Here is a 55,818-nt window from a genome sequence, read left to right as displayed (position 1 = left end):
ACATCTCGCTGGACGGTCTGGGTGTCACCGAGGCCAAGGCGCGGATCACGGAGTGGCTGGCCGCGCGCGGTATCGGTGAGGGGACGGTCAACTTCCGGCTGCGCGACTGGCTGTTCAGCCGTCAGCGGTACTGGGGCGAGCCCTTCCCGATCGTCTACGACGAGGACGGTACGGCGCACGCGCTGCCCGAGTCGATGCTGCCGCTGGAGCTGCCGGAGGTCGACGACTACTCGCCACGCACGTTTGACCCGGACGACGCGAACACGCAGCCGGAGACGCCCCTGTCACGGAACGCGGACTGGGTCGATGTCGAGCTGGACCTGGGCGAGGGCGAGGGCGTCAAGCGCTACCGCCGGGAGACCAACACCATGCCGAACTGGGCCGGTTCGTGCTGGTACGAGCTGCGCTACCTGGACCCGCACAACAGCGAGAAGCTGGTCGACCCGGCCATCGAGCAGTACTGGATGGGCCCCCGCGAGGGCCGGCCGCACGGCGGTGTGGACCTGTACGTGGGCGGCGCCGAGCACGCCGTACTGCACCTGCTGTACGCGCGCTTCTGGTCCAAGGTGCTGTTCGACCTGGGGCACATCTCCTCGGCCGAGCCGTTCCACAAGCTGTACAACCAGGGCATGATCCAGGCGTTCGTCTACCGGGACAGCCGCGGCATCGCCGTGCCGGCCGTCGAGGTCGAGGAGCGGGACGGCGCGTACTGGTACCAGGGCGCGAAGGTCAGCCGCGTGCTGGGCAAGATGGGCAAGTCCCTGAAGAACGCGGTCACTCCGGACGAGATCTGCGCCGAGTACGGCGCGGACACGCTGCGGCTGTACGAGATGGCCATGGGGCCGCTGGACGTCTCGCGGCCGTGGGACACCCGCGCCGTCGTCGGCCAGTACCGGCTGCTGCAGCGGCTGTGGCGCAACGTGGTGGACGAGGCGACCGGCGAGGTCACCGTCGTGGACACCGCGGACGCCGACATCGACGTGGACACGCTGCGCGCGCTGCACAAGGCGATCGACGGGGTCTCGCAGGACATGGCGGGGCTGCGGTTCAACACGGCCATCGCGAAGGTGACCGAGCTGAACAACCAGCTGACGAAGACGGGCGGCCCCGTCCCGCGGTCGGTCGCCGAGCGGCTGGTGCTGCTGATCGCGCCGCTGGCCCCGCATATCGCCGAGGAGCTGTGGCGCCGGCTGGGCCACTCCGGCTCGGTCGTGCACCAGGACTTCCCGGTCGCGGACCCGGCGTATCTGGTCGACGAGGCCGTGACCTGTGTGGTGCAGATCAAGGGCAAGGTCAGGGCGCGGCTGGAGGTCTCCCCGTCGATCTCGGACGAGGAGCTGGAGGCGCTGGCACTGGGTGACGCGGCGGTGGTCGCGGCGCTGGGCGGCGGGGGCATCCGGAAGGTGATCGTGCGGGCGCCGAAGCTGGTGAACATCGTTCCCGCGTAGTACCGCGCCGTGTGGTACCGCTGCGCGTAGTACTCGCGTGGTGGGGCACAGGGCTTTCCCCTACGGGCAGGTTGGGGGTTCCTGAGGAACCCTCGGCCTGCCTGTTCCGTTTACCGTGGAAGAAGCGGCGAGCGGGAAGCCGCCCCGAACACGGTCGAATGCGAAGGTGCGCCCATGGACATCGTGATCCTCATCGTGGCGCTGCTGTTCGTCGCGTTCGTCGCGCTGGGGGTGGTGGTGAGCGTGAAGGCGGTGCGCGCGGCCAAGCGGGGCGTGGACCGTACGATCTCGCAGGCCCGCCGGACCGTCGAGGACACCACGCTGCGTGCCAGGAGCATCGGGCAGACGGGCACGGCGGGCGAGCTGGCGCAGCTGCGGCTCAGGCTGCGGACCTCGATGCGGGCCACGCAGGACGCCCTCCAGGCCGGTGCGGTGGAGGACGCCTCGCTGGCGGAGTCGGTGGACCTCTTCCGGCGGCTGAGCGCCCACGGCCATGAGCTGGACGACGAGCTGCGGCAGCTGGAGCGGGACCCGGACCGGGCGAGGGTCGTGGAGCGGCTCCAGGATGTGCGTGAGCGTACGGAACGGATCACGCACGCGGCGGACTCGCTGCGCTGGGCGGCGCGGGACCGGGCACAGAAGTTCGCGGAGGACGATCTGTCGTCGCTGAGCGCGCAGATCGACATGGAGGCCGGGGCGCTGCGCCACTGGTCGTCGGCGGAGGGACAGCCGGAGCGGGAGCCGGCCGTGTGGCCTGAGCCTGAGGGTTCCGGGGCCGGGGCCGCCGGGGCGGAGCGCGCGGGGCCCGCGGGCGGCGACGAGGGCAGGCCCGAGGCGATCGAGCCGCCGGATCCGCGCCGGCGGCAGACGTACCCCTGGCAGAAGGCGCCGGGGAAGACCAGGCCCGAGACCACGACCTGATGGTTCGGGACGACGAGCTGATGGTTCGGGACGCCGACCTGATGGTTCGGGACGACGACCTGGCCGTTCGGGATGACGACCTGATGGTTCGGGACGACGACTTGACGGTTCGGGACGACGACTTGACGGTCCTTCGTGGGCCACGGTCTCGACGGTCCTTCCTGGGCCACGACGTGACGGTTCGGGACCGCGATCCGGCGAGGGATCGCGGCGGGTGCGAGGGCGGAAACGATCACTGACGCGGGGGCGGGCTGCCGACCGGGGGCCACGACGGGTAACCTCCCGCTCATGTCCCGCCATGTCGCGATCGTCACCGATTCCACGGCCTACCTGCCGCCGCAGACGATGGAGCGGCACGGCATCACCGCGGTGCCGCTGACCGTCGTGCTCGGTGACCGTGCGCTGGAGGAGGGCACGGAGATCTCGGCCCGTTCGCTCGCCCTTGCGCTGCAGAAGCGACGCTCCGTGACCACGTCACGGCCGAGTCCGGACGTCTTCGCCGCCGCGTACCGGAAGGCGGCCGAGGCCGGTGCGACCGGGATCGTCTCCCTGCATCTGTCGGCCGAGTTCTCGGGGACGTACGACGCCGCCGTGCTCGCGGCGAAGGACGCGGCCGTGCCGGTACGGGTGGTGGACACCGGGATGGTGGCGATGGCGCTCGGGTTCTGCGCCCTGGCGGCGGCCGAGACGGCGGAGGGGGGCGGCACGCTCGACGAGGCGGTGGCCGCCGCCGAGAAGCGGGCCGCCGGCACCTCCGCCTACTTCTATGTCGACACGCTGGACTATCTGCGCCGGGGCGGCCGTATCGGCGCCGCACAGGCGCTGCTGGGCTCCGCGCTCGCGGTGAAGCCCCTGCTCCAGCTGGACGGCGGGCGTATCGAGATGCTGGAGAAGGTGCGTACGGCGTCGAAGGCGATCGCGCGGCTGGAGGAGATCGTCACCGAACGGGCGGGTACGAGCGAGGTGGACATCGCCGTGCACCATCTGGCCGCGCCCGAACGGGCCGTGACGCTGGCCGAGCGTCTGCGTGAGCGGGTGCCGGGGCTGGTGGATCTGCATGTCAGCGAGGTGGGCGCGGTGATCGGGGCGCATACGGGGCCGGGGCTGCTGGGGGCCGTGATCTCACCGCGCTGACCGCGCTGACCGCGCTGACCCGCTGGGGCTGGCCCGTGGCGGGGCGGGGCGGCGATGGTCGGAGCGGGGGCGGACCACTCGTAAGAGTGACCGAGTTATCCACAACTCGCTTGTTGTCCACGGGAATTCGGCCTGCTCAGCGAGGTCGGGCGGATGTGCCTACCGTCTTGTGGCATGGCTCTCCGAACACGCTCCGTAATCTCTGTCACCAGTGGTCCTGGCCGTGCCCCGGGCTCCGACGGCCGGGCCCGGCATGGGCGTCATGGCCGTCCGGGCCGCCCGCCAACCCGCCCGCGCACAGGCCCGCGCCCCCGCCCGCGTACGGCGCTGTCGCGCGTTGGCGACGCGGACGGTACGACTCTGCCTCGGCTCACCGATCCGCCTCCGATCACCGACCAGCCGCCGATCAGCGCACCGCTTGTCACCGACCCGCCGTCGATCGGTGCCCGGCCTCCGGTCGACGCGCCGCCTTCGGTCACCGGCCCGCCCACCGTCCGGACGGATGTGCGCCGTCGTGCCGAAGCGCTTTTTGGCGATGTGGCGTCGGGGACGGATGGGAGCGGCGCCGCGCCGCGCGTGGCGGACGCGGCCGTGGCCGTGCCGCCGGACACGGCTCGGGCGGGGCGCCTGCGCGCGTGGGCGGGGGCGGGGTCCGCTCTCCGTGAGCGGCTGCCCCTGTGGGTGCAGCTCAGATGCGGGCTGGAGCCCCGGACGCTCGCGGCGCTCGCGGTGGTCCTGGTGGTGGGCGTGATCCTGGCGGGACACCACTTCTGGAGCGGTCGGCCGGGGACCGTCCGGGCTCCGGAGAACGCCGGCGTGGCGGCCGTCATCCCCGAGGTGCCGCCGGAGACCTTGCCCGCGCCCGCGCCCGTGTCCTCGCCGTCGCCCTCCGCCCGTGTCGTCGTCGATGTGAGCGGGAAGGTGCGGCGGCCCGGAGTCCTGCGGCTGGCGGCCGGGTCACGGGTCGCCGACGCGCTGCGCGCCGCCGGGGGAGCGAAGCCCGGTGCGGACCTGACCGGGCTCAACCGGGCGCGGGTGCTGATGGACGGCGAACAGGTCCTGGTGGGCGGCCCCGCTCCACCGGCGTCGGGCGTCGGCGCGGGCGCGGCCGCCGGCGGTGGGGCCGGCGCCGTCGCGGGGCCGGTGAGTCTCAACGCCGCCACGCCGGAACAGCTCGACACGCTCCCCGGGGTGGGTCCTGCGCTCGCCCAGCACATCATCGACTACCGCGGCAAGCACGGTGGTTTCCGGTCCGTCGATGAACTGCGCGAGGTCAACGGCATCGGGGAGCGCAGGTTCGCGGACCTCCAGTCCCTTGTACGGCCATGACGCGCGCGGTGGTGCACGCGACGGCCGGGCACCGCCTGGGGTCGGCCAACCCCCGTCAGGAGGTGCCGGCCGATCTCCGGCTGGTTCCGCTCGCTCTCGCGACGTGGGGTGCGGCGGCCCTGGCGCTGGGAATGCCGGGGCGGTGGACGGCTGTTGGTGTGCTCGTCTGTCTGGCGGGCGCCGCTCTGCTGCTGGTGTGGTCCGGTGGCGCGCCGGAGCGGCAGCCCGGACGACGGCCCGGACGACGGTTGGGGCGACGGTTGGGGCCGCGGCGCGGACGATGGCGGGGGTCGCGGCGCGGGCGGCGGCTCAATGGGGTGGCCGTCGCGGGGCTGCTGCTGTGCGCCGCCGCCGGGGCGGCGTCCGCCGGGCTGCACGGCGCCGATGTGCGGCGGGGGCCCGTACCGGGGCTGGCGGAGCGATACGCCCGTGTCACCGCGGAGTTGACGGCCACCTCCGACCCTCGGCCCACGCGTCCCAGGGTCCGCGGCGATCACATCGCGCGCGGTGGGTTCGTCCTGGACGCCGACCTCGTCCGGGTGACGACGCCCAGGGGCGGGACCACCACCGGCCGGACGCCCGTGCTGGTGATCGTCGCGCCCGGTGAACACTCCGGCCGGTGGCAGCGGCTGCTGCCCTCCACACGACTGCGGCTGACCGGGAAGCTCGCGCCTCCCCTGCGCGAGGACGACCGCTACGCCGCGGTGTTACGGGTGGAAGGGACGGGCCCGCCGCCGGTCACCGGAGCGCCGACCCGCGTACAGCGCACGGCCGGAGAGCTGCGTGCCGGGCTGCGTGAGGCGGCCGACGGGCTGCCGCCCGATGCCCGTGCCCTGCTGCCCGGACTGGTCGTCGGTGACACCTCACGTGTCCCGCCCGAGCTGCACGACGCCTTCGCGGCGACCGATCTGCTGCATCTGATGGCGGTCTCCGGAAGCAATCTGACGATTGTGCTCGCTCTGCTCATCGGGCCGGCCGGGCTGGCCATCAGGGCCGAACGGCGCGGGCTCGCCGCGCGGCTGGGGATCTCACTGCGGTGGACGGCGCTGCTCGGCGGGGCGCTCACGCTCGCCTTCGTGGTCGTCTGCCGTCCGGAGCCGAGCGTGCTGCGGGCCGCCGCCTGCGGGGCGATCACTCTTCTCGCCATCGGCACGGGCCGCCGCAGAACCCTCCTTCCGGCGCTGGCCGCCGCCGTACTGCTGCTGGTGCTCTACGATCCCTGGCTGGCCCGGAGTTACGGCTTCCTCCTCTCCGTGCTGGCCACCGGCGCCCTGCTCACCATCGGGCCGCGGTGGAGCGCGGCGCTGGTGCGGCGCGGGGTGCCGCCACGGCTCGCCGAGGTGCTGGCCGCGGCCGGTGCGGCGCAGGCGGTGTGCGCGCCCGTGGTGGCCGTGTTCGCGGCCAGGGTCGGGCTGGTGGCGATCCCGTGCAACCTCTTCGCCGAACTGGCGGTGGCCCCGGCCACGGTCCTCGGCTTCGCGGCGCTCGCCGTGGCGCCCGTGGCGATGCCCGTGGCCGAGACGCTCGCCCGCTGCGCGGGGTGGCCGGCGGGGTGGATCGCGTCCGTCGCGCGCGCCGGGGCGTCCCTGCCGGGCGCGGAGGCCGTCTGGCCCGGCGGCTGGCGGGGCGGGCTGCTGCTCGCCTTCGTGACGGTCCTCGTGCTGCTCGCCCTGCGCCGTGTCCCGCGCCATCCCTGGACGGCCGCCGTCTGTGCCGTACTGCTGCTGCTCGCGGTCCTGCGGCCGCCACCGCTCACCCGGTTCGTCACCGGATGGCCGCCGCCGGGATGGACGTTCGCGATGTGCGATGTCGGCCAGGGCGACGCGGCCGTGCTCGCGGTGGGCGACTCCACGGCCGTGGTCGTGGACGCGGGACCCGACCCCGTGCCCGCCGACCGCTGTCTGCGGGACCTCGGCGTCACGCGCGTCCCGCTGCTGGTGCTCACCCACTTCCACGCCGATCATGTCGCCGGGCTGCCCGGCGTCCTGCGGGGCCGGACGATCGGAGCGATCCAGACGACGGCCTCGGAAGTCCCGCCGGACCAGGCCGCGTTCGTACGGAGAACGGCGGCCGGGGCGCGGGTGCCCGTCGTCCGCGCGCGGCCGGGCGAGCAGCGCCGGATCGGACCGCTGACCTGGCGGGTGCTGTGGCCACGGGCAGGGAGGGCGGCCACGGCGGCCGGGGAGCCGAACGACTCCAGCGTCACGCTGTTCGTACGGGTCGCCCGGGGCCCGACGCTGCTGCTCCTGGGCGATCTCGAACCACCCGCGCAGCGCGGCCTCTTGCGTGACTATCCGACGCTGCCACCGGCGGATGTCCTCAAGGTGGCCCACCACGGCTCGCCGTTCCAGCACCCGGGCCTCCTGCGCGGTGTCCGCCCACGGCTGGCCCTCGTCTCGGTGGGCCGGGACAACCCGTACGGACACCCCTCGCCCCGTACCGTCGGCGCGCTCCGGGCCGGTGGAGCGGCGGTGCTCCGTACGGACACGGACGGAGCGATCGCGGTGGTCGGAGCCGGGGCCGGGCTACGGGCCGTGCCCCGGGGGCGGACCTCGTCCCAGGCGCGGTGATGCGGGGGTGACGGTTTAACAGCGGATGACAATCGACTCCGCGACGGCCTGTACCAGTCGGTACGTTTGCCTCGAACAACGCAAGAGTGATCGAATGCCTATTCGTCATGGGCCGCCGCCCTCGACGACGATGTCTCGCGTGTGCGGCCCCGCAGCAGCCCGAAAGCACAGGGGTACGTGTACACCATGATCAGTCGCCTTCTCGGCCGACGGTCGGCCGCTCATCAGCGAAGCAACCCGCTCGCCGGGCTCTCCGTGCCCTCCGGCGCGGGGCTGCTCACCTGCCGGGTTCTCGACCCCGTCGACGAGCCCGTCGGACAGGCCGAGTTCACGGTGAGCGACAGCGGCGGCCGCAAGGTCGTGAGCGGTGAGACCGACCCCTTCGGGATGATCGTGACGATGGTGCCCTTCGGGGAGTACCGGCTCGCCATCTCGGCCGAGAGCTTCGCCCCCTACCGGGGCAATGTGTCGATCGCCGACGGCGTGGAGCCCAGCGGCGTCGGGGACATCACGCTCCAGGTGGCCCCGTCCCTCCCGCTGCCCGCCCCCGGCGACTGGGAGATCGAACCGGCTCATTCCCGGATCGGGTTCATCGCCCGCCATATCGGACTCGCCCGTGTCCACGGCCGCTTCGACAACTTCGCCGGGGCGATCAGGATCGGCGAGACGATGGACCGGTCGGCGATGCATGTCGTCATCGGCGCCGCGTCGATCGACACCAGTGTGCAGATGCGCGACGACCATCTGCGCTCCGCCGACTTCCTCGACGTGGAGAACTTCCCGACGCTGGAGTTCTACAGCGACCGCTTCGTCCACCGAGGCGGCAACAACTGGGCGATCACCGGAGCGCTCACGCTCCACGGCGTCACGCGCACGGTCACACTCGACGCCCAGTACCTCGGTATCGGCAACGGCATGGAGGGCGAGACCCGCGCCGCCGTCCGCGCCACCACCGAACTGCACCGCGAGGACTACACCGTCAACTGGCAGTCGATGCTGGCGCGCGGCATCGCCGTCGTCGGTTCCAGCATCAAGATCGAGATGGATATCCAGATCGTCCCCAAGAGCTGACGACCGGCCCCGCCCCTCCCGGAGGCGGGCTGGAAGAATGTGGCCGTGAGCGATGTGAGACATGTGCTGGTCCTGCCCGACCGCGACGCCGCGGAGGAGGTGGCGCGGGCGCTCGGCGAGCGGTTCGGTGTGGCCGAGGAGCCGCGGCTGGTACGGGACGCCCTGGCCGGCGAGGACGACGCCGAGGACGCCCAGTGGCTGGTCGTCGTGGAGGATCCCGAGGCCCGGCTGGGCGCCGAGGATCTGGACGCGTTCGTGGCGGACTGGGACGGCTGGCGGGAAGCCCCGTAGGCCCTGTCCCTGGCTGCCACACGCGTCGGCCGTGTGGCGTCCGCGCGGTGTCACCGGCCGCCCCCGCTGTCAGTGGCCCATGCGATGCTGGACCGCGATGGCCACCAGAAAGACTTCTTCCGACGATCCGCTCGCCCCGCTCACGCTCGCCGTGGGCCAGGAGGACCTGCTGCTCGACCGCGCCGTGCAGCAGGTGGTGGCGGCGGCCCGCGCCTCCGACGCCGACACGGACGTACGCGACCTCACCTCCGACCAGCTCCAGCCCGGCACCCTCGCCGAGCTGACCAGCCCGTCGCTCTTCGCCGAGCGCAAGGTCGTCGTCGTACGGAACGCGCAGGATCTCTCCGCCGACACGATCAAGGACGTCAAGGCATATCTCGACGCCCCGGCCGAGGAGATCACGCTCGTCCTGCTGCACGCGGGAGGCGCCAAGGGCAAGGGCCTGCTGGACGCCGCGCGCAAGGCGGGAGCCCGTGAGGTCGCCTGCCCCAAGACGACCAAGCCCGCGGAGCGGCTCACCTTCGTACGCTCGGAGTTCCGCGCGCTGGGCCGCTCGGCCACGCCCGAGGCCTGCCAGGCGCTGGTCGACTCGATCGGCAGCGATCTGCGCGAGCTGGCGAGCGCCGTCTCGCAGCTCGCGGCGGATGTCGAGGGCACGATCGACGACGCCGTCGTCGGCCGCTACTACACGGGCCGCGCCGAGGCGTCCAGCTTCAATGTCGCCGACCGCGCCGTGGAGGGCAGGACCGCCGAGGCCCTCGAAGCGCTGCGCTGGTCGCTGTCGACCGGCGTGGCGCCCGTGCTGATCACCAGCGCCCTCGCCCAGGGCGTCCGGGCCATCGGCAAGCTCTCCTCCGCGCGCGGCGGCCGGCCCGCCGATCTCGCGCGGGAGCTGGGGATGCCGCCGTGGAAGATCGACCGGGTGCGCCAGCAGATGCGCGGCTGGACCCCCGACGGTGTGGCGACGGCGCTGAGAGCGGTCGCCGACGCCGACGCGGGCGTCAAGGGCGGCGGTGACGACCCGGAGTACGCGCTGGAGAAGGCGGTCGTCGCGATCGCCCGCGCCGCCCGCTCCAACCGTTAGCCGCAGCCGCAGCCGTATCCGCGGGACAGCGGGTACGGCGAAGGCCCCGGTGACCCGTCCTGGGGAGGACGGGGCCGGGGCCTCGACGTCAAACCTGGTGAACTCGCACCCGCGTGGCGAACGCAGTCGCGTACGAGCTCGGGGACGCCGGTCAGGAGCGGTAGAGAGGGCCCGCTGAGTCCCGTCCGGCGGTCAAATCAAGAGAGCGCTCAGCCCTGGAGGGAGGCAACCTTGGCAGCCAGCGCCGACTTCTTGTTGGCGGCGGCGTTCTTGTGGATGACACCCTTCGAGGCAGCCTTGTCGAGCTTGCGGGACGCCTCACGAGCGGCCAGCGAGGCCTTCTCGACGTCGCCCGCGGCAGCGGCCTCACGGGCCTTGCGGATCGCGGTCTTGAGCGACGACTTGACAGCCTTGTTGCGCAGGCGTGCCTTCTCGTTGGTCTTGTTCCGCTTGATCTGGGACTTGATGTTCGCCACGAAAGAGCCTTTTCAGGTTCGGTGAATCTTGACTGAGCCGTCCCGCGCCGAGACGGCACGAGACACAGCTGTTCAGGCTACCAGTCACCCTCCGACCGGCCCAAACCGGGCGCAGTCCCGTACCCGTGGGACGATGGAGCCTACGTATCGATCCGAGTCGACCCGAGACGAGACGCCGCGCGTCTCAAGAATCAGGACCCTGCGTGCCCGCGACCCCTCTCCACGTGCCCGAGCCGAGCCGTACGGACCCGGCGCTGCTCCGCAACTTCTGCATCATCGCGCACATCGACCACGGCAAGTCGACGCTCGCCGACCGGATGCTCCAGCTGACGGGAGTGGTCGACCAGCGGCAGATGCGCGCTCAGTACCTCGACCGCATGGACATCGAGCGCGAGCGCGGCATCACGATCAAGTCCCAGGCGGTCCGGCTGCCCTGGGCTCCTCGTACGGGTGAGGGCGAGGGCACGACGCATGTCCTCAATATGATCGACACGCCGGGCCACGTGGACTTCACCTATGAGGTGTCCCGTTCGCTGGCGGCCTGCGAGGGCACGATCCTCCTGGTGGACGCCGCCCAGGGCATCGAGGCGCAGACCCTCGCCAACCTCTATCTGGCGATGGAGAACGACCTCACCATCGTCCCGGTGCTCAACAAGATCGATCTGCCGGCCGCCCAGCCGGAGAAGTTCTCCGAGGAGCTGGCCAATCTCATCGGCTGCGGGCCGGAGGACGTCCTCAAGGTCTCGGCGAAGACCGGCGTCGGGGTGGACGTGCTGCTCGACCGCGTGGTCAAGGACGTCCCGCCGCCGGTCGGTGTCGCGGACGCGCCCGCCCGCGCGATGATCTTCGACTCCGTCTATGACTCCTACCGCGGTGTCGTCACGTACGTACGTGTCATCGACGGCCAGCTCAACAAGCGTGAGCGGATCCGGATGATGTCCACCGGCGCCACCCACGAGCTGCTGGAGATCGGGGTCTCCTCGCCTGAGATGACCCCGGCCGACGGCCTCGGCGTCGGCGAGGTGGGCTACATCATCACCGGCGTCAAGGACGTACGGCAGTCCAAGGTCGGTGACACGATCACCACCCTCAACAAGGGGGCGACCGTGGCGCTCGGCGGCTACAAGGACCCCAAGCCGATGGTGTTCTCCGGCCTCTATCCGCTGGACGGCTCGGACTACCCCGAGCTGCGCGACGCCCTCGACAAGCTCCAGCTCAACGACGCGGCCCTGGTCTACGAGCCGGAGACCTCCGCGGCCCTCGGCTTCGGCTTCCGCGTCGGCTTCCTGGGGCTGCTGCACCTCGACGTGATCCGGGAGCGCCTGGAGCGCGAGTTCGGGCTCGATCTGATCGCCACCGCCCCCAACGTGGTCTACCGCGTGCTCATGGAGGACGGCAAGGAGCACACGGTCACCAACCCGAGCGAGTTCCCCGAGGGCAAGATCGACTCGGTGCACGAGCCCGTCGTACGGGCCACGATCCTCGCCCCGAGCGAGTTCATCGGCTCGATCATGGAGCTGTGCCAGGCCCGTCGCGGCACCCTGCTCGGCATGGACTACCTCTCCGAGGACCGCGTCGAGATCCGCTACACGCTGCCCCTCGCCGAGATCGTCTTCGACTTCTTCGACCAGCTGAAGTCCAAGACCCGGGGCTATGCCTCGCTCGACTACGAGCCCACCGGCGAGCAGACCGCCCAGCTCGTCAAGGTCGACATCCTGCTCCACGGCGACAAGGTGGACGCCTTCTCCGCCATCACCCACCGGGACCAGGCCTACGCGTACGGCGTGCGGCTGGTGGCCAAGCTGCGCGAGCTGATCCCGCGGCAGGCCTTCGAGGTGCCCATCCAGGCGGCCATCGGCTCCCGGGTCATCGCCCGCGAGACGATCCGCGCCATCCGCAAGGACGTCCTCGCCAAGTGCTACGGCGGTGACATCTCCCGGAAGCGCAAGCTGCTGGAGAAGCAGAAGGAGGGCAAGAAGCGGATGAAGATGGTCGGCAGTGTGGAGGTCCCGCAGGAGGCCTTCATCGCGGTGCTCTCCAGCGACGAGTCCGGCGGCAAGGCCAAGAAGTAAAGGCCAAGAAGTAAAGGCCAAGAAGGAAAGGCCAGGAAGTAAACGCCGAGAAGTAGCCGAAGCGGCCGAAGCGGCCACAGGAGCGGAAGCAGCCGAAGCAGCCGAAGCAGCGGAAGCAGCCGGAGTAGCAGAGCGTGATCCACGGACAGGACGGGCCCCGCGCCGTGGCGCAGGGCCCGTTCGCGTCACCCGCGCCCCCTGGGGCGGGTTCGTTTTGAAGCGGCGCCCCGCTGCCCCTTACGTACCGGGCGGGTGGCCTCTAGTCTGATCACCGAGCCTAGTTACTCGTCGGTTAGTTACTCGTCAGTCACACAATCAGGTCAGTCACGCAGCGCTGCCGCGGGCCCGGAGGATGTCGTGAGCGACACACAGAACGTGATCGAGAACCGGCCGCCCTCCGTGGCGACCCTCTTCATTGAGCGCGTGAGCGCCACGCCGGACGCGGAGGCCTATCGCTTCCCCGTACCCGCGCCGGCCGGCCAGGGCCCCGACGAGTGGCGCTCCCTGAGCTGGAGCGAGGCCGCGGAGCGGGTGTACGCCATCGCCGCCGGTCTGATCGCGCTGGGCGTACGGCCCGAGGAGCGCGTCGCGCTCGCCTCCTCCACCCGTGTCGAGTGGATCCTCGCCGACCTCGGAGTGATGTGCGCGGGCGCCGCGACCACCACGATCTACCCCTCGACCAACAGCGAGGAGTCCGGGTACATCCTCGCCGACTCCGAGAGCCGGATCCTGATCGCCGAGGACGCCGCCCAGCTCGCCAAGGCGCGCGAACGCCGCTCCGAGCTGCCGGGTCTCGGCCATGTCGTCGTGATCCACGCCGCCGACGCGGTCCCCGCCGAGGGCGATCCGGAGGGCTGGGTGCTCTCCCTGGCCGATCTGGAGGCGCGCGGAACGGAGTATCTGGTCACCCACCCGGAGGCGGTCAAGGAGCGCGTCGGTGCCATCACGGCCACCCAGCTCGCCACGCTGATCTACACCTCGGGCACCACCGGCCGGCCCAAGGGCGTCCGGCTGCCGCACGACAACTGGTCGTACATGGCCAAGGCCACCGCCGGCACCGGACTGATCACCAAGGACGACGTCCAGTACCTGTGGCTGCCGCTCGCCCATGTCTTCGGCAAGGTGCTGACCTCCGGACAGATCGAGGTCGGGCATGTCACCGCCGTGGACGGGCGCGTCGACAAGATCATCGAGAATCTGCCGGTGGTCCAGCCGACCTATATGGCGGCCGTGCCGAGGATCTTCGAGAAGGTCTACAACGGGGTGGCGGCCAAGGCGCGGGCCGGCGGCGCCGCCAAGTACAAGATCTTCCAGTGGGCGGCCGGGGTCGCCCGCGAGTACGCCAAGGTCTCCCAGGACAACTTCCGGCGTACGGGCACGGCCTCCGTACCGTTCGCCCTCGGTGCCAAGCACAAGGCCGCGGACGCGCTCGTCTACGCCAAGCTGCGCGAGGCGTTCGGCGGCCGGCTGCGCGCCGCGGTCTCCGGTTCCGCCGCGCTCGCGCCCGACATCGGGTACTTCTTCTCCGGCGCCGGGATCCACATCCTGGAGGGCTACGGACTGACCGAGTCCAGTGCCGCCAGCTTCGTCAACCCGGGGGAGGCGTACCGCACCGGCACGGTCGGCAAGCCGCTGCCCGGTACCGAGGTACGGATCGCCGACGACGGTGAGATCCTGCTGCGCGGCCCGGGGATCATGGCCGGATATCACGGGCTGCCGGAGAAGACGGCGGAGGTACTGGAGCCCGACGGCTGGTTCCACACCGGCGATATCGGCGAGCTGTCCCCCGACGGCTATCTGCGTATCACCGACCGCAAGAAGGACCTCATCAAGACGTCGGGCGGCAAGTACATCGCGCCCGCCGAGGTCGAGGGCCAGTTCAAGGCGGTGTGCCCGTTCGTCTCCAACATCCTGGTGCACGGCGCGGACCGTAACTTCTGTACGGCGCTGATCGCGCTCGACGAGCCGGCCATCCTCGGCTGGGCCGCCGAGAACGGCCTGGCGGGCAGGACCTACGCCGAGGTGGTCGCCTCCCCGGCGGCCGAGCGGCTCATCGCCGGCTATGTGAAGCGGCTCAACGACGGTCTCCAGCGCTGGCAGACCGTCAAGAAGTTCCGGCTGCTGCCGCGCGACCTGGATATCGAGCACGGCGAGCTGACGCCGAGCCTCAAGCTCAAGAGGCCGGTGGTGGAGCGGGCGTACAAGGACCTGATCGAGGAGATGTACGCGGGCTCCCGGGAGTCCTGAGGACGGCCGGACGGCCGGGGTCCAGCGGGTCTACCGGCCCCGGCCGGACGGCCGGGGTCCAGCGGGTCTACCGGCCCCGGCCGCGCCGCAGTTCGTCCAGCGTCTCCCCGATGCGGGCCAGTTGCTTCCCCACCGCGTCGAGGACGGCCGGGGCGCACCCGCGCAACTCGTCCTCGATCGAGGCCAGCCGGTCCGTGATCTCCCCCAGATGCTCCTGCTCGCGGGCCAGCAGCCGTTCCAGCTGGCGGTTCTTGCGGTACAGATCGAGGAACACGCTGACCTTGGCGCGCAGCATCCACGGGTCGAAGGGCTTGGTCAGAAAGTCCGCCGCCCCCGTGGCGTAGCCCCGGAAGGCATAACCGCTGTCGGACTCGGGACCGTTCAGGAAGATGATCGGCACGTCCTTGGCCCGGTCGAGCCGCTTGATCCGGTAGGCGGTCTCGAAGCCGTCCATGCCGGGCATCCGGACGTCCAGCAGGATCAGCGCGAACGGTTCCCGCAGCAGCGCCTGTACGGCCTCCTCGCCCGAACGGGCCCGTACGAGCGGCTCGTCCAGCGAGGCGAGGACCGCTTCCAGCGCGACGAGGTTGTCCTCCAGGTCGTCGACGAGAAGGATGCTCGCGCGCTCCGTGGTGGCTGTTGTCCTGCTCATCCCGCTCCCCTTGTCCGGCCCCCGTGTTCCGGCCAGGGAGGCAAGAATGCTCTGCGCGAAGCGTTTTGGCACGCCATTTCGGCGGTTTGGCCTCGTGTCGCTGCCCAGTCGGCCGCGCTTCGCGCCGTACCACCGGACATATGGCAGGCGCGCTTCCGTTTCATGGTCAAATCTTGTCCACTTCCATGACTCGGCGCGTATGACCGGGCTCCGTCTGTCACTCTGTCGGGATCGTAAGCGGCACAACGCCAGAACCGGATCAGGAGCCGCAGTGGGGCGCATTCCGATCCCGCGCGAGACCCTTCATCTCCCGGCATCCCAGGTGCCGTTACGGAGGGACACGCGGTCGACATCACGTACCAGCCTGCCGGGCAACCCGCTCGCCCCGTCCGCCGCACGCCGCTTCACGCGCGCGGCGCTCGCGGACTGGACCAGCCTCGGGCTGCTCGCCACCTGTACCTTCTGCCAGGGGGACGAGGGCTGTTCCCCGGGGGAACACAGCACCGATCTGCTCGCGGACGACGCGGTGCTGATCGTCGACGAACTCGTCACCAACGCGGTGGTGCACGCGGGCACCACGGTCGAGCTGCTCTGCCGGCTCGAAGACCCCGGCGAAGACGTCTCGGGGACCCCGGAGGGAGAGGGCGAGGAGCCCGCGGCCCTGGTCCTCGAAATCTCCGACCACCACCCCGCGCGCGCCATACAGAGCGACCCGGCGGGGCAGGGACCGGCCGGCACCCCCGAATACGGACGCGGGCTCCAGCTGGTCGCCGCGCTCGCCGAACGCTGGGGCATCACCTATCGCTCCGGGCTCAAGACCGTATGGGCCCGCCTCCCGCTCGAAGGCCGGGACCCGGGGCGGGACCAGGGGACCGAGCCCGCCCTGCGGCGCGGGCTGCGCGCCGCCGAGATCCTCGCGCCGGCGACCCGCCGTCCCATGCGCGACGACCCCGAGTGGACCGGCCGGGGCGCCCTCTCGTTCCTCGCCGAGGCATCCGAACTGCTCGCCGGGCAGCTGGACGAGGATCTCGTCGCGGCGCTCGCGGGACAGCTGCTGGTGCCACGGCTCGCGGAGTGGTGCGCGGTCTGGCTGGACGGCGAGGGCGGGCAGCAGGGCGCGGTGCCCCGGCTCGCGCGGGTCTGGCACGCGGACGAGGCCGGGATAGAGCCGCTGCGCCGGATCCTGGAGAAGGAGCCGCCACGGCTGCCGGTCTCGCAGAGGGGCGGCTCGGTGCGGATGCCCTGGCCGGGAGGCGAGGACACGGGTTCCGATTCCGGCCCTGGCTCCGGCCCAGGCCCTGGCTCCGGCTCCGGCCCAGGCACCGGCCTAAGCCCCGGCTCCGGCCCAGGCACCGGCCTCAGCCCCGGCCCAGGCACCGGCCTCAGCCCCGGCCCCGGCGCGGCGCTCGCCTGCCGGCTCGTCTCGAACGGGCGCGCGCTCGGCACGCTGGTGCTCGGCAGGCCGGGACAGGGCCCGGTCCCCGACGAAGTGACCGCGCTCATCGAGGACTTCGCGCGCCGCGTCGGCCTCGCGATCGGCGCGGCCCGCCGCTACACCCGTCAGGTCACCATCAGCCGGGTCCTGCAACGCGGTCTGCTGCCCAGCCAGGTCGCGCGCATCCCGGGCATCGCCAGCTCGCTGGTGTACGAGCCGAGCGACGACGGTCTGGCGGGCGGCGACTTCTACGACGTCTTCCCGTGCCCGCCGGGCGACCGCTGGTGCTTCATGCTCGGCGACGTCCAGGGCAGCGGTCCCGAGGCCGCCGTCGTCACCGGCCTCGCCCGCCCCTGGCTGCGGCTGCTCGCCCGCGAGGGCTACCGCGTCGGCGCGGTCCTCGACCGGCTGAACCGGCTGCTCCTGGACAACGCGTCGGAGGCGGCCGAGTCCGCGTCCCCGATGGTGGCCGCCTCCGCCGCGTCGTCCCCGCCCACGGCCCCGTCCGAGGGCGGCCAGTCCCGCTTCCTGTCCCTGCTGTACGGCGAACTGATGCCGCTCCCGGGCGCGGGCGGCGCCGTACGGTGCACCCTCGCCAGCGCCGGACATCCACTGCCGCTGCTCCTGCGGCCGGACGGGACGGTACGCGCGGCGGCGGAGCCGCAGCTGCTGCTCGGGGTCGTGGAGAAGGTCGCGTACGAGAGCAGCACCTTCGACCTGGAGCCCGGCGACACCCTGCTCTGCGTCACCGACGGCGTCACGGAGCGCCGCTCCGGCCGGCGGATGCTCGACGACGGCGACGGCCTCGCGCGGGCCCTCGCGGGGTGTGTGGGGCTGACGGCGCAGGGCGTCGCGGAGCGGATTCGGCAGACCGTGCACGGCTTCGACGAGACGCCGCCGGAGGACGACGTGGCGCTGCTGGTGCTCCAGGCGACCTGAGCGGGGCGCGTGCCCCGTACGAGTCCCGTACCCGCCCCGTACGCAACCAGGACCCGGGGTGGACCGGTGCCGGCCGGTCCACCCCTCGCGTACGGGACACTGGGGGCATGCCTTCCGCACTGCCCGACGGTGACCCCATGCCCGAGACCGGCGCGCTGCCCCCGCACGCCCTCGCGGGCGCGGCGGACCGGCCCCTCGGCTTCTACCTGCACGTTCCGTACTGCGCGACCCGCTGCGGCTACTGCGACTTCAACACGTACACGGCGACCGAGCTGCGCGGCTCCGGCGGTGTCCTGGCCTCCCGCGACAACTACGCGGAGACGCTCGCCGACGAGATCCGGCTGGCCAGGAAGGTGCTGGGCGACGACCCGAGACAGGTCCGTACGGTGTTCGTCGGCGGCGGTACGCCGACCCTGCTCGCGGCGGCCGATCTCGTACGGATGCTGGGAGTGATCCGCGACGAGTTCGGGCTCGCGGACGACGCCGAGATCACCACCGAGGCGAATCCGGAATCCGTGGATCCGGCGTATCTGGCGGCCCTGCGGGAGGGCGGCTTCAACCGGATCTCCTTCGGGATGCAGAGCGCGAAGCAGCACGTACTGAAGATCCTGGACCGTACGCACACCCCGGGGCGGCCCGAGGCGTGCGTCGCGGAGGCCCGCGCGGCGGGCTTCGAGCATGTGAACCTCGATCTGATCTACGGCACGCCGGGGGAGACCGACGACGACTGGCGCGCGTCGCTCGCGGCGGCGGTGGGGGCGGGGCCCGACCATGTCTCCGCGTACGCGCTGATCGTCGAGGAGGGCACCCAGCTGGCCCGGCGCATCCGGCGCGGCGAGGTCCCGATGACGGACGACGACGAGCACGCGGACCGGTATCTGATCGCGGACGAGGTGCTGGCGGGGGCGGGCTTCTCCTGGTACGAGGTGTCCAACTGGGCGACCTCGGAAGCGGCCCGCTGCCTGCACAACGAGCTGTACTGGCGCGGTGCGGACTGGTGGGGCGCGGGTCCCGGCGCCCACAGCCACGTGGGGGGCGTGCGCTGGTGGAACGTGAAGCACCCGGGCGCGTACGCGGCGGCGCTGGCGTCGGGGCGGTCACCGGGCGCGGGCCGGGAGATCCTGACGGCGGAGGACCGCCGGGTCGAGCGCATCCTCCTGGAGCTGCGGCTGTCCGACGGCTGCGACCTGTCATTGCTGCGGCCGGACGGCCTGGCGGCGGCCCGCCGCGCCCTGGCCGACGGTCTGCTCCAGCAGCGGCCGTACGACAAGGGGCGTGCGGTGCTGACGCTGCGGGGACGGCTGCTGGCGGACGCGGTCGTCAGGGACCTGGTGGATTGATCACTCGCCGGTGTGAATCCGAGCGGATTCGGGAGGGTCTGCCTACGCTGTTCCCTGGTCTGCCGCTAACAGAAGCGGCGGAATGTGGAGGTTCACGGAGATGACCGCTGTGGATGAGCGACCGATCACCGGCACCGCCAAGATCTTCGAGAACCTTGAGGCTCCCGAGAGGTTCAAGGCGGAGCTCCTCAGGGGGGACAGTGTGATGATGGCCGGGCGCGACCGGGTCCACAACGCGATCGTGGAATCTGTGCAGGATCAGATTCCACGCAAGCACTGGAGCCGTCTTCAGACGCAGGACATCGCCATTCCCGGCGAGGACAGTGAGCCGCGGCCCGATCTGGTGGTCCTTGAGCGGGCGGCCAAACTCGGGTCGGGACGGCTGATTCCGGCCCACGACGTCACCCTGGTGCTTGAAGTGGTCTCCAAGACCAGCGTCGACCGGGACTACGGCGTCAAGCGTTCGATCTACGCGGCGGGCAGTGTGCCCGCCTATCTGATCATCGACCCGATGGAGCAGCATGGCGTGCTGCTCACCGAGCCGGCCGGCAGCGGAGAGTGTGCCGACTACCGTACGGAGCGGACCAGCAAGTTCGGCGACCCGGTACCCCTGGAAACGCTCGGCGTCGAGCTGGACACCTCCGACTTCGAGAGTCTTCCTCCCGTCAAACGGCACCGCCGGCCGTAACGAAGTCGATCAGCTCCTCCACCCGGCCCAGCAGCGCGGGTTCCAGGTCCCGGTAGGAGTGCACGCGGGACAGGATGTGCTGCCACGCCGCCCCCGTGTTCTCCGGCCAGCCCAGCGCGCGGCACACGCCCGTCTTCCAGTCCTCACCCCGCGGCACCGTCGGCCACGCCGCGATCCCCACCGACGACGGCTTCACCGCCTCCCAGACGTCGATGTAGGGGTGCCCCACCACCAGGACGTCCGCGGCGGTCACCGCGGACGCGATGCGGGACTCCTTCGAGCCCGGGACCAGATGGTCGACCAGAACGCCGAGACGCGCGTCCGGGGCCGGGGCGAATTCGGTGACGATGGCGGGGAGATCGTCGATGCCGCCGAGATACTCCACGACCACGCCCTCGACGCGCAGATCGTCGCCCCACACCTTCTCGACCAGCTCCGCGTCATGCCTGCCCTCCACGTAGATACGGCCCGCCCTGGCCACGCGTGCGCGGACCCCGGGGACGGCGACCGAGCCGGAGGCGGTGCGGGCCGGGCGGGACGGGGCCGCCGTCGACGGGCGGACCAGAGTGACCGGCCTGCCCTCCAGGAGGAAGCCGGCGGGCAGCAGCGGGAAGACCCGGTGCTTGCCGAAGCGGTCCTCCAGGGTGACCGTCGGACCCTCGGCGGTCTTCTCGCAGCGGATCACCGCGCCGCAGAAGCCCGTCGACACCTCCTCGACCACCAGGTCCGGCTCGGCGGGCACCTCGGGCGCGGGCGCGGACTTCTTCCACGGGGGCGTCAGATCAGGGCTGTAGCTGCGCATTCGCAAGACGATAGGCCGGGGCGCGGCACAGGCGCTACGACTCCCCGGCACGCGCGGCCAGCGCGTCCCGCTGTGCCCGTACGAACGCCGCGTCCACCACCGCCCCGTGCCCCGGCACATACCGCGCGTCCTCGCCGCCCAGCGCCAGCAGCCGGTCCAGGGCCGCCGGCCAGCGTCCGGGGAGCGCGTCGGGGCCCGCCTGCGGCTCGCCGGACTCCTCCACCAGGTCGCCGCAGAAGACCACCGGAGGGGAGCCGGGCACCAGCATCGCGAGATCGTGGGCGGTGTGACCGGGCCCGGCGTTCACGAGCAGGACCCTGACGCCGCCCAGGTCCAGCGCCACGTCCCCGGAGACCGCGTGCCGGGGCACCACCAGGAGACCGACCGCCTCGGCGGCCTCCCCGGCGGCGACCCCGTGGCGTACGGCGTCCTCGTACAGGCCCGTCGTGTCCCCGGTCAGCAGCTCCGCCATGCCCACGGCCCCGTACACCTCGGTCCCGGCGAACGCGGCCGTCCCGAGCACATGGTCGAAGTGCGGGTGGCTCAGAGCGACATGGGTCACACGCCGGCCGCCCAGTGGCACCCGGGCCCGGATGCCGGCGCCCTCGCGGAGCGTGGAACCGGTGTCGTACAGCAGTGCCGCGTCGGCGCCGACGACCAGGCCGGTCGTCGCGTCCCACCCCGGCAGCCGCAGCCGCCCCGCCCCCGGGGCAAGCCGTTCCCATCCGGACTCTTCCCAGGGGATGTTCGTGGGCACGTTCATACCGGGACGCTACGGGACGCTATCGGCAACGACCAGCGCGATGCCGGGGTAGCGTGGTCGGCTGCCCTTGCTAGCGGTGTACCCCACGGCCGTACACTGGCTGGGGGAGTGCTGGCACTCCTCCAGAGCGAGTGCCAAAGCCGGAACGACGGACGAGAGCTGGAGGTGTGCGCGATGCTCAGCGAACGCAGGCTGGAGGTGCTGCGCGCCATCGTCCAGGACTATGTCGGGACGGAAGAGCCCGTCGGCTCCAAGGCGCTCACCGAGCGGCACAAGCTCGGTGTCTCCCCGGCGACCGTCCGCAACGACATGGCGGTGCTGGAGGACGAGGGCTTCATCGCCCAGCCGCACACCAGCGCGGGCCGCATCCCGACGGACAAGGGATACCGGCTCTTCGTCGACAAGCTGGCGGGGGTCAAACCCCTGTCCTCGCCGGAGCGCCGCGCCATCCAGAACTTCCTGGACGGAGCCGTCGACCTCGACGATGTCGTGGGCCGTACGGTACGGCTGCTGGCGCAGCTCACCCGCCAGGTCGCCGTCGTCCAGTACCCCTCGCTGACCCGCTCGACGGTGCGGCACGTGGAGCTGCTGGCGCTGGCGCCCGCCCGGCTGATGCTCGTCCTGATCACGGACACCGGACGGGTCGAGCAGCGCATGATCGACTGTCCCGCGCCGTTCGGCGAGACCGCGCTCGCGGACCTGAGGGCCCGGCTCAACAGCCGGGTGGTCGGGCGCCGCTTCGCGGACGTCCCGCAGCTGGTGCAGGACCTGCCCGATTCCTTCGAGCAGGAGGACCGGGGGACCGTCACCACGGTGCTCGCGACCCTGCTCGAAACCCTGGTCGAGGAGACCGAGGAGCGGCTGATGATCGGCGGTACCGCCAACATCACCCGCTTCGGACACGATTTCCCGTTGACCATCCGGCCGGTGCTGGAGGCGCTGGAGGAGCATGTGGTGCTCCTCAAGTTGCTCGGCGAGGCCAAGGACCCGGGCATGACCGTACGTATCGGGCACGAGAACGCCCATGAAGGACTCAACTCCACGTCCGTCGTCGCGGTCGGCTACGGTTCGGGCGACGAGGCAGTCGCCAAACTCGGCGTGGTCGGACCGACCCGCATGGACTACCCCGGAACGATGGGAGCGGTACGCGCAGTGGCACGTTACGTCGGACAGATCCTGGCGGAGTCGTAAGTGGCCACGGACTACTACGCCGTACTCGGCGTGCGCCGCGACGCATCTCAGGACGAGATCAAGAAGGCATTCCGCAGACTCGCCCGCGAGCTGCATCCGGATGTCAATCCCGATCCCAAGACGCAAGAGCGCTTCAAGGAGATCAACGCCGCCTACGAGGTGTTGTCGGACCCGCAGAAGAAGCAGGTCTACGACCTCGGCGGCGACCCCCTCTCGCAGAGCGGGGGCGGGGGCGCGGGCGGATTCGGAGCCGGTGGCTTCGGCAACTTCTCCGACATCATGGACGCGTTCTTCGGCACGGCCTCGCAACGCGGCCCGCGGTCGCGGACGCGGCGCGGCCAGGACGCGATGATCCGGCTGGAGATCGACCTCAACGAGTCGGCCTTCGGTACGACCAAGGACATCCAGGTCGACACGGCCGTGGTCTGTACGACCTGTTCCGGCGAGGGCGCGGCGCCCGGCACCTCGGCGCAGACCTGTGACATGTGCCGCGGCCGCGGTGAGGTCTCGCAGGTCACCCGGTCCTTCCTGGGCCAGGTCATGACCTCGCGGCCGTGCCCGCAGTGCCAGGGCTTCGGTACGGTCGTGCCGACGCCGTGCCCCGAGTGCGCGGGCGACGGCCGGATCCGGTCCCGCCGTACGCTCACCGTCAAGATCCCGGCCGGGGTCGACAACGGCACGCGCATCCAGCTCGCGGGCGAGGGCGAGGTCGGGCCCGGCGGCGGACCCGCCGGTGATCTGTACGTCGAGATCCATGAGCTGCCGCACGCGGTGTTCCAGCGGCGCGGCGACGATCTGCACTGCACGGTCACCATCCCGATGACCGCGGCGTCGCTGGGCACGAAGTGCCCGCTGGAGACGCTGGACGGCCTGGAGGAGATCGACGTACGTCCTGGCACGCAGTCGGGCCAGTCGATCCCGCTGCACGGCCGGGGCATCACGCATCTGCGGGGCGGCGGCCGGGGCGATCTGATCGTGCACGTCGAGGTGATGACCCCGTCGAAGCTGGATCCGGAGCAGGAGCGCCTGCTGCGGGAGCTGGCGAAGCTGCGCGGCGAGGAGCGGCCCACGGGCCAGTTCCAGCCCGGTCAGCAGGGGCTGTTCTCGCGGTTGAAGGACGCCTTCAACGGCCGCTGACAGTACGGGTTTCGGCCAATGGCCCGGGGACTGCTCCCCGGGCCATTGGCGTTGTCCCCCGGCGTGCTGCCCGTGATCCGCCGCGCATTCCTCTGTCACATGCCCGACGCGGCACCGATTCGTAGCTGTCATACAAGACATGGCACGATGCCTGCATGTCCTCCGCACTGACCGATCTCTGCCGGTATCCGATCGTGCAGGCCCCCATGGCGGGCGGCGCCTCCTGCCCGCAGCTGGCCGCGGCCGTCTCCGAGGCCGGCGGTCTCGGGTTCCTCGCCGCCGGGTACAAAACAGCGGACGGCATGTACGAAGAGGTCAAACAGTTGCGCGGGCTCACCGCCCGGCCCTTCGGCATCAATCTCTTCATGCCGCAGCCCCGTTACGCCGACCACGCTGCCGTCGAGGTGTACCGCAACCAGCTCGCCGGTGAGGCGACCTGGTACGAGACACCGCTCGGCGACCCCGACGCGGGACGGGACGACGGCTACGAGGCGAAGCTGGCGATACTGCTCGACGATCCGGTGCCCGTCGTCTCGTTCACCTTCGGCTGCCCGACCAGGACGACGCTCGACGCACTCGCCCAGGCCGGGACGTACACCGTGGTCACGGTGACCACTCCCGAGGAGGCCCAGACCGCGCAGTGGTCGGGCGCCGACGCCGTCTGCGTCCAGGGTGTCGAGGCCGGCGGCCACCAGGGCACGCACCGCGACGATCCGGCCACCGACGCCGCGGGCATCGGGCTGCTCTCGCTGGTGGCCCAGGTCAGGGAGGCCGTACAACTGCCGGTCATCGCCGCGGGCGGGCTGATGCGCGGGGGCCAGATCGCGGGGGTGCTCGCGGCGGGCGCGGACGCGGCGCAGCTCGGTACGGCGTTCCTGGTGTGCCCGGAGTCCGGCGCGCACGCGCTGCACAAGCAGGCCATGACCAATCCGCTGTTCGTACGGACCGAGCTGACCCGGGCGTTCTCCGGGCGTCCCGCGCGCGGCCTCGTGAACCGCTTCATGCGCGAACACGGCCCGTACGCCCCGCCCGCCTATCCCGAGGTCCACCACCTCACCTCCGGGCTGCGCAAGGCCGCCGCCAAGGTGGGCGACGCGCAGGGCATGGCGCTGTGGGCGGGACAGGGCCACCGCATGGCGCGCGAGCTGCCCGCGGGACAGCTGGTCGAGGTGCTGAAAGGTGAACTCGAAGCGACCCGCGCCTCGTTGATGCCGGGTCTGGGCAACGCCTCGTGACCGCCCCTGTCTTCGTCGCGGAGAACGGCGGACTGCGGGTCGGTACGGTCACGCTGGACGGCCCGGAAGGGCGGCACGCCGTCTCCGTACGGCGGCTGCGCGTCGGCGAGGAGATCGTCCTGACGGATGGCGCGGGCACCGGCGCGTACGGCACGGTCGCGGCCGTCGAGGGCAAGGACCGGCTGGACGTCGCCGTCACCGAGGTACGGACCGAACCGGAGCCCACGCCCCGCATCACCGTTGTCCAGGCGCTGCCCAAGGGCGACCGCGGGGAACTGGCCGTCGAGACGATGACCGAGACCGGCGTCGACGCGATCGTGCCCTGGCAGGCCGCGCGCTGCATCACGCAGTGGAAGGGCGACCGGGGCGCCAAGGCGCTCGCCAAGTGGCGGGCCACGGCGCGCGAGGCGGGCAAGCAGTCGCGCAGGCTCCGCTTCCCCGAGGTCACGGACGCGCTGTCGGCCAGGCAGGTCGCGGCGCTGCTCGCGGACGCGGACTTCGCGGCCGTACTGCACGAGGAGGGCGGCGAGCCGCTGGCCACCGCGCCGCTGCCCGCGGAGGGCCGGATCGTACTGGTCGTGGGGCCCGAAGGAGGCGTGTCCCCGCAGGAGTTGACGGCTTTCGCGGAGGCGGGCGCGCGGCCGTACCGGCTCGGCCGCAGCGTGCTGCGCACCTCCACGGCGGGCACGGCGGCCACGGCCCTCCTGCTCGGCCGCACGGGCCGCTGGTCCTGACGGGCGGCCGGTCCCGCCCCACTGCCGCCCCTGACCGGCGGCGGGTCCTGCCCCGCCGGCCCTGACCGACACCGGTCCCGGCGGGCCGCCGGGCCTTCGGCCGGGACGGCCGCGCGCCCCGACCGCAGCGGATACCATGCGACGTACTCAACTGATCACCAGTGGTGCCGAGGAGGCCCGGACCATGGCGGGAGAACCGCAGGCGGACTGCCTGTTCTGCAAGGTCGTCGCGGGGGATGTGCCGGCCACCGTCGTCCGCGAGACGGAGACCACCCTCGCCTTCCGTGACATCAACCCGCAGGCCCCGACACATGTCCTGGTCATCCCGCGGGCGCACTACCCGGACGCGGGCGCCCTCGCCGCGGCCGAACCCGCCATCGCCGCCGATGTGCTGCGCGAGGCCGCCGCGGTCGCCGCCGACGACAAGACCGACGGCAGCGGCTACCGGATCGTCTTCAACACGGGCACGGGCGCGGGCCAGACCGTCTTCCACGCGCACGCCCATGTCCTGGGCGGCCGCGGCTTCAACTGGCCCCCCGGGTAGGCGTCTTGTCCGTACGGGAACTGGTCGTGCTGGGCACCGCGAGCCAGGTGCCCACCCGCCACCGCAACCACAACGGCTATCTGCTGCGCTGGGACGGCGAGGGCCTGCTCTTCGACCCGGGCGAGGGCACCCAGCGCCAGATGCTGCGCGCCGGGGTCGCCGCGCACGACATCAACCGCATCTGTGTCACGCACTTCCACGGCGATCACTCGCTCGGACTGGCCGGGGTCATCCAGCGGATCAACCTCGACCAGGTGCCGCACGAGATCACCGCGCACTATCCGGCGAGCGGACAGCGCTTCTTCGAGCGGCTGCGGTACGCCACGGCCTACCGCGAGTCCGTCGAGCTGACCGAAGCGCCGGTCGCCGCCGACGGCGTGCTCGCGCGTACCCCCGCGTACACCCTGGAGGCGCGCAAGCTCTCGCATCCCGTCGAGTCGTACGGCTACCGCCTCACCGAGCGCGACGGGCGCCGTATGGACCCGGCGCGGCTGGCCGCGCACGGCATCACGGGCCCCGACGTCGGCCGCCTCCAGCGCGAGGGCGTGCTGAACGGCGTCACGCTGGAGGAGGTCAGCGAGACGCGCAGGGGACAGCGGTTCGCCTTCGTCATGGACACCCGGCTCTGTGACGGCGTGCACGCGCTGGCCGAGGGGTGCGATCTGCTGGTCATCGAGTCGACGTTCCTCGACGCGGACGAGCGGCTGGCCACCGACCACGGCCATCTCACCGCGGGCCAGGCCGGGCGGGCGGCGCGGGACGCGGACGTGGGGCATCTGGTGCTCACGCACTTCTCGCAGCGCTACAGCGACCCGGACGAGTTCGAACGCCAGGCGCGCGCGGCGGGCTTCGAAGGCGAACTGACGGTCGCCGCCGACCTCGTACGGGTACCGCTGCCCAAGCGTTCCCGCTGAGATCCGCTCCGGCGCGGCCGGAGCGTCATCCCGCGCCCGGCGGATCGGGCAGACTGTCCGGATCCGCACGCGACCGGGAGCCCGCCGTGATCACATCCAACGGAGACCCGCAGGAACACTCCGCCCATATCGACCCGCTGCGCGCCGTACGCGCCCCGGACGATCCCGACTGCGATGTGTATCTGACGGGCACGGTCTTCCTCGACATCATCTTCACCGGGCTGGACAGCGCGCCCGTACGCGGCACGGAGTCCTGGGCGCGGGGGATGGGGTCGAGCCCCGGCGGGATCGCCAACATGGCCACCGCCCTCGCCCGCCTCGGACTGCACACCTCGCTCGCGGCGGCCTTCGGCGACGACCACTACGGCGAGTACTGCTGGGACGCGCTGGAGCAGGGCGAGGGCATCGATCTGTCCCGGTCGCGGACGGTCCCCGGCTGGCACTCGCCGGTCACCGTCTCCATGGCCTACGAGGACGAGCGCACGATGATCTCGCACGGCCACGAGGCACCGCCGCCCGAAGGCGCCCTGCCCGAGTGCCCGCCGCGCGCCCGCGCCGCCGTCGCCGCGCTCACCCCCGGCCGCCGCGACGAGTGGATCGCCCGCGCCGCCCGCCACGGGGCGCGGATCTTCGCCGATGTCGGCTGGGACGACACCGGCCGCTGGGATCTGGCGGGACTGGCCGATCTGGAGCACTGCGAGGCGTTCCTGCCCAACGCCGAGGAGGCGATGCGCTACACCCGCACCGACTGCCCCAGGGCCGCCGCGCGAGTGCTCGCCGAACGGGTGCCGGTGGCCGTCGTCACACTGGGCGGGGACGGCGCGTACGCGGTGGACGGCGCCACCGGCGAGACCGCCGAGGTCCCGGCGATCGCGGTGGAGGCGCTCGACCCGACGGGCGCGGGCGATGTCTTCGTGGCCGGATTCGTCACCGGCACGCTCGCCGGCTGGCCGCTCGCGGACCGGCTGGCGTTCGCGGGGCTGACCGCCGCGCTCTCGGTCCAGGAGTTCGGCGGCTCGCTCTCCGCGCCCGGCTGGTCGGAGGTGGCGACCTGGTGGCAGTACGTACGGACCTCTCCCGACCAGGACCCGGCGGCGCTGCGGCGCTACGCCTTCCTGGAGGAGCTGCTGCCCGCGCCGAGCAGGCCGTGGCCGCTGCGCAGGGCCGTACCGACGATCGGTTTCGGCCGCTCGGCCTGAGGACGGGCGGCAGGTCCGGGGACGGCGCGTGCCGCTTCGCCGGCGGCGCCAGGCGGGGTGCGCCGGCGGCAGCGGGTGGGGTGCGCCGGCGGCGCCCGGTGAGGTTTGCCGACGATACATGGAAAAGGCCTAGGGCCTTGTCCGTGCGGGGTCGTACGCTGGTACCCCAGAGGTTGTCGAGCAGCGAGAACCCTGCAACGGGAGGTATGCGCAGGCCACAGCGCCGGCCCATGACTCAGACACCTACAGTCCAGACCCCCGCGTCGGGGCAGGCACGTGCCCAGTGGACCGTCCCCCCCAACCACCCCATGGTGACGGTCCTGGGCTCCGGAGACACCCTCCTGCGGGTGATCGAGAAGGCGTTCCCGGCCGCAGACATCCATGTCCGGGGAAACGAGATCAGCGCGACCGGCAACGCGGCGGATGTCGCGATGGTCCAGCGCCTGTTCGACGAAATGATGCTGGTGCTCCGCACCGGTCAGCCGATGACGGAGGACGCAGTGGAACGTTCGATCGCCATGCTCAGGGCGAGCGAGAACGGCGGAGCGGACGGTCCCGAGACGCCCGCCGAGGTGCTCACCCAGAACATCCTGTCCAGCCGCGGCCGGACGATCCGCCCGAAGACCCTCAACCAGAAGCGGTATGTCGACGCGATCGACAAGCACACGATCGTCTTCGGCATCGGCCCCGCCGGTACGGGCAAGACATATCTCGCGATGGCCAAGGCGGTCCAGGCCCTGCTGTCCAAGCAGGTCACACGGATCATCCTGACCAGGCCCGCCGTCGAGGCGGGCGAGCGGCTCGGCTTCCTGCCCGGCACGCTCTACGAGAAGATCGACCCGTATCTGCGGCCGCTCTACGACGCGCTGCACGACATGCTCGACCCCGACTCGATCCCGCGTCTGATGGCGGCGGGCACGATCGAGGTGGCGCCGCTGGCGTACATGCGCGGCCGTACGCTCAACGACGCGTTCATCATCCTCGACGAGGCGCAGAACACCAGCACCGAGCAGATGAAGATGTTCCTGACGCGGCTCGGCTTCGATTCGAAGATCGTCATCACCGGCGACATCACCCAGGTCGACCTGCCGGGCGGCACGAAGAGCGGTCTGCGCCAGGTCCAGGACATCCTGGACGGTGTCGACGACATCCACTTCTCCCGGCTCACATCCCAGGATGTCGTACGGCACAAGCTCGTCGGCCGTATCGTCGACGCGTACGAACAGTACGACAGCCGCAACGGGAAGTAGAGCGACCGCGCACCATGTCGATCGACGTCAACAACGAGTCAGGCACCGAGGTCGACGAGCAGGCGATCCTCGACGTCGCCCGCTACGCGCTCACGAGGATGCGCATCCACCCGCTCTCCGAGCTGTCGGTGATCGTGGTGGACGAGGCCGCCATGGAGCAGCTGCACATCCAGTGGATGGATCTGCCGGGTCCGACGGATGTCATGTCCTTCCCGATGGACGAGCTGCGTCCGCCGGTCAAGGACGACGAGGAGCCACCGCAGGGCCTCCTCGGTGACATCGTGCTCTGCCCCGAGGTGGCGAAGAGGCAGGGCGAGGAAGCCCCGACGCAGCACACCATGGACGAGGAGCTCCAGCTGCTCACCGTCCACGGTGTGCTGCATCTCCTCGGGTACGACCACGAAGTGCCGGACGAGCGGGCCGAGATGTTCGGCCTCCAGGCGGCCATCGTCGACGGCTGGCGGTCCGAGCAGGGGCTCACGGGTCCGTCGCCCGCGCCGACCGTCTCATGACCGCGCAACTGATCGTCGGAGCGGTCGCCCTGGTCGTCGTGGCCTGGCTGGCGGCCTCGGCAGAGGCGGGCCTCGCCCGGGTCTCCAGCTTCCGGGCGGCCGAGGCCGTCCGCTCGGGGCGGCGGGGCGCGGCCAAGCTGGCGCAGGTCGCCTCCGACCCGACGCGCTATCTGAACGTGGCCCTGCTGGTCCGGGTCGCCTGCGAGATGGCGGCCGGGGTGCTCGTCACGTACGTCTGCCTGAAGGAGTTCGAGGAGACCTGGGCGGCGCTGGTCGTCGCCATCGGCGTGATGGTGCTCGTCTCGTACGTGGCGGTGGGTGTCTCGCCCCGTACGATCGGCCGCCAGCATCCGCTGAACACGGCCACGGCCTCGGCGTATGTCCTGCTGCCGCTCGCCAGGATCATGGGCCCGATCCCGCAGCTGCTGATCCTGCTGGGCAACGCGCTCACGCCCGGCAAGGGCTTCCGCAAAGGCCCGTTCGCCAGCGAGGCCGAGCTGCGGGCGATGGTCGACCTCGCCGAGTCGGAGTCCCTCATCGAGGACGACGAGCGCCGGATGGTGCACTCCGTCTTCGAGCTGGGCGACACCCTCGTACGGGAGGTCATGGTCCCGCGCACGGACCTGGTCTGCATCGAGCGGTACAAGACGATCCGTCAGGCGCTCACGCTGGCGCTGCGCTCCGGCTTCTCCCGTATCCCGGTGACGGGGGAGAACGAGGACGACATCGTCGGCATCGTCTACCTCAAGGACCTGGTCAGGAAGACGCACATCAACCGGGAGTCCGAAGCCGATCTGGTCTCCACGGCGATGCGGCCCGCCGCGTTCGTGCCCGACACGAAGAACGCGGGCGATCTGCTGCGCGAGATGCAGCAGGAGCGCAGCCATGTCGCGGTCGTGATCGACGAGTACGGCGGCACGGCCGGCATCGTCACGATCGAGGACATCCTTGAGGAGATCGTCGGCGAGATCACCGACGAGTACGACCGCGAACTGCCGCCGGTCGAGGAGCTGGGGGACGGCTCGTACCGCGTCACGGCCCGGCTGGACATCGGTGACCTCGGGGAGCTGTTCGGGCTCGACGAGTACGACGACGAGGACGTGGAGACCGTCGGCGGCCTCCTGGCGAAGGCCCTGGGCCGCGTCCCGATCGCCGGCGCCACCGCCAACGTCGACCTGCCGGACGGCCGCACGCTCCGTCTGACGGCCGAATCCCCGGCCGGCCGCCGGAACAAGATCGTCACCGTCCTCGCGGAACCGGTCCGCAAGGAAGCCCCGGCCTCGTGACCCCGGCGCGGCTGAAGGCGTACTGCCTGGCCCTGAACGGAACGTCCTCGGACGTTCCGTTCCCGCGCAACCCGGACATCACGGTCTTCAGGGTCGCCACGAAGATCTTCGCGATCTGCGCCCTGGAGGACCGCCCGCTGAAGGTCTCCCTCAAGTGCGCCCCGGAGGAAGCGATCCGCCTCCGCGAAGCCCACCCGGAGATCGTCCCGGGCTGGCACCTCAACAAACGCCACTGGAACACGGTGACGGTCGGCCCGCTGCCCGCCAGGATGGTGCGGGAGCTGATCGAGGACTCGTACGACCTGGTGGTGGCGGGCCTCCCGAAGCGGGACCGCCTCAGACTGGACAGGCCCTGAGCACGACGGCGCGGGGTGCCCGTGGCCGGCTCACAGGCCGGTGACAGTGAATTCACGCAGCCGCATGATGAGCTGTCCGGCCCGGACCCAGTGGATACGCGGATCATCGAAGGCCACGCCCACCGCGCCCAGCGGGACAGGGGACGGATTCCCCGGACCGTAGAGCGCTCCCCGCACTCCAGCCAGCCCGAAGGAACGGACACGCAGCGCCACACACCGGGTGCGGAGATGAGGGCACACACGCACGGACCTCACGGCGCACGGTCGGCAGAGCGGTGGATGGGCCGTGATGAGATCACGCGGCCAGGAGTCCGGGGCGGCCGGATCCTCGCCCAGCGGCCAGAGCACCCCATCCGCATCGCGGTCGGCGGGCCGGGCACAGATCTGGCACAGGAGCTGCCCCATGGCGCGCCGCTGCCGCAGGGCGTGGACCTTGCCGAAATGAGGCCGTCCCCTGCCGGGCAGCGAGCGGACGCGTGTCCACAGCACGCCGTCCGTGTCGCGGTCGTAGGGCCGCTCGTCCGCGTACCCGATGCCCCGGCCCTTCGTGACGACGCGCGGGCCGGGAGCCCGCTCCGCGCTCCACTCTGCGATGTACGGCACGGGCTCCGACTGACGCGGCCCGCTTACCCCAATGTGCCGTCGGCGGTGCGGGCACGCGGCCCGAAGTGCGCCGGCGCACGTGTGCCCTAGGGTGTCTAGAGAAGAGGGAGGACGTTCACGTATGGCCACAAGCGGCGGCGCCCGTCAGCCGAAGTACCAGCGCATCGCCGACGCGCTCCGGGAGGCGATTCGGGCGGGCGAGTACGGGCCGGGCGCGCGGCTGCCGGGTGAGAACGACCTCATGGCCGCCCACGGCGTCGCCCGTATGACCGCGCGGCAGGCGCTGGGCGTTCTGCAGAGTGAGGGGATCGCCGAGTCCCGCAAGGGCGCGGGTGTGTTCGTACGGTCGTTCCGGCCGCTGCGGCGGCATGGTGTTCAGCGGCTGGCCGGTGAGCGGTGGGGCGCCGGGCGGTCGGTCTGGTCGGCGGACATCGAGGACCGGACGCTCGTCGTGGACCAGGTCGGTGTGGCCGAGGAGCCCGCCCAGGAACGGATCGCGCACGTCCTGGACATCGCCCCGGACGACGCCGTCTGCGTACGGCGACGGCGCTATGTCCTGGAGGGCAAGCCGGTTCTGCTGGCCACCAGCTTCCTGCCCGCCGCCCTCGTCGCGGGTTCGGCCATCACGCGGGAGGACACCGGTCCGGGCGGGATCTACGCACGGCTCGACGAACTCGGCCTCAAGCCCGTGCGCTTCAGGGAAGAGGTCCGCTCCCGCATGCCGTCCCAGGACGAGGCGCACCGGCTGAGCCTCTCCGCGGGCACGCCCGTCATGCTCATCTGCCGTACGGCGTTCACCGCGGAGAGGCGGCCGGTCGAGGTCAACGAGATGGTTCTCGACTCCGCGTCGTACGTGCTTGAGTACGACTTCGACGCGTAGGGCCTGTCCGGCCCGGAGGGCGAGAGACCGTCCCGGTGCGGCCCGTTGGAGGGCGTGGTGGTCGTGGTGCCTATGCTCGGCATATGACTGAGAGCACCGACCCCGGCACCGGCGTCTCCCCCGAGGACCGCAAGATCATCACGCTGGCGCGCAGCGCCCGCGCCCGGAACGGCGTACCGGAGGGTGCGGCGGTGCGGGACGAGACCGGGCGTACGTATGTGGCCGGCACCGTGGGGCTGGAGTCGCTCAAGCTCAGCGCGCTGCGTACGGCTGTCGCGATGGCCGTGGCCAGCGGTGCGACCTCGCTGGAGGCGGCGGCCGTCGTCACGGCCGAGGGGACCGTGCCGGACGAGGACCGCGCGGCCGTGCGCGACCTCGGCGGGCCCGCGACCCCGGTGCTGGTGGCAGGACCTGACGGCACGCTCCGGGTGACCGTCACGGCGGGCTGACCGGCCGGATCTGTGCGCGGAACGTGGGGGCGCGGCGCCCGTGCGGGGCTGTCTGGTCGGCGCGGCGTAAACGATCGGGGACAATGGGCGCCATGAGCGCTCGTACCTCTTCGCCCGAGACTTCACCCGCGGCAACCGAAGCCCCCCACCGGGCCGGCTTCGCCTGCTTCGTCGGCCGCCCCAACGCGGGCAAGTCCACCCTCACGAACGCTCTGGTCGGTCAGAAGGTGGCCATCACCTCCAATCGGCCGCAGACCACCCGGCACACCGTGCGTGGCATCGTGCACCGCCCCGAGGCGCAGCTGATCCTGGTCGACACCCCCGGCCTCCACAAGCCGCGCACGCTGCTCGGTGAGCGCCTCAACGATGTCGTACGGACGACCTGGGCCGAGGTCGACGTGATCGGCTTCTGTCTGCCCGCCGACCAGAAGCTCGGCCCCGGCGACCGGTTCATCGCCAAGGAACTGGCCGCCATCAAGAAGACGCCGAAGGTCGCCGTCGTCACCAAGACGGACCTCGTCGACTCCAAGACGCTCGCCGAACAGCTCATCGCGATCGACCAGCTCGGCAAGGAACTCGGCCTGGAGTGGGCGGAGATCGTCCCGGTCTCGGCGGTCGGTGACCAGCAGGTCGGTCTGCTGGCCGATCTGCTCGTCCCGCTGCTCCCGGAGAGCCCGCCGCTCTACCCGGAGGGCGACCTCACCGACGAGCCCGAGCAGGTCATGGTCGCCGAGCTGATCCGCGAGGCCGCGCTGGAAGGCGTACGGGACGAGCTGCCGCACTCGATCGCGGTCGTCGTCGAGGAGATGCTGCCGCGCGAGGACCGCCCGGCGGACAAGCCGCTGCTGGACATCCACGCGAACGTCTACATCGAGCGCCCCAGCCAGAAGGGCATCATCATCGGCCCGAAGGGCAAGCGGCTCAAGGAGGTCGGGACGAAGTCCCGCAAGCACATCGAGGCGCTCCTCGGCACCCCGGTCTTCCTCGACCTGCACGTCAAGGTCGCCAAGGACTGGCAGCGCGACCCGAAGCAGCTGCGCAAGCTCGGGTTCTGACCGGCGGGGCGGGACGCCGAGGGCAAGGGCCTAGGCGCCCTCCTTGAGCACGCGCGAGATCAGCGCGCGCTGGTCGTCGGTCAGCCCCGGGTCCGCGCAGTGGACCGCGCGGTCGCCGATGGTGATCACATAGTGGTAGCCGTCCGGCACGCCGGCGGACGGCGTCTCCGCGCCGTCCGCCAGCGCCCGCTCGGCCAGTTCCCGCCAGTCACCGGCATCGCGCAGGCCCGACGTCTCGATCTCGGCCCTGCGCTCGATGCCCGCGAAGCCGCCTGTGCGCCGTACTTGGATACGCATGGGTCCTGTCTAGTACGTGACGGGCGGCGACGGTAGCCGCCGCTCCCGCCGCACCCGGTGCTTCACGCCGCTGGGACGCCGACCTGGGACCACGCCTTGGTCACCGCCTCCAGCTCCGCGCCGTCCCCGAAGCGGGCCCGCGCCGCCGAGACGGTCAGCCGGGCGAAGTCCGCGAACTGCGCGTCGGCGGCCAGCTCGCCGCCGGTCAGCACGTCGAACCAGATCTGTCCCGCCCGCTCCCACGCCTTTCCGCCGAGCGCCACGGCCAGCAGATAGAACGCGTGGTTGGGGATCCCGGAGTTGATGTGGACCCCGCCGTTGTCCTGGGTGGTCCGTACGAAGTCGTCCATGGTGCCGGGCTGCGGGTCCTTGCCGAGGACATCGTCGTCGTACGCGGTGCCCGGCGCCTTCATGGAGCGCAGCGCCTCCCCGGTGACCCCCGGCGCGAGCAGGCCCGCGCCGATCAGCCAGTCGGCCCGGTCGGCGGTCTGCTCCAGGGTGTACTGCTTGACCAGCGAGCCGAAGACGTCCGAGACGGACTCGTTGAGGGCGCCCGACTGACCCTGGTAGTCGAGGTTGGCGGTGTACTGGGTGAGGCCGTGGGCCAGTTCGTGGCCGATCACATCGACGGGCAGCGTGAAGTCGAGGAAGACCTCGCCGTCACCGTCGCCGAAGACCATCTGCTCGCCGTCCCAGAAGGCGTTCGCGTACCCCTCGTCGTAGTGGACGCTGGCGACCAGCGGCAGTCCGGCGCCGTCGAGCGAGTCACGTCCGTACGCCGACAGCAGCAGCTCGAACGTGGCGCCGAGACCGCTGTACGCGCGGTTGACGGTCGCGTCGCGGCCGGGCTCGTCGCCCTCGCCGCGCACCTTCCTGCCCGGCAGCGTGGTCCCGTGCGCGCAGTCGTGGATCGTGCGGTGCGGGTTTCCGGTGGCGGCGGCCGTGGGGGCGGCGAGGGGGCGCAGGCCGGTGATCCGGCGCCGGGTGCGGTGCGCGGAGTCCACCTCCAGGGTGCGCCGGGCGGGCCCGGAGAACCGGGGGTCCTCGGCCTGGGCGAGCTTGTCGAGGAGATGGGGTGGCACGATCGTGCAGAAAACGGGCGCGATGTCGTTCATACGAGAACGGTGGCAGTGTGTGATGGTCCTGTCACCCATCGCGACAGGAATTGCTGAGATGGAGTGATTCCCGGAGGCCGGGTCTTTACATCGCCCGCCGCGCCTCTGCCGCCGCTGCCGCCTTTGCCGTGCCGTCGCGCCGTGTCTCCGCCGTCTCGGCGGGCGTCTCCCGCCCGTCTCGCGGGACGCTCCTCGTATCCCGCATTCTGATACGGACCCGCGCATCCGGTACGGCTCGGCTAGGCTGCCTGACATCATGCGTTTCGGGCTGCTTCTCCTTAGCTGCCGCGGCGAGGGTCTGTAGTCGTAGGCCGACCCCCTCCCCGCGGAGTCCGGTGTTGCGGTGTTCACGCCCGTCGGCCGTCCCAGCGGACACACGAGGAGCCCTGCGCAATGTCTGATTCTTCCGTCGGTCGTGCCACGCCCATCACCAACGCGACCCACACCCAGCGGTCGTCCGGGATGCCGATCCACAAGTACGGCCGCTACGAGGCGGTGGAGATCCCCGACCGCACCTGGCCGGACAACCGGATCACCGTCGCCCCCCGCTGGCTCTCCACCGATCTGCGCGACGGCAACCAGGCGCTGATCGACCCGATGTCACCGGCCCGCAAGCGCGAGATGTTCGATCTGCTGGTCCGCATGGGCTACAAGGAGATCGAGGTCGGCTTCCCGTCCTCCGGTGAGACCGACTTCGCGTTCGTGCGGTCGATCATCGAAGAGGGCGCGATCCCCGAGGACGTGACGATCTCCGTCCTGACCCAGTCCCGCGAGGAACTGATCGAGCGCACCGTCGAGGCGCTGCGCGGCGCCCACCGCGCGACCGTCCATCTGTACAACGCCACCGCCCCCACGTTCCGCCGGGTCGTCTTCCGCGGCACGAAGGAGCAGGTCAAGCAGATCGCCGTGGACGGCACCCGGCTGGTGATGGAGTACGCGGAGAAGATCCTGGGCCCCGAGACGATCTTCGGCTACCAGTACAGCCCGGAGATCTTCACCGACACCGAGCTGGACTTCGCGCTGGAGGTCTGCGAGGGCGTCATGGACGTCTGGCAGCCCGAGGCCGGCCGCGAGATCATCCTCAACCTGCCCGCCACGGTGGAGCGTTCGACCCCGTCCACGCACGCGGACCGCTTCGAGTGGATGTCGCGCCACCTCTCCCGCCGCGAGAACGTGTGCCTGTCCGTGCATCCGCACAACGACCGCGGTACGGCCGTCGCCGCCGCCGAACTGGCGCTCATGGCCGGGGCCGACCGGATCGAGGGCTGTCTGTTCGGGCAGGGCGAGCGCACCGGCAATGTCGACCTGGTGACGCTGGGCATGAACCTCTTCTCCCAGGGCGTCGACCCGCAGATCGACTTCTCGCAGATCGACGAGATCCGTCGTACCAGCGAGTACTGCAACCAGATGGAGATCCACCCGCGCCACCCCTACGCGGGCGACCTGGTCTACACGTCCTTCTCCGGCTCCCACCAGGACGCCATCAAGAAGGGCTTCGACGCGCGTGAGGCCGACGCGGCCGCGCGGGGCAAGCCGGTCGACGAGATCGAGTGGGCCGTGCCGTATCTGCCGATCGACCCGAAGGACGTGGGCCGTTCGTACGAGGCGGTCATCCGGGTCAACTCGCAGTCCGGCAAGGGCGGGATCGCGTACGTACTGAAGAACGACCACAAGCTGGACCTGCCGCGCCGGATGCAGATCGAGTTCTCCCGGATCATCCAGGCCAAGACCGACGCCGAGGGCGGCGAGGTCACCCCCGGCCAGATCTGGTCGGTCTTCCAGGACGAGTACCTGCCCAACCCGGAGAACGCGTGGGGCCGGGTCCAGCTCCGCTCCGGCCAGACCACGACCGACACGGACGGCAAGGACACACTGACCGTCCAGGCCGTCGTGGACGGCACGGAGACCGTGCTGACCGGTACCGGCAACGGTCCGATTTCGGCCTTCTTCGAGGCGCTGGCGGCGGTCGGGGTGGACGCCCGGCTGCTGGACTACCAGGAGCACACCCTGAGTGAGGGCGCGAGCGCGCAGGCCGCCTCGTACATCGAGTGCGCGATCGACGGAAAGGTGCTGTGGGGCATCGGAATCGACGCGAACACCACCCGCGCTTCACTCAAGGCGGTCATTTCCGCGGTGAACCGCGCGACCCGCTGACCCGGCCGCCGGCTCCGGCCCCGGCTCCGCCCGACCCGGCCTGACCTGAGCGTTTCGCGGACCCCGATCACCAGCCACGGTGGTCGGGGTTCAGCCATGTCGTGGCGATCTCACGCCGCGGTACTGACGAGGCGCACGTGATGTGGCTAACATCACGTCAACGCGGCGGCTCTGTATCCGGATTCCCCCAACGGGCGCAGAGGCGGAGCGGAGTGCAACGCAACGAAGCGTTGCCGGAGTGTTACGGAGGTGCGCGACGTGCTGCCAGCTCAGAGACCCGATGGGCGAAAAGTGCGCTTCTGCGGCATTCGTACGTCATGGAACACCGTCGGTGACGGAGAGTTCTTCTGTCCCGACTGCGGAGGCGACCGCAACTACCGCCGTCGCACCGGCCGTCGCCGTTTCACGGTGCTCGGGGTCCCGCTGCTCCCGCGCGGCTGCGCCGGGCCCGTCGTCGAATGCGCCGCCTGCCACGCCCACTTCGGGACGGACGTCCTCGACCACCCCACCACCGTCCGCTTCTCCGCGATGCTGCGCGATGCCGTGCACACGGTCGCGCTGGCGGTCCTCGCGGCGGGTGGCACGTCCTCGCGCACGGTCAGGGAGACCGCGGTCCTCACCGTTCGGGCGGCCGGGTTCGAGGACTGCACGGAGGACCGGCTGACGGATCTGGTCGACGCGCTCGCCGCGGACACCGGCCGGTTCCTCGTCGAGCCGGGACCGTGCGGCGCGGCGCTCGCCATCGAGCTGCATGAGGCGCTGGAGCCACTGGCCCCGCATCTCGCCCCGGCGGGACGGGAGTCGATCGTGTTGCAGGGCGCGCGGATCGCGGTGGCGGACGGCCCGTACAGCCTGCCGGAGCGCGAGGTGCTGAGCATCGTCGGCGGCGCGCTCCAGCTCTGCTCGGACGATACGGAGCGGCTGCTGCTGGCGGCGTCCGGCACGCCTTCCTGAGCCCGGCCTCCTCGGTCCGCACCCCGGGCCCTCGGTCCACAGCCCGACCTTCGGTCCGCAACCCGACCTTCGGTCCGCAGCCCGACCCCCTCGGGCCCACTCGCCGGACGAGGGGAGCACGGCGGGCGGGGGAGAGCGGAGGAAGCCGCCCACGACGGCCGAAGGGCTGTCCGCGGCGGGCGAAGGGCCGTCCGCGCATGCGGGAGAATGGGCCCCATGAGTCTGTTCCGGGACGACGGCGTTGTGCTGCGCACCCAGAAGCTCGGTGAGGCCGACCGCATCATCACGCTTCTGACCCGCGGCCACGGCCGCGTCCGCGCCGTCGCCCGGGGTGTGCGGCGGACCAAATCGAAGTTCGGGGCGCGGCTGGAGCCGTTCTCCCATGTCGATGTGCAGTTCTTCGCGCGCGGCAGCGACCTCGTCGGACGCGGGCTGCCGCTGTGCACCCAGAGCGAGACCATCGCTCCGTACGGTGGCGGCATCGTCACCGACTACGCCCGCTACACCGCGGGCACCGCCATGCTGGAGACCGCCGAGCGGTTCACCGACCATGAGGGGGAGCCGGCCGTCCAGCAGTATCTGCTCCTGGTCGGCGGGCTGCGTACGCTCGCGCGCGGGGAGCACGCACCCCATCTGATCCTGGACGCCTTCCTGCTGCGCTCCCTCGCCGTCAACGGCTACGCGCCGAGCTTCGACGACTGCGCGAAGTGCGGACTCCACGGACCGAATCGTTTCTTTTCGGTCGCGGCGGGTGGAGTCGTCTGCGGTGACTGCCGGGTGCCCGGCAGCGTCGTACCCTCGGCTGAGGCCGTCGGGCTGCTCAGCGCGCTGCTGACCGGCGACTGGGACACGGCGGACGCGTGCGAGGCGCGGCATGTCAGGGAGGGCAGCGGACTGGTGTCCGCCTATCTGCACTGGCACCTGGAGCGCGGGCTGCGCTCGCTCAGATACGTAGAGAAGAACTAGGAAACTAGGAGACGAGAGCGCATGGCACGACGCGGAATCCTGGGGCGTTCCAGCCGCGAGTACAAGACGCCGGAACCGCACCCCTCCGGTGCGCGCCCGCCGAAGATCCCCGGCGAGCTGGTCCCGAAGCACGTGGCCTGCGTCATGGACGGCAACGGCCGCTGGGCCAAGGAGCGCGGTCTGCCGCGCACCGAGGGCCACAAGGTCGGCGAGGGCGTCGTTCTCGATGTGCTCAAGGGCTGTCTGGAGATGGGGGTCAAGAACCTCTCCCTGTACGCCTTCTCCACCGAGAACTGGAAGCGCACCCCCGACGAGGTGCGCTTCCTGATGAACTTCAACCGCGATGTCATCCGGCGCCGCCGCGACGAGATGGACGAGCTGGGGATCCGGATCCGCTGGGTGGGCCGGATGCCCAAGATGTGGAAGTCGGTCGTCCAGGAGCTCCAGGTCGCCCAGGAGCAGACGAAGGACAACGACGCCATGACGCTCTACTTCTGCGTCAACTACGGTGGCCGCGCGGAGATCGCGGACGCCGCGCAGGCGCTCGCCGCCGATGTCGCGTCCGGCAGGCTCGACCCGTCCAAGGTCAACGAGAAGACGTTCGCCAAGTATCTGTACTACCCGGACATGCCGGACGTGGATCTCTTCCTCCGTCCCAGCGGGGAGCAGCGCACGTCGAACTATCTGATCTGGCAGAGCAGTTACGCCGAGATGGTCTTCCAGGACGTGCTCTGGCCGGACTTCGACCGCCGTGATCTGTGGCGGGCCTGTCTGGAGTACGCGTCCAGGGACCGGCGCTTCGGCGGAGCGCTGCCCAACGAGGAGCAGCTGGAGCAGCCGGAATAGGCAGAGCAGGCGGCGGGTGGGGCACGGGGGCCGTAACGCGCGGTCGCCGTACGGGCTTGACCGCGAGCCCGTACGGCGACCCAGGACGGTTGCCGCTGACGCTAGTTCTTCGCGACCGCCGCCGCGCACTCCGCGCACGTGCCGAAGATCTCCACCGTGTGTGCCACGGCCACATAGCCGTGCTGCGCGGCGATCATCTCGGCCCACTGCTCCACCGCGGGCCCCTCGACCTCCACGGCCTTTCCGCAGACCCGGCAGACGAGATGGTGGTGGTGGTCGCCGGTCGAGCAGCGCCGGTAGACCGACTCGCCGTCGTTCGTGCGCAGCACATCGACCTCGCCGGCGTCGGCGAGGGACTGCAGGGTGCGATAGACCGTGGTCAGGCCGACCGAGTCACCACGGTGTTTGAGCATGTCGTGGAGCTCCTGCGCGCTTCGGAACTCGTCCACCTCGTCGAGCGCCGCCGCCACCGCGGCACGCTGGCGGGTCGATCGGCCGCGCACGGGGGCCGCGCTTGATCCACCGCTGGGCGCAGTCGTCACAGGTGCCTCCTTGCCTCTGCCCGTATCCCTCGGGCGTTGCCCGCTTTCCCACGGGCCATTGTGCCAGTTCGTGACCGCCCGGCAGTCAGACCGTGACATCGCCCGCGGTCGTACGCGGGGCGGGCACGTCCATGTCCGGCGCCTCCACGTCCGGTACGGCGGCCGCGGCCTCGGCGGCCCGCAGCGCGCGGGCCCGGCGTCTGGCGAGGGGGGTGGCGAGCGCGGTCAGCACCACGAAGACACCGATCGCGATCAGCACGATCGTCGCGCCGGGCGGCACGTCCTGGTAGTACGAGGTGGCCGTGCCGGCCAGTGTCACCGCCGTACCGATCACGACGGAGAGGACGAAGGTGACCGCGAAGGACCGGGTGATCTGCTGGGCCGCCGCGACCGGCACCACCATCAGCGCGCTGACCAGCAGCAGCCCCACCACCCGCATGGCGACGGTGACCGTCACCGCGGCCGTGACCGCGATCAGCAGATTCAGCGCGCGCACCGGCAGTCCGGTGACGCGGGCGAACTCCTCGTCCTGGCTGATCGCGAAGAGCTGCCGGCGCAGCCCCACGGTGACCAGCACCACGAAGGCGGCGAGCAGCGAGATCGCGGTCACGTCCGCCGGCGAGACCGTCGACAGGGAGCCGAAGAGGTACGTACTGAGGCTGCCGTTGGAGCCGTTCGGCGCGAGATTGATCAGCAGGACGCCGCCCGACATGCCGCCGTAGAAGAGCATCGCCAGCGCGATGTCGCCGCGTGTGCGGCCGTACGCGCGGATCAGCTCCATCGTGACGGCGCCCGCGACCGCCACGAGGGTCGCCATCCACACCGGGCTGGTGGAGAGCAGGAAACCGAGGCCGACCCCGGTCATGGCGACATGGCCGATGCCGTCGCCCATCAGGGCCTGGCGGCGCTGTACGAGGTAGATGCCGACGGCCGGGGCCGTGATGCCGACCAGTACGGCCGCGATCAGCGCGCGCTGCATAAAGGCGGTCTGGAGGATTTCCATGGTCAGGTCAGCAGTCCTGTGCGGAGCGGCTCACCGGCCGCGTGCGGATGGCAGCCCGGATCCGGATGGGCGAGGGGATCGGGATCGTCGCCGGGCACGGGGCCTCCCCCGCTCGAAGAGCTTGGGGAAGAGTGCCGGCCGGCCGCCCGGGGCGGCGGTCCGTCGTGGACCACGCAGCCGTCGCGCAGGACCACCGCGCGGTCGATCAGCGGCTCCAGCGGGCCCAGTTCATGCAGGACGAGCAGTACGGTCGTACCGGCCGCGACCTGTTCGCGCAGTGTCGCCGCGAGGATGTCCTGGCTGGCCAGGTCGACGCCCGCCATCGGCTCGTCCATGATCAGCAGTTCGGGTCCGGCGGCGAGCGCCCTGGCTATCAGCACGCGCTGGTGCTGGCCGCCGGAGAGGGCGTCCACGGAGTCCTTGGCGCGGTCGGTGAGCCCGACCAGGTCGATGGCCCGCTCGACGGCGGCCCGGTCGGCTCTGCCGGGCAGGCCGAACCTCGTACGGGACAGCCGGCCGGAGGCCACGACCTCGCGGACGGTCGCGGGCACCCCGCTCGCGGCGGTGGTGCGCTGCGGTACGTAACCGACGCGCGCCCAGTCGCGGAAGCGGCGCAGCGGGGTCGAGAAGAGCGTGATCTCGCCATCCGTCAGGGGTACCTGCCCGATCACCGACCGTACGGCGGTGGACTTGCCGGAGCCGTTGGCACCGAGCAGGGCGACGACCTCACCGCTGTGCACGGCGAGATCGATGCCGCGCAGCACCGGGCGTGAACCGAGCGTGGCCCTGGCGCCGCGGACGGTCACGATCGGGGCCGAGCCCCGCTCCGGCGCCCGCCGCGCCGCCTCGGCGGTCTGACCGCTCTCCCTGGTCGCCATGTCGGGTGCCTCCGATACCGCTGCCGGCTGTTTCACTTCGCGCCGAGTGCTGTCCGCAACGCGGCGAGGTTCGACTGCATGACCTCGATGTAGTCATCGCCCTTGGACTTGTCCGTAATTCCCTCCAGCGGGTCCAGGACTCCGGTCTTCAGACCGGAGTCCGCCGCGAGGGTCTTGGCGGTCTTGTCGCTGGCGAGCGTCTCGAAGAATACGGTGCGCACCTTGTCGTGCTCCGCGATGGTCCGCAGTTCCTTCACCCGGGCGGGGCTGGGCTCCGACTCGGGGTCGATGCCCGCGATGGCCTCCTGCGTCAGACCGTAGCGCTCGGCGAGATAGCCGAAGGCGGCGTGGGTGGTGATGAAGGTCTTGGTGGTGGTGCCGGTGAGTCCCTGTTTGAACGCCGTGTCCAGGCCGCCGAGCTCCTTCACGAGAGCGTCGGTGTTCTTCCGGTACGCGGCGGAGTTGTCCGGGTCGGCCTTCTCCAGGGAGGCGCCGACACCCTTGGCGACCTCGGCGTATTTCACCGGGTCCAGCCAGATGTGCGGGTCCTTGCCGGCCAGGGCGTCCTCTTCGCCGGCGGGGTGGCTCTCCCCGTGGCCCTCCTCGCCCGCGTGGCCGTCCTCGTGGCCGCTGTCGTGGGAGTGGCCGCCGACCTCGGTGCCGTGCTTCTCCAGCGTGGTGAGGGAGGTCGCGTCGACGGTGTTCTTCACACCGGACTGCGTGATGGCCTCGTCCACGGCGGGCTGGACGCCCTTGAGATAGAGGATGACGTCGGCCTCGCCGAGCTGGGCGGCCTGCCGGGGGGCGAGTTCCAGGTCGTGCGGCTCCACGCCGGGCTTGGTGAGCGTGGTGACGGAGACGTGGTCGCCGCCTATTCGCTCGGCCAGGAACTGCATGGGGTAGAACGACGCGGTCACCGCGAGCCGGTCACCGCTCTTCTTGTCGGCGGCGTCGGAGGAGGAGCAGGCGGACAGCGCGACCAGGCCGAGGGTGACTGCTCCGGCGAGAGTGGCGGTGGGTATCAGGCGTCGTGCGTTCATGACTGTCATTTTCAACAAAAGTGGAAACGATTGTCAACAAGGGTCGCAGGTGCCTCTTACCCCGCACCGATTTGATCGAAGGGGTGCGGCCGCCGCTAATCTGAAGCATTCGCCGTTCGTCGTCGTCGTAATGAAGAGAGCACCGTGGCCGCCGACAAGATCGACAGCATCGTCAACCTGAGCAAGCGCCGTGGCTTCGTCTACCCGTGCAGTGAGATCTACGGTGGTCAGCGCGCCGCCTGGGACTACGGGCCGCTCGGAGTCGAGCTGAAGGAAAACCTCAAGCGTCAGTGGTGGCGTTACATGGTCACCTCGCGCGAGGACGTTGTCGGTATCGACTCCTCGGTGATCCTCGCCACGGAGGTCTGGGAGGCGTCCGGCCACGTCGCGACCTTCAGTGACCCGCTCACCGAGTGCACCTCCTGTCACAAGCGGTTCCGCGCCGACCACCTGGAGGAGGCGTACGAGGCGAAGCACGGCAAGGCGCCGGAGAACGGCCTCGCCGACATCAACTGCCCCAACTGCGGCAACAAGGGCACGTTCACGGACCCCAAGCAGTTCTCCGGTCTGCTCTCCACCCACCTCGGCCCGACGCAGGACTCCGGCTCCATCGCCTATCTGCGGCCCGAGACCGCACAGGGCATTTTCACCAACTTCGCCCAGGTGCAGCAGACGTCGCGCAAGAAGCCGCCCTTCGGCATCGCGCAGATGGGCAAGTCCTTCCGGAACGAGATCACTCCGGGCAACTTCATCTTCCGCACGCGTGAGTTCGAGCAGATGGAGATGGAGTTCTTCGTCAAGCCGGGCGAGGACGAGCAGTGGCAGGAATACTGGATGGAGCAGCGCTGGAACTGGTACACCGACCTGGGTCTCCGTGAGGAGAACATGCGGTGGTACGAGCACCCGGCCGAGAAACTCTCGCACTACTCCAAGCGCACGGCCGACATCGAGTACCGCTTCCAGTTCGGCGGCAGCGAGTGGGGCGAGCTGGAGGGTGTCGCCAACCGCACCGACTACGACCTCTCCGCGCACTCCAAGGCGTCCGGCCACGACCTGTCGTACTTCGACCAGGAGGCCGGCGAGCGCTGGACCCCGTATGTCATCGAGCCCGCCGCCGGTGTCGGCCGCTCGATGCTCGCCTTCCTCCTCGACGCGTACAACGAGGACGAGGCGCCCAACGCCAAGGGCGTGCTGGAGAAGCGCACCGTGATGCGTCTCGACCCGCGCCTCGCGCCGGTCAAGGTGGCCGTGCTGCCGCTCTCCCGCAACCCGCAGCTCTCGCCGAAGGCCAAGGGCCTCGCGACGGACCTGCGGCGCAACTGGAACATCGAGTTCGATGACGCGGGTGCCATCGGCCGCCGTTACCGCCGCCAGGACGAGATCGGCACGCCGTTCTGTGTGACCGTCGACTTCGACACCCTGGATGACAACGCGGTGACCGTGCGTGAGCGCGACACGATGCAGCAGGAGCGCGTCTCGCTCGACCAGATCCAGAGCTACCTCGGCGCCCGGCTCCTCGGCTGCTGACGGTCGCTGACGACAGCTGAACAACGGCCCACATTGAACGGCGGGTTACGTTCACAGCTCGAAGCCCCCGGTTCCCTCACGGAACCGGGGGCTTCGTTGCAGACTGGGCGCTGACCTACCAGGGAGGCACGGATCATGCCGGCCACGACCACCAGCACGGTCAGGAGATGGGATCAGCACGGACGCGAGCATGTCGTACGCGTCCAGAAGGCGGGTGTGCAGCGGTCGTTGATCTGCGACACCTGCGGCTGGCGCAAGGGGGCGCAGTTCCTGCCCTGGCTCAAGGCGGAGGAACATCTCACCGAGGCCCACCAGGCGACGGTGGACCCGGCGGCGGACTGAGCGGACGGGGACAGCGGGGCCTGGGCGGGCGGCGGGACGGACCGAGCGGGTGGCGGACCGAGCGGGAACCCGGGGGAGGGCCCACGGCCCGTGTCAGGCCCGCAGACCGCGCAGCAGCAGGTCGCAGACGGCGGTGAACTCGGCGTCGATCGTGGGCTTCCGCCATTCCGGCGCGTACGCCGGGTCATGGAAGCGGGCCGTGGCGGCGAAGACCGCCCCGGCCGCACTCGCCGGGTCCGCCGCCACGAACTCGCCCTCGCGCACGCCCTCTTCGACGATCCGGGTGAGCTGGTGGGCCAGCTCCGCCAGATGCGCGTCGACCACATCGCTGCTCTCGTCGATGAGCACGGAGAAGGTGGCGAACAGCTCCGGGTCGTCCCCGGCCTTGTGCCGCTTGGTGTCGAACAGCGCCAGCAGCCAGCCGCGCAGCTTCTCCGGGCCCGGCTCGGCCTCCCCGTCCATGATCGCGGCCAGCGCGGTCTCCGTACGGCTCAGCCAGCGCGAGGTGACCGCCTCCCGCAGCGCCGCCTTCGTGCCGAAGTGCCGGTAGACACTGCCATGGCTGACGCCGAGCACCCGTGCCACATCGACCACGGTCGCCTTCGCCGGGCCGTAGCGGCGCAGCACCTCCTCGGTGGCTTCGAGGATGCGCTCGGCGGTCAGGGGCTCGGTGGCCATGGGGGCGCCCGGCCTTTCATGGTTCGTATGGCGGATGCGACAGATGACATTACCTGTCAGATCCCCCGGCCCGACAGGTCGGTCGATGAGGGCGCTCCCTTCCTCCGTGTCCCGCGCGCCGGTCAGCGCTCACTGTCGAGGTGTGCCATCTGACCGGCCGGATACCGGTCTCCGGCGGCGGCACCGGACGGTACGGCGCTCTCGATGGCGGCCAGATCTCCGGCGTCCAGCGTGACGTCCAGCGCGCCGAGGGCCTCGGTCAGCCGGTCGCGGCGGCGGGCGCCGACGAGCGGCACGATGTCCTCACCCCGGGAGAGCACCCACGCGATGGCGATCTGGGCGACCGAGACACCCTTCTGCCCGGCGATCTTGCGCAGCGACTCGACCAGCCCGAGGTTGTGCCGGAGGTTGTCGCCCTGGAACCGGGGGCTCACGGAGCGGAAGTCGGTGGGCGCCAGCTCGCGGTCGCTGGTGAAGTGGCCGCTGATCAGCCCGCGTGAGAGCACTCCGTACGCCGTGACGCCGATGCCCAGCTCGCGCACGGCCGGCAGGATCTCGTCCTCGATACCGCGCGAGATCAGGGAGTACTCGATCTGGAGGTCCGCGACGGGGGTGACGGCGGCCGCCCGGCGGATGGTCCCGGCGCCGACCTCGGAGAGCCCGACGTGGCGCACATACCCGGCCTGGATCAGCTCGGCGATGGCGCCGACGGTCTCCTCGATCGGGACGTCCGGGTCGATCCTGGCGATCCGGTAGATGTCGATGTGGTCGGTGCCGAGGCGCTGGAGGGAGTACGCGGCGAAGTTCTTCACGGCGGCCGGGCGGCCGTCGTAACCGCCCCACCCGTTGTCCGGGTCGCGCAGGGCGCCGAACTTGACGCTGGTGAGGGCGCGTTCGCGGGCGGCGGCGGGGGCGGTGCGCAGGGCTTCGCCGATCAGCAGCTCGTTGTGGCCCATGCCGTAGAAGTCGCCCGTGTCGAGCAGGGTGACGCCCGCCTCCAGCGCGGCGTGGATGGTGGCGATGGATTCCGCCCGGTCCACATCTCCCCCGTACAGGGCGGACATGCCCATGCAGCCGAGGCCGAGCGCGGAGGTGCGCGGGCCCGAGGCGCCGAGAGAGCGAGTGGGGATGGCGTTCATGAGGGTTCCTCCATGCGGAGATCGCTGAGTGACAGAACAACCATGACATGAGCGATGACAGATTTCAATATCTGTCATCGCTCGTGCTGTCACGTGTCTGGTGTCCGCCAAAAACGCGTTACGTCCCGGCCCCGCCCGGTGATAGCGTCACGGGCATGTTCTTCCAGATCTACGAGTGAGAGCGCGGCGGCGACGACCCGCCCCCCACCGACGAATCCGCAGATCACTTCTCATCGCTTCGGGAGAACCCCCATGGCAAAGAGCCGCAACAACCTTCTCGGCGTCGGCGGACAGCGCAAGAAGCTGTCGCGCACCGACCCGCAGGCCGCCGCCCCCGCGCGCGACGCCAACCGCAAGGCCTCCGCCGACCACAAGCAGGAGCTGCTGCGCAAGATGCGTGAGCGCGCCGCGGGTCAGGGCGAGGGCAACGGAACCCAGAGCGACGGCGCACAGCGGAACGACGCGACGGACGGCACCGCCCCGCAGAGCTGACGTACTCCCGTCGCACGGCATGAGCCGTACGCCGCGGCCGTAAGCCCTGCGCCACAGGTCATGCACAGGGGCCCGGATCACCGAGGTGATCCGGGCCCCCGCGTATGACCGCTTTTCCGCCGCTCAGCCGATCTTCCGCGGCAGCCGCAGGCTCAGCAGCGCCGTCAGGACGACCAGCCCCAGCTGCGCCAGCAGCGTGACGACCAGGGCGTCCCGCATCCCCGCCGTGGTGGCGAGACTCAGGAAGAGCGAGCCCAGCGTCGCCACTCCCAGCGCCAGTGCGGACTGCTGCGCCGTGACCATCACACCGCTGCCCACCCCGGACCGCTCGGCCGGTATGTCGGAGAGCACGATGCGGATGATGACGGGCAGTTGGAGGCCCTGGCCGAGACCGGCCAGCGCGATCCCCGGCAGCAGATCCAGCCCGCCGATCGACGGCCAGCCGCCCCACACGGCGAGCGCAAGCAACGCCACCCCGGCGGTCTGGATCACCGCGCCGGCCGTGACGACCAGGCTGCCGTACCGCCGTATCAGCCGCGGTCCCGCCAGCGACGCCCCGAAGAACGCCACCGCCATGGGCACCAGCGTCAGTCCGGCGTCGACCGCGCCCATCCGCAGCCCCTGCTGAAGGGCGACGGCGATCACGAACATGAAGCCGCCGAAGCCGATCCCGAACGGCACGATCAGCGCCAGCCCCCGCCGGAGCGTGACCAGCGCGAGCAGGCTCGGCGGCACCAGCGGGGTCCTGCCCTGCCGGTCGGCCCGCCGCTCCACCCGTACGAAGGCGTACGACACGACCGGGAAAGCCGCGAGGGAGACCCATGTCCACGCGGGCCACCCGGCCGCCCGGCCCTCCGTGAGGGGCGCCAGGAGCGTCACCAGCGCGGCGGCCAGCAGGATCGTCCCCGGGGTGTCGATCGGCGCCGGCCGCTGCGAGCGGGTCTCCGGCACCGAACGGACCGCGAAGAACAGGCCCACCAGCGCCACCGGCACATTCACCAGGAAGATCGCCCGCCAGCCGCTCCCCGCGATATCGGCCGCGACCAGCACCCCGCCCAGGATCTGGCCCGCCACCATCGCGAGCCCGGCCGTCGCGCCGTACAGGCTCAGCGCCTTCGCGCGGCGCTGCCCGCCGGTCGCGGAGTGGATGGTGGCCAGCACCTGCGGCAGCATCAGCGCCGCCGCGGCGCCCTGCGCCACCCGCGCGCCCACCAGCGTCCAGGCGTTCGGCGCGAGGCCGCAGACGAGGGAGGTGATGCCGAAGGCCGCCATGCCGATGAGGAAGAGCCGTCTCCGGCCGAACATGTCCCCGAGCCGCCCGCCCAGCACGAGCAGCACGGCGTACGACAGCCCGTACCCGGCCACCACCAGCTCCAGCAGGGCGGGGCCCGCGGCCAGCTCGTGATCGATGGTCGGCAGGGCTACATTGACGATGAAGAAGTCGATCAGAGGGAGCGCCGCACCGAGAAGCACGGTGAACAGGCCGAGAGTGCCGAGCACGGAACCGTGGTCATGGATGACGGGCGGTCCGCCGGATGGGGCCTCGGCGGTGGATGTCTTCCGTAGGGACGCGAATGCTCTACTCACTCCATCGACGATCGCTCATCACTCACCCTGGTACCAGAGTGTCTTTATCCTGGTACACGGACTACCCGCCAATGGGCTGGCGTGCGACACCCGCCTTCACCGAGCGCGACCGGCCCGGCCGCTTCGTACACTCTCGGTTACGTCAAGTGACATTGGAGTGATGATGAAAGCGAACAAGGGCGACCGTCTCGTGATGCACGGCCGGGTGGTCGGCAAGCACGACCGGATCGTGGAAGTCGTGGAGGTGCTGGGGCCGAACGGCTCGCCTCCGTTCAAGGTACGTGCCGAGAACGGTCACGAATCGATCGTGTCGCCGGGCCCGGACACCGCCGTGGAGCCGCACTCGAAGAGCGAGTGAAGCGAGTGGGGCGCGTGGAGCGAGTGCGGCGCGGGTAGCGCCGCGTGATGCCTGGTAGCGGGAAGCTCTTATCCCGTTACCAGGACCGCCTGGCAACGGGATGGGACATGCGGCACCCTTGAATCATGACCTTCACCAGCGCGCGGGCCGGGCACACGGCGCGCACCGGGCACACGGAACAGGCCGGGCAGGAGAGCGATATCCGCCGCCATGAGCTGGCGGGGTTCCTGCGCAGCCGCCGTGAGCGGATCACGCCCGAGCAGGTCGGGCTGGACCGGGGGAGCCGCCGGCGCACCCCCGGGCTGCGGCGCGAGGAGGTCGCCCAGCTCTCCGCTGTCGGTGTCACCTGGTACACCTGGCTTGAGCAGGCGCGGGCCATCCAGGTCTCCGCGCAGGTCCTCGACGCGCTCGCCCGCGCCCTGCTCCTCGACCCCAGCGAACGCGCGCATCTCTTCGCGCTGGCCGGGGCGCCGGATCCCGCGCCCGGGACGCCGTGCCCCACCATCACGCCCGCGATCCGGCGGATGCTGCGGCGGCTGGAGCCGTTCCCGGCGTGCGTGCAGAACAGCCGGTACGACATCCTCGCGTACAACCGCACGTACGGCGTGATGATGTGTGACCTGGACGCGCTGCCGCCGCAGGATCTCAACTGCCTCTGGCTCGCCTTCACCAACAAGGACTTCCGGGCCGCCCTCGGCAATCGCGAGGAGACGACCCGGATCATGGCGGCCAAGTTCCGGTCCGCCATGGCGGAGCATCTCTCGGAGCCTCCGTGGAAGACGCTGCTCGGACGGCTGCGGGCGGCCTCGCCCGAGTTCCGCGAGATCTGGGAGCGGCACGAAGTGGTCACTCCGGTCGGGGACAGGACCAAGAGGTTCGTCAACGCCGAGGTGGGACAGCTGAATCTGGAGCACACCAACCTCTGGCTCGGGCCGTCCGCGGGGCCCCGGCTGGTCACCTATGTCCCGGTGGACGACGAGACCAGGCTCCGGCTGGAGAAGCTCCAGGCGTCCGCCGAGGCGTCCGCGCTGGTACCCGCCGATTACTGAGCCCGATGGCCGTGACCGGTGGCCGATGACCGGCGGGGGCTACCGGCCGGGACCCTCCGCGGCGGCCCCGCTGTCGAGGGCTCCCGGCTCCAGGCGCTCCGCCGTACGGCGTGCCGTCCCCCGCGCCCAGGCGCCGCTGGTCAGCGCGCCCACCACCAGGACACAGAACCCGCACGCCGTGATGATCCACCAGGCCGGGTGGCTCGCCGCCACGAAGCCCGTGTCGTACGAGGCGGAGGCCACCGCGCCGGCCGTGCCGCCCGCCAGCACCGCGCCGATCACGGCCACGCCCAGGGTCTGGCCGATCTGGCGGCTGGTGGAGGCCACCGCGGCGGCGACCCCCGCCTGGCTGCGGGGCATACCGGAGACGGCGGTGTTGGTGATCGGCGCGTTCACCATGCCGAAGCCGAGGCCGAACACCACATAGCCGGTGAACAGCAGCGCGTCGGTCGCCTCCGCGTCGAACGCGGCGAACAGCACACCGCTCGCCGTCATCGCCGTCCCCGAGACCAGCAGCGGGACGCGGGGGCCCCGGTTGCCGACGAGCCGGCCGGAGAGCGGGGCACAGAGGAAGGTCATGGCGGCCATCGGCAGGATGTACAGCCCGGCGTGCAGCGCGGACAGTCCGCGTACGTTCTGCAGATAGAGCGTGTTGAGGAAGAGGAATCCGCCGAGCGCGGCGAAGGCGCAGATGGCGATGACCGTCGCCCCGCTGAACGGCGCGCTGCGGAAGAACCGCAGGTCGATCAGTGGTTCGGCGCGCCTCGGCTCGTACAGCAGCAGCCCGGCGAACGAGAGGACCGCGACGGCCGCGAACGCCAGGATCCGCGGTGAGGTCAGGCCGGCCTGGGGCGCCTCGATGATCGCGTAGGTGAGGGCGCCGAGTACGCCGATGACCAGCAGCTGTCCCACGGGATCGGGGCGGCGCGGCTTCGGGGCGCGCGACTCCGGGACGTACCGCCAGGTCAGGACGAACGCGGCGATCCCGATGGGGATGTTGATCCAGAAGATCGACCGCCAGCCGACCGAGTCCACCAGCAGTCCGCCGATCAGCGGGCCCGCCGCCATCGCGATACCGACGACGGCGCCCCAGGCACCGATGGCGCGGGCGCGCTCGCGCGGGTCGGTGAAGGTGTTGGTGATGATCGACATCGCCACCGGGTTGAGCATCGAGCCGCCGACCGCCTGCACCATACGGAACGCGACCAGCGATTCGAGGGTCGGTGCCAGGGAGCAGAGCAGCGAGCCGAGGGTGAACAGGACCAGCCCGGTCTGGAAGACCCGGCGCCGGCCGATCCGGTCGGCGGTGGAGCCCGCGAGCATCAGCAGCGAGGCGAGGACGAGGGTGTAGGCGTCGATCGTCCACTGGAGCCCGGAGACCGTGGCACGCAGTTCCTTCTGCATGGAGGGCAGCGCGACGTTGAGGATGGTGTTGTCGAGGCTGACGATCAGCAGGCTCATGCAGCAGATCGCCAGCACCAGCATCCGCCGCCGGTGGCTCAGCTCGGGCATTCATCGATGGTACGGCCACCTAATGACCGGCGCCGTGTGCCACGGTCGTGCGCGACAATGGGCGGATGACCGCTCCACTCTCCACGCTCGCCGCACCTCAGGCCGCCCCGCTGGCCATCGGTCCGCACACCGTCCGGCCGCCGGTGGTGCTCGCCCCCATGGCCGGGATCACCAACGCTCCGTTCCGTACGCTCTGCCGGGAGTTCAGCGGCGGCAAGGGGCTGTTCGTCAGCGAGATGATCACCACCCGGGCGCTGGTGGAGCGCAACGAGAAGACCATGCAGCTCATCCACTTCGACGCGACCGAGACCCCGCGCTCGATCCAGCTGTACGGAGTGGACCCGGTCACCGTCGGCAAGGCCGTCCGGATGATCGTGGACGAGGATCTGGCCGACCACATCGACCTCAACTTCGGCTGCCCGGTGCCCAAGGTCACCCGCAGGGGCGGTGGCTCCGCCCTCCCGTACAAGCGGCCCCTGCTGCGGGCGATCCTGCGCGAGGCCGTGTCCAACGCCGGGGATCTGCCGGTCACGATGAAGATGCGCAAGGGCATCGACGACGACCACCTCACCTGTCTCGACGCGGGGCGGATCGCGGTCGAGGAGGGCGTGACCGCGATCGCGCTGCACGGCAGGACCGCCGCCCAGCACTACGGCGGCACCGCGGACTGGGACGCCATCGCGCGGCTCAAGGAGCATGTCCCGGAGATCCCGGTGCTCGGCAACGGCGATATCTGGTCGGCGGACGACGCGCTGCGGATGGTGCGCGAGACCGGCTGTGACGGTGTGGTCGTGGGCCGCGGCTGTCTGGGCCGGCCGTGGCTCTTCGGGGACCTTGTCGCGGCCTTCGAGGGGCACGGCGAGACGGCGCGGCCCACGCTGCGCGAGGTCGCGGGCGTCATGCGGCGCCACGCCGAGCTGCTGGGGGAGTGGATCGGGGACGAGGCCCGCGGGGTGATCGACTTCCGCAAGCATGTGGCCTGGTACCTGAAGGGCTTCTCGGTCGGCTCACAGCTGCGCAAGCGGCTGGCGGTCACCTCGTCGCTCGCCGAGCTGGACGAGCTGATGGCCGGGCTCGATCTGGACCAGCCGTGGCCGGACGGCGCGGACGGGCCGCGCGGGCGTACGTCGGGGAACAACCGGGTCGTCCTGCCGGACGGCTGGCTGAAGGACCCGTACGACTGCGCGGGGGTCGGCGCGGACGCGGAACTGGACACGTCGGGCGGCTGAGCCGAGCCCCCTCCCGGGGCCCGGACGGTCAGTCCCCGGAAGGGCTTCTGGTCACCTCGGGGCCCGCCTGCCGCTCCAGCGGCGCCGCCGCCGCCGAGTTGCTGACGCTGAACGCCACGCTGCCCGCGCGGTAGCGGTCGTCGGTCCACTCGATGGGCCGGCCCGCCGCCGTGTTCGTCAGGTGACGCTGCCGCAGCAGCGGGCTGGCCCGGCGGACCCGGAGCAGCCGGGCGTCCTCGCTGCCCGCCGCGACGGCGTCGATGAGGTGCTCGCCGTAGTGGGCGACGATGCCGGCGTTCTCCGCGATGCTGTTCATGATCGAGACGACGTCGTCGGGCAGCGCGCGTACGACCGGCGCGACCCAGTCCGTATAGGCCGTGCGCTCGACCATCACCGGCTCCCCGTCCAGCCGCCGCACGCGCACGACGTACAGCACCTCGCTGCCCGGCTCCACGCCCAGCCGGGACGCCTCCTCGGCGGTCGCGGGGCGGGTGGTACGGCTGAGGATCCGGCTGGAGACCTCGCAGCCCATGGCCTGTGCCCACTGCGCGAAGCTGTTGAGCTGCTGGAAGCTGTGCCGGCGCTCCTGGCGCAGTACGACACGGCGCGCGCCCTGCCGGGAGCCGATCAGCCCCTCCGAGGCGAGCAGTCCCACGGCCTGCCGTACCGTGCCGCGCGAGACCGACCAGCGGGCCGCCAGATCGCTCTCCGAGGGCAGCCGGGCGCCGACGGGGTGCTCGCCGCTCAGAATCGACTGCCGCAGCGCCTCGGCGATCTCCAGATAGCGCGATCCGTTCGTGCCTGATGCCACGCCTGCCCCCTCGGAAAACCCAACTGTGCACAGGTACGTGCAACGGTCGCGGACCTGACCTTCACTCTAACCGTACGTTTCCGCCGGTGTTTCCGTCCCCCTTCACTGGCATCGCCAGCCAGTTGTACGGGTTTGGTCTTCCTCGGTTCCTGTCGCCGTGGTCATCGCCCGTTCATGTCCGCGATACCTGAGCCGGGCGAACTGATGCCATCTTGTCTGAACAAGTGACACCCCCAGACACCCTCACTTCTCGCTCCTGGAGACACCGCGTGACCAGACTCCGTGTCCGCGCCAACGGCCGGCTCGTCGCCGCCGTGGCGCTCAGCACCGCCGCGTTCACCGCGCTCACCGCCTGTGGTGCCGCGCCCGACGACTCCGCGGACTCCGCCGCGGGCGCCAAGGCCGCGACCGCCGCCTCCGCCGCCGACTTCGGCGGGATGGAGGCCCTCGTCACGGCCGCCGAGAAGGAGGGCACGCTCAATGTGATCGCCCTTCCGCCGGACTGGGCCAACTACGGCGAGGTCATCAAGGCGTTCGAGGCCACGTACAAGATCAAGGTCAGCAGCGAGAACCCGGACGCCTCCAGCTCCGACGAGATCGCCGCCGTCAAGTCCCGCAAGGGCCAGAAGCGCGCGCCCGACGTTCTCGACCTCGGCATCGCCTTCGCCCGCAGCGGCGCCGCCGAGAACCTC

Annotated in this window: 55 protein-coding genes (2 of these 55 cut by a window edge); 39 read left to right on the top strand and 16 right to left on the bottom strand. The window is 71.0% G+C overall.

What is annotated here, in order from left to right; all coding sequences use genetic code 11:
• The 9 genes from leuS to holA form a co-directional block, all read left to right on the top strand.
• Positions 1–1,448, top strand: the end of a protein-coding gene (leuS, locus tag ACZ7LS_RS02975; RefSeq protein ID WP_385129869.1) for a leucine--tRNA ligase. Its footprint begins 1,453 nt before the window's first position; only the last 1,448 of its 2,901 coding nucleotides appear in the window; the start codon falls outside the window, past its left edge; the stop codon is at positions 1,446–1,448.
• A 174-nt stretch (positions 1,449–1,622) separates the two neighbouring features.
• Positions 1,623–2,369 (top strand): hypothetical protein, encoded by a 747-nt coding sequence (locus tag ACZ7LS_RS02970; protein ID WP_382517976.1) that lies wholly within the window; start codon positions 1,623–1,625, stop codon positions 2,367–2,369.
• Positions 2,369–2,608, top strand: coding sequence for a hypothetical protein (locus tag ACZ7LS_RS02965; protein ID WP_385129871.1), 240 nt, complete (start codon positions 2,369–2,371; stop codon positions 2,606–2,608). The genes ACZ7LS_RS02970 and ACZ7LS_RS02965 overlap by 1 nt, the downstream gene beginning before the upstream one ends.
• A gap of 49 nt (positions 2,609–2,657) precedes the next feature.
• The gene (locus ACZ7LS_RS02960) at positions 2,658–3,503 is read left to right on the top strand and encodes a DegV family protein (protein WP_382672018.1); all 846 of its coding nucleotides are present in this window, start codon (positions 2,658–2,660) and stop codon (positions 3,501–3,503) included.
• Positions 3,504–4,094: 591 nt separating this feature from the next.
• Complete coding sequence (locus tag ACZ7LS_RS02955) at positions 4,095–4,832, top strand: ComEA family DNA-binding protein (protein WP_385129873.1); 738 nt, start codon at positions 4,095–4,097, stop codon at positions 4,830–4,832.
• Complete coding sequence (locus tag ACZ7LS_RS02950; RefSeq protein WP_385129875.1) at positions 4,829–7,402, top strand: ComEC/Rec2 family competence protein; 2,574 nt, start codon at positions 4,829–4,831, stop codon at positions 7,400–7,402. Before ACZ7LS_RS02955 ends, ACZ7LS_RS02950 begins: the two co-directional genes overlap by 4 nt.
• A gap of 186 nt (positions 7,403–7,588) precedes the next feature.
• The gene (locus tag ACZ7LS_RS02945; protein ID WP_382517985.1) at positions 7,589–8,473 is read left to right on the top strand and encodes a YceI family protein; all 885 of its coding nucleotides are present in this window, start codon (positions 7,589–7,591) and stop codon (positions 8,471–8,473) included.
• Between the two features lie 45 nt (positions 8,474–8,518).
• Positions 8,519–8,764 carry a hypothetical protein gene (locus ACZ7LS_RS02940; RefSeq protein ID WP_382517987.1) on the top strand — a complete coding sequence of 82 codons (246 nt, stop codon included), beginning with the start codon at positions 8,519–8,521 and terminating at the stop codon, positions 8,762–8,764.
• 97 nt (positions 8,765–8,861) lie between these two features.
• Positions 8,862–9,848 (top strand): DNA polymerase III subunit delta, encoded by a 987-nt coding sequence (gene holA, locus ACZ7LS_RS02935; protein WP_382517990.1) that lies wholly within the window; start codon positions 8,862–8,864, stop codon positions 9,846–9,848.
• A 209-nt stretch (positions 9,849–10,057) separates the two neighbouring features.
• Here holA and rpsT read toward each other — a convergent pair whose 3' ends face one another.
• Positions 10,058–10,324, bottom strand: a complete 267-nt coding sequence (rpsT, locus tag ACZ7LS_RS02930) for a 30S ribosomal protein S20 (RefSeq protein WP_030352331.1) — start codon at positions 10,322–10,324, stop codon at positions 10,058–10,060.
• A 203-nt stretch (positions 10,325–10,527) separates the two neighbouring features.
• Here rpsT and lepA point away from each other — a divergent pair, with 203 nt between their 5' ends.
• Both lepA and ACZ7LS_RS02920 read left to right on the top strand, forming a co-directional pair.
• Positions 10,528–12,396 (top strand): translation elongation factor 4, encoded by a 1,869-nt coding sequence (gene lepA, locus ACZ7LS_RS02925; RefSeq protein WP_382517994.1) that lies wholly within the window; start codon positions 10,528–10,530, stop codon positions 12,394–12,396.
• A gap of 357 nt (positions 12,397–12,753) precedes the next feature.
• Positions 12,754–14,643 (top strand): AMP-dependent synthetase/ligase, encoded by a 1,890-nt coding sequence (locus tag ACZ7LS_RS02920; protein WP_385129878.1) that lies wholly within the window; start codon positions 12,754–12,756, stop codon positions 14,641–14,643.
• Between the two features lie 67 nt (positions 14,644–14,710).
• On the opposite strand, the gene ACZ7LS_RS02915 is transcribed toward ACZ7LS_RS02920, so the two are convergent.
• Entirely contained in the window at positions 14,711–15,295 is a 585-nt protein-coding gene (locus ACZ7LS_RS02915) for a response regulator (RefSeq protein WP_382517998.1), read from the bottom strand.
• Between the two features lie 271 nt (positions 15,296–15,566).
• On the opposite strand from ACZ7LS_RS02915, the gene ACZ7LS_RS02910 reads away from it, so the two are divergent.
• The 3 genes from ACZ7LS_RS02910 to ACZ7LS_RS02900 all read left to right on the top strand — a co-directional run bounded on the left by ACZ7LS_RS02910 (position 15,567) and on the right by ACZ7LS_RS02900 (position 19,697).
• The gene (locus ACZ7LS_RS02910; protein ID WP_385129880.1) at positions 15,567–17,669 is read left to right on the top strand and encodes a SpoIIE family protein phosphatase; all 2,103 of its coding nucleotides are present in this window, start codon (positions 15,567–15,569) and stop codon (positions 17,667–17,669) included.
• Between the two features lie 107 nt (positions 17,670–17,776).
• The gene (gene hemW, locus ACZ7LS_RS02905) at positions 17,777–19,009 is read left to right on the top strand and encodes a radical SAM family heme chaperone HemW (RefSeq protein ID WP_385129882.1); all 1,233 of its coding nucleotides are present in this window, start codon (positions 17,777–17,779) and stop codon (positions 19,007–19,009) included.
• Positions 19,010–19,109: 100 nt separating this feature from the next.
• Complete coding sequence (locus ACZ7LS_RS02900; protein WP_385129884.1) at positions 19,110–19,697, top strand: Uma2 family endonuclease; 588 nt, start codon at positions 19,110–19,112, stop codon at positions 19,695–19,697.
• On the opposite strand, the gene ACZ7LS_RS02895 is transcribed toward ACZ7LS_RS02900, so the two are convergent.
• Positions 19,675–20,499 carry a DUF3097 domain-containing protein gene (locus tag ACZ7LS_RS02895; protein ID WP_385129886.1) on the bottom strand — a complete coding sequence of 275 codons (825 nt, stop codon included), beginning with the start codon at positions 20,497–20,499 and terminating at the stop codon, positions 19,675–19,677. The two genes, ACZ7LS_RS02900 and ACZ7LS_RS02895, sit on opposite strands and share 23 nt — an antisense overlap.
• A gap of 34 nt (positions 20,500–20,533) precedes the next feature.
• Complete coding sequence (locus ACZ7LS_RS02890) at positions 20,534–21,262, bottom strand: MBL fold metallo-hydrolase (protein ID WP_385129888.1); 729 nt, start codon at positions 21,260–21,262, stop codon at positions 20,534–20,536.
• Positions 21,263–21,436: 174 nt separating this feature from the next.
• Between ACZ7LS_RS02890 and hrcA the strand changes: the two genes are divergently transcribed.
• The 11 genes from hrcA to ACZ7LS_RS02835 all read left to right on the top strand — a co-directional run bounded on the left by hrcA (position 21,437) and on the right by ACZ7LS_RS02835 (position 31,620).
• Positions 21,437–22,453 carry a heat-inducible transcriptional repressor HrcA gene (gene hrcA, locus ACZ7LS_RS02885; protein ID WP_382518013.1) on the top strand — a complete coding sequence of 339 codons (1,017 nt, stop codon included), beginning with the start codon at positions 21,437–21,439 and terminating at the stop codon, positions 22,451–22,453.
• Positions 22,454–23,590, top strand: coding sequence for a molecular chaperone DnaJ (gene dnaJ, locus ACZ7LS_RS02880; protein ID WP_030354199.1), 1,137 nt, complete (start codon positions 22,454–22,456; stop codon positions 23,588–23,590).
• Positions 23,591–23,745: 155 nt separating this feature from the next.
• Positions 23,746–24,825, top strand: a complete 1,080-nt coding sequence (locus ACZ7LS_RS02875; RefSeq protein ID WP_385129891.1) for a nitronate monooxygenase — start codon at positions 23,746–23,748, stop codon at positions 24,823–24,825.
• Positions 24,822–25,559 (top strand): 16S rRNA (uracil(1498)-N(3))-methyltransferase, encoded by a 738-nt coding sequence (locus tag ACZ7LS_RS02870; protein WP_382518019.1) that lies wholly within the window; start codon positions 24,822–24,824, stop codon positions 25,557–25,559. The genes ACZ7LS_RS02875 and ACZ7LS_RS02870 overlap by 4 nt, the downstream gene beginning before the upstream one ends.
• Before the next feature lie 184 nt (positions 25,560–25,743).
• On the top strand, positions 25,744–26,103 hold the full coding sequence (locus tag ACZ7LS_RS02865; RefSeq protein WP_385130166.1) for a histidine triad nucleotide-binding protein: 360 nt from the start codon (positions 25,744–25,746) through the stop codon (positions 26,101–26,103).
• A gap of 5 nt (positions 26,104–26,108) precedes the next feature.
• Positions 26,109–27,017: a ribonuclease Z gene (locus ACZ7LS_RS02860; protein ID WP_385129893.1), complete on the top strand. Its 909-nt coding sequence runs from the start codon at positions 26,109–26,111 to the stop codon at positions 27,015–27,017.
• 86 nt (positions 27,018–27,103) lie between these two features.
• A complete protein-coding gene (locus tag ACZ7LS_RS02855) occupies positions 27,104–28,216 on the top strand; it encodes a carbohydrate kinase family protein (RefSeq protein ID WP_382518028.1) in 1,113 nt (370 codons plus the stop codon).
• A gap of 230 nt (positions 28,217–28,446) precedes the next feature.
• On the top strand, positions 28,447–29,466 hold the full coding sequence (locus tag ACZ7LS_RS02850) for a PhoH family protein (RefSeq protein WP_382518030.1): 1,020 nt from the start codon (positions 28,447–28,449) through the stop codon (positions 29,464–29,466).
• A 14-nt stretch (positions 29,467–29,480) separates the two neighbouring features.
• Positions 29,481–29,978, top strand: coding sequence for an rRNA maturation RNase YbeY (ybeY, locus tag ACZ7LS_RS02845; RefSeq protein ID WP_382518032.1), 498 nt, complete (start codon positions 29,481–29,483; stop codon positions 29,976–29,978).
• Positions 29,975–31,264, top strand: a complete 1,290-nt coding sequence (locus ACZ7LS_RS02840) for a hemolysin family protein (RefSeq protein ID WP_382518034.1) — start codon at positions 29,975–29,977, stop codon at positions 31,262–31,264. The genes ybeY and ACZ7LS_RS02840 overlap by 4 nt, the downstream gene beginning before the upstream one ends.
• Positions 31,261–31,620 (top strand): MmcQ/YjbR family DNA-binding protein, encoded by a 360-nt coding sequence (locus ACZ7LS_RS02835; protein ID WP_382518035.1) that lies wholly within the window; start codon positions 31,261–31,263, stop codon positions 31,618–31,620. Before ACZ7LS_RS02840 ends, ACZ7LS_RS02835 begins: the two co-directional genes overlap by 4 nt.
• Before the next feature lie 30 nt (positions 31,621–31,650).
• On the opposite strand, the gene ACZ7LS_RS02830 is transcribed toward ACZ7LS_RS02835, so the two are convergent.
• Entirely contained in the window at positions 31,651–32,223 is a 573-nt protein-coding gene (locus ACZ7LS_RS02830; protein ID WP_385129896.1) for a hypothetical protein, read from the bottom strand.
• 121 nt (positions 32,224–32,344) lie between these two features.
• Here ACZ7LS_RS02830 and ACZ7LS_RS02825 point away from each other — a divergent pair, with 121 nt between their 5' ends.
• From ACZ7LS_RS02825 to era, 3 genes are all read left to right on the top strand, one after another.
• On the top strand, positions 32,345–33,103 hold the full coding sequence (locus ACZ7LS_RS02825) for a GntR family transcriptional regulator (protein WP_385129898.1): 759 nt from the start codon (positions 32,345–32,347) through the stop codon (positions 33,101–33,103).
• A gap of 83 nt (positions 33,104–33,186) precedes the next feature.
• Positions 33,187–33,552 carry a cytidine deaminase gene (locus ACZ7LS_RS02820; protein WP_382518041.1) on the top strand — a complete coding sequence of 122 codons (366 nt, stop codon included), beginning with the start codon at positions 33,187–33,189 and terminating at the stop codon, positions 33,550–33,552.
• An 83-nt stretch (positions 33,553–33,635) separates the two neighbouring features.
• Entirely contained in the window at positions 33,636–34,607 is a 972-nt protein-coding gene (era, locus tag ACZ7LS_RS02815) for a GTPase Era (RefSeq protein ID WP_382518043.1), read from the top strand.
• Positions 34,608–34,637: 30 nt separating this feature from the next.
• On the opposite strand, the gene ACZ7LS_RS02810 is transcribed toward era, so the two are convergent.
• Together ACZ7LS_RS02810 and ACZ7LS_RS02805 are read right to left on the bottom strand one after the other, a co-directional pair.
• Positions 34,638–34,904 (bottom strand): protealysin inhibitor emfourin, encoded by a 267-nt coding sequence (locus tag ACZ7LS_RS02810; RefSeq protein WP_382518046.1) that lies wholly within the window; start codon positions 34,902–34,904, stop codon positions 34,638–34,640.
• A gap of 62 nt (positions 34,905–34,966) precedes the next feature.
• Positions 34,967–36,019 carry a M4 family metallopeptidase gene (locus ACZ7LS_RS02805; RefSeq protein WP_382672065.1) on the bottom strand — a complete coding sequence of 351 codons (1,053 nt, stop codon included), beginning with the start codon at positions 36,017–36,019 and terminating at the stop codon, positions 34,967–34,969.
• Positions 36,020–36,412: 393 nt separating this feature from the next.
• On the opposite strand from ACZ7LS_RS02805, the gene leuA reads away from it, so the two are divergent.
• The 4 genes from leuA (at position 36,413) to ACZ7LS_RS02785 (ending at position 40,939) form a co-directional block, all read left to right on the top strand.
• Positions 36,413–38,173 carry a 2-isopropylmalate synthase gene (gene leuA, locus ACZ7LS_RS02800; protein WP_385129901.1) on the top strand — a complete coding sequence of 587 codons (1,761 nt, stop codon included), beginning with the start codon at positions 36,413–36,415 and terminating at the stop codon, positions 38,171–38,173.
• Positions 38,174–38,431: 258 nt separating this feature from the next.
• Positions 38,432–39,127, top strand: a complete 696-nt coding sequence (locus ACZ7LS_RS02795) for a TerB family tellurite resistance protein (RefSeq protein WP_382518054.1) — start codon at positions 38,432–38,434, stop codon at positions 39,125–39,127.
• Positions 39,128–39,343: 216 nt separating this feature from the next.
• Positions 39,344–40,093 (top strand): DNA repair protein RecO, encoded by a 750-nt coding sequence (gene recO / locus ACZ7LS_RS02790; protein WP_382518056.1) that lies wholly within the window; start codon positions 39,344–39,346, stop codon positions 40,091–40,093.
• A 21-nt stretch (positions 40,094–40,114) separates the two neighbouring features.
• Entirely contained in the window at positions 40,115–40,939 is an 825-nt protein-coding gene (locus tag ACZ7LS_RS02785; protein WP_382518059.1) for an isoprenyl transferase, read from the top strand.
• A gap of 101 nt (positions 40,940–41,040) precedes the next feature.
• On the opposite strand, the gene ACZ7LS_RS02780 is transcribed toward ACZ7LS_RS02785, so the two are convergent.
• The 4 genes from ACZ7LS_RS02780 to ACZ7LS_RS02765 all read right to left on the bottom strand — a co-directional run bounded on the left by ACZ7LS_RS02780 (position 41,041) and on the right by ACZ7LS_RS02765 (position 44,402).
• Positions 41,041–41,481: a Fur family transcriptional regulator gene (locus tag ACZ7LS_RS02780; protein ID WP_129771046.1), complete on the bottom strand. Its 441-nt coding sequence runs from the start codon at positions 41,479–41,481 to the stop codon at positions 41,041–41,043.
• Positions 41,482–41,566: 85 nt separating this feature from the next.
• Entirely contained in the window at positions 41,567–42,484 is a 918-nt protein-coding gene (locus ACZ7LS_RS02775) for a metal ABC transporter permease (protein ID WP_385129904.1), read from the bottom strand.
• 2 nt (positions 42,485–42,486) lie between these two features.
• On the bottom strand, positions 42,487–43,362 hold the full coding sequence (locus tag ACZ7LS_RS02770; RefSeq protein WP_385129906.1) for a metal ABC transporter ATP-binding protein: 876 nt from the start codon (positions 43,360–43,362) through the stop codon (positions 42,487–42,489).
• 32 nt (positions 43,363–43,394) lie between these two features.
• Positions 43,395–44,402 (bottom strand): metal ABC transporter substrate-binding protein, encoded by a 1,008-nt coding sequence (locus ACZ7LS_RS02765; protein ID WP_385129908.1) that lies wholly within the window; start codon positions 44,400–44,402, stop codon positions 43,395–43,397.
• A 144-nt stretch (positions 44,403–44,546) separates the two neighbouring features.
• On the opposite strand from ACZ7LS_RS02765, the gene ACZ7LS_RS02760 reads away from it, so the two are divergent.
• Positions 44,547–45,929 carry a glycine--tRNA ligase gene (locus ACZ7LS_RS02760; RefSeq protein ID WP_365971103.1) on the top strand — a complete coding sequence of 461 codons (1,383 nt, stop codon included), beginning with the start codon at positions 44,547–44,549 and terminating at the stop codon, positions 45,927–45,929.
• Positions 45,930–46,064: 135 nt separating this feature from the next.
• The gene (locus ACZ7LS_RS02755) at positions 46,065–46,271 is read left to right on the top strand and encodes a hypothetical protein (RefSeq protein ID WP_129771042.1); all 207 of its coding nucleotides are present in this window, start codon (positions 46,065–46,067) and stop codon (positions 46,269–46,271) included.
• A gap of 93 nt (positions 46,272–46,364) precedes the next feature.
• Here the strand turns inward: ACZ7LS_RS02755 and ACZ7LS_RS02750 are convergent, their stop codons facing one another.
• Complete coding sequence (locus ACZ7LS_RS02750) at positions 46,365–46,949, bottom strand: TetR/AcrR family transcriptional regulator (protein ID WP_382518072.1); 585 nt, start codon at positions 46,947–46,949, stop codon at positions 46,365–46,367.
• Between the two features lie 122 nt (positions 46,950–47,071).
• Entirely contained in the window at positions 47,072–48,088 is a 1,017-nt protein-coding gene (locus tag ACZ7LS_RS02745; protein WP_382518075.1) for an aldo/keto reductase, read from the bottom strand.
• Positions 48,089–48,340: 252 nt separating this feature from the next.
• Between ACZ7LS_RS02745 and ACZ7LS_RS02740 the strand changes: the two genes are divergently transcribed.
• Positions 48,341–48,580 (top strand): DUF6243 family protein, encoded by a 240-nt coding sequence (locus ACZ7LS_RS02740; protein ID WP_382672086.1) that lies wholly within the window; start codon positions 48,341–48,343, stop codon positions 48,578–48,580.
• A 123-nt stretch (positions 48,581–48,703) separates the two neighbouring features.
• Here the strand turns inward: ACZ7LS_RS02740 and ACZ7LS_RS02735 are convergent, their stop codons facing one another.
• Positions 48,704–50,098 carry an MFS transporter gene (locus ACZ7LS_RS02735; protein ID WP_382968172.1) on the bottom strand — a complete coding sequence of 465 codons (1,395 nt, stop codon included), beginning with the start codon at positions 50,096–50,098 and terminating at the stop codon, positions 48,704–48,706.
• Positions 50,099–50,330: 232 nt separating this feature from the next.
• Here ACZ7LS_RS02735 and ACZ7LS_RS02730 point away from each other — a divergent pair, with 232 nt between their 5' ends.
• Complete coding sequence (locus ACZ7LS_RS02730; RefSeq protein ID WP_129771170.1) at positions 50,331–50,525, top strand: DUF1918 domain-containing protein; 195 nt, start codon at positions 50,331–50,333, stop codon at positions 50,523–50,525.
• A 125-nt stretch (positions 50,526–50,650) separates the two neighbouring features.
• On the top strand, positions 50,651–51,574 hold the full coding sequence (locus ACZ7LS_RS02725) for a helix-turn-helix transcriptional regulator (RefSeq protein ID WP_382518081.1): 924 nt from the start codon (positions 50,651–50,653) through the stop codon (positions 51,572–51,574).
• A gap of 39 nt (positions 51,575–51,613) precedes the next feature.
• On the opposite strand, the gene ACZ7LS_RS02720 is transcribed toward ACZ7LS_RS02725, so the two are convergent.
• Complete coding sequence (locus ACZ7LS_RS02720; RefSeq protein WP_382518084.1) at positions 51,614–53,086, bottom strand: MFS transporter; 1,473 nt, start codon at positions 53,084–53,086, stop codon at positions 51,614–51,616.
• A gap of 65 nt (positions 53,087–53,151) precedes the next feature.
• Between ACZ7LS_RS02720 and dusB the strand changes: the two genes are divergently transcribed.
• Positions 53,152–54,315, top strand: coding sequence for a tRNA dihydrouridine synthase DusB (gene dusB, locus ACZ7LS_RS02715; RefSeq protein WP_382518087.1), 1,164 nt, complete (start codon positions 53,152–53,154; stop codon positions 54,313–54,315).
• 28 nt (positions 54,316–54,343) lie between these two features.
• Here the strand turns inward: dusB and ACZ7LS_RS02710 are convergent, their stop codons facing one another.
• Positions 54,344–55,126: a GntR family transcriptional regulator gene (locus ACZ7LS_RS02710; RefSeq protein WP_382672094.1), complete on the bottom strand. Its 783-nt coding sequence runs from the start codon at positions 55,124–55,126 to the stop codon at positions 54,344–54,346.
• 314 nt (positions 55,127–55,440) lie between these two features.
• Here ACZ7LS_RS02710 and ACZ7LS_RS02705 point away from each other — a divergent pair, with 314 nt between their 5' ends.
• On the top strand, positions 55,441–55,818 hold the start of the coding sequence (locus ACZ7LS_RS02705; RefSeq protein ID WP_382518758.1) for an ABC transporter substrate-binding protein. It continues 741 nt past the right edge of the window; 378 of the gene's 1,119 nt are visible here — the first part of the coding sequence; the start codon lies at positions 55,441–55,443; the stop codon falls past the right edge of the window.

This window comes from Streptomyces sp. NPDC039430 (genome assembly GCF_055639435.1).
This window is presented reverse-complemented; position numbering and strand designations above follow the sequence as displayed.

What these genes read in the sequence shown, in the direction of transcription:
- ACZ7LS_RS02970 (WP_382517976.1), top strand. Translation starts at nt 1,623, where the DNA reads ATGGACATCGTGATCCTCATCGTGGCGCTGCTGTTCGTCGCGTTCGTC.
- ACZ7LS_RS02965 (WP_385129871.1), top strand. Translation starts at nt 2,369, where the DNA reads ATGGTTCGGGACGACGAGCTGATGGTTCGGGACGCCGACCTGATGGTT.
- ACZ7LS_RS02960 (WP_382672018.1), top strand. Translation starts at nt 2,658, where the DNA reads ATGTCCCGCCATGTCGCGATCGTCACCGATTCCACGGCCTACCTGCCG.
- ACZ7LS_RS02950 (WP_385129875.1), top strand. Translation starts at nt 4,829, where the DNA reads ATGACGCGCGCGGTGGTGCACGCGACGGCCGGGCACCGCCTGGGGTCG.
- ACZ7LS_RS02945 (WP_382517985.1), top strand. Translation starts at nt 7,589, where the DNA reads ATGATCAGTCGCCTTCTCGGCCGACGGTCGGCCGCTCATCAGCGAAGC.
- holA (WP_382517990.1), top strand. Translation starts at nt 8,862, where the DNA reads ATGGCCACCAGAAAGACTTCTTCCGACGATCCGCTCGCCCCGCTCACG.
- ACZ7LS_RS02915 (WP_382517998.1), bottom strand. Translation starts at nt 15,295, where the DNA reads ATGAGCAGGACAACAGCCACCACGGAGCGCGCGAGCATCCTTCTCGTC.
- hemW (WP_385129882.1), top strand. Translation starts at nt 17,777, where the DNA reads ATGCCTTCCGCACTGCCCGACGGTGACCCCATGCCCGAGACCGGCGCG.
- ACZ7LS_RS02900 (WP_385129884.1), top strand. Translation starts at nt 19,110, where the DNA reads ATGACCGCTGTGGATGAGCGACCGATCACCGGCACCGCCAAGATCTTC.
- ACZ7LS_RS02895 (WP_385129886.1), bottom strand. Translation starts at nt 20,499, where the DNA reads ATGCGCAGCTACAGCCCTGATCTGACGCCCCCGTGGAAGAAGTCCGCG.
- ACZ7LS_RS02890 (WP_385129888.1), bottom strand. Translation starts at nt 21,262, where the DNA reads ATGAACGTGCCCACGAACATCCCCTGGGAAGAGTCCGGATGGGAACGG.
- hrcA (WP_382518013.1), top strand. Translation starts at nt 21,437, where the DNA reads ATGCTCAGCGAACGCAGGCTGGAGGTGCTGCGCGCCATCGTCCAGGAC.
- ACZ7LS_RS02875 (WP_385129891.1), top strand. Translation starts at nt 23,746, where the DNA reads ATGTCCTCCGCACTGACCGATCTCTGCCGGTATCCGATCGTGCAGGCC.
- ACZ7LS_RS02865 (WP_385130166.1), top strand. Translation starts at nt 25,744, where the DNA reads ATGGCGGGAGAACCGCAGGCGGACTGCCTGTTCTGCAAGGTCGTCGCG.
- ACZ7LS_RS02850 (WP_382518030.1), top strand. Translation starts at nt 28,447, where the DNA reads ATGACTCAGACACCTACAGTCCAGACCCCCGCGTCGGGGCAGGCACGT.
- ybeY (WP_382518032.1), top strand. Translation starts at nt 29,481, where the DNA reads ATGTCGATCGACGTCAACAACGAGTCAGGCACCGAGGTCGACGAGCAG.
- ACZ7LS_RS02840 (WP_382518034.1), top strand. Translation starts at nt 29,975, where the DNA reads ATGACCGCGCAACTGATCGTCGGAGCGGTCGCCCTGGTCGTCGTGGCC.
- ACZ7LS_RS02825 (WP_385129898.1), top strand. Translation starts at nt 32,345, where the DNA reads ATGGCCACAAGCGGCGGCGCCCGTCAGCCGAAGTACCAGCGCATCGCC.
- ACZ7LS_RS02820 (WP_382518041.1), top strand. Translation starts at nt 33,187, where the DNA reads ATGACTGAGAGCACCGACCCCGGCACCGGCGTCTCCCCCGAGGACCGC.
- era (WP_382518043.1), top strand. Translation starts at nt 33,636, where the DNA reads ATGGGCGCCATGAGCGCTCGTACCTCTTCGCCCGAGACTTCACCCGCG.
- ACZ7LS_RS02810 (WP_382518046.1), bottom strand. Translation starts at nt 34,904, where the DNA reads ATGCGTATCCAAGTACGGCGCACAGGCGGCTTCGCGGGCATCGAGCGC.
- ACZ7LS_RS02805 (WP_382672065.1), bottom strand. Translation starts at nt 36,019, where the DNA reads ATGAACGACATCGCGCCCGTTTTCTGCACGATCGTGCCACCCCATCTC.
- leuA (WP_385129901.1), top strand. Translation starts at nt 36,413, where the DNA reads ATGTCTGATTCTTCCGTCGGTCGTGCCACGCCCATCACCAACGCGACC.
- recO (WP_382518056.1), top strand. Translation starts at nt 39,344, where the DNA reads ATGAGTCTGTTCCGGGACGACGGCGTTGTGCTGCGCACCCAGAAGCTC.
- ACZ7LS_RS02785 (WP_382518059.1), top strand. Translation starts at nt 40,115, where the DNA reads ATGGCACGACGCGGAATCCTGGGGCGTTCCAGCCGCGAGTACAAGACG.
- ACZ7LS_RS02775 (WP_385129904.1), bottom strand. Translation starts at nt 42,484, where the DNA reads ATGGAAATCCTCCAGACCGCCTTTATGCAGCGCGCGCTGATCGCGGCC.
- ACZ7LS_RS02770 (WP_385129906.1), bottom strand. Translation starts at nt 43,362, where the DNA reads ATGGCGACCAGGGAGAGCGGTCAGACCGCCGAGGCGGCGCGGCGGGCG.
- ACZ7LS_RS02765 (WP_385129908.1), bottom strand. Translation starts at nt 44,402, where the DNA reads ATGAACGCACGACGCCTGATACCCACCGCCACTCTCGCCGGAGCAGTC.
- ACZ7LS_RS02755 (WP_129771042.1), top strand. Translation starts at nt 46,065, where the DNA reads ATGCCGGCCACGACCACCAGCACGGTCAGGAGATGGGATCAGCACGGA.
- ACZ7LS_RS02750 (WP_382518072.1), bottom strand. Translation starts at nt 46,949, where the DNA reads ATGGCCACCGAGCCCCTGACCGCCGAGCGCATCCTCGAAGCCACCGAG.
- ACZ7LS_RS02745 (WP_382518075.1), bottom strand. Translation starts at nt 48,088, where the DNA reads ATGAACGCCATCCCCACTCGCTCTCTCGGCGCCTCGGGCCCGCGCACC.
- ACZ7LS_RS02740 (WP_382672086.1), top strand. Translation starts at nt 48,341, where the DNA reads ATGGCAAAGAGCCGCAACAACCTTCTCGGCGTCGGCGGACAGCGCAAG.
- ACZ7LS_RS02730 (WP_129771170.1), top strand. Translation starts at nt 50,331, where the DNA reads ATGAAAGCGAACAAGGGCGACCGTCTCGTGATGCACGGCCGGGTGGTC.
- ACZ7LS_RS02725 (WP_382518081.1), top strand. Translation starts at nt 50,651, where the DNA reads ATGACCTTCACCAGCGCGCGGGCCGGGCACACGGCGCGCACCGGGCAC.
- ACZ7LS_RS02720 (WP_382518084.1), bottom strand. Translation starts at nt 53,086, where the DNA reads ATGCCCGAGCTGAGCCACCGGCGGCGGATGCTGGTGCTGGCGATCTGC.
- dusB (WP_382518087.1), top strand. Translation starts at nt 53,152, where the DNA reads ATGACCGCTCCACTCTCCACGCTCGCCGCACCTCAGGCCGCCCCGCTG.